The following is a 55,509-nucleotide window of genomic DNA, read 5'->3' as shown; positions in this document are numbered from 1 at the left end:
AGGTGTCGGGCAGCAGCGCCCGCATCATGCCGCGCTCGACCCAGTGCCGGGCGTAATGGGTGGGCAGAAAGCCGACATAGCATCCGGTGAGGATCAGGAAGGCCACCCCCTCGCGGTCGGTCGCCGTCGCGGTGTTGTTCAGCTCATGGGGAAGCTGCGCCTGGGTCGGCGCCACGGCGTCGGCGGCCTCGACCGCCTCCCGCGTCACCGCTGCGTCGGCACGGTCGAACAGCGGATGACCGTCGCCGCAGTAGAGCAGGGACTCCTCCTGATAAAGCGGAAGACCCGCCAGTCCCGGCAAACCACGGCGGACCGGTACGACGCCGACGTGCAACTGCCCGTCCAGCACGCCGCGCTCGATCTCGTTGGGTGGGATCATGCGGATGTTGACGCGAACCTCCGGTGCCAGTTGCTTCAGGCTGCGCAGGGCGTGGGTCACCCGCATCTGCGGCATGGTGACGAGGTTGTCGGTGATGCCGATGTTCAGTTCACCGCGCAGGCGGCCGTGAACGGTGTTGATCTCGCTGCGGAAGCTCTCGGTGCTGGCCAGCAGGCGCAGGCTCGCCTCATAGGCCAGATGCCCTTCGTCGGTCAGCCGGAAACCCGCCCGCCCGCGCCGGCAGAGCGTCAGGCCGAGCCGCCGTTCGAGATCCGCCATGTGCTGGCTGATCGCCGCCCGGCTGATGTTCAACTCCACCTCGGCAGCGGAAAAGCCGCCGCACTCCACCACCGTCCGGAAAACACGCAGCAGCCGGATATCGGCATCGCCGATCGGGGCCAGGGACCGGGTGGTGGACCGGGTGGGGGACCGGGTGGGCTTGCTCATGCTGGGACCATGGTGTCGGGGCAAGATAGTTAAGCGCTGGGTTATGTGAAGTTCTTATAGTTTGGATTTAATCGCAATCGGGAAGCGCGCACACTCGTCGCTGACAGCGCCCCTGACAGATGCGGCCCCTAACAGAAGCGGGAGAACAGCGGATGGCCCCCCTGGACAACGATCATTCCCAGTCGCTCGGCAAGGCTGCCGGACTGACGCGCGAGGAACTCGACGCCTATTGGATGCCGTTCAGCGGCAACCGTCAGTTCAAGAACAACCCGCGCATGATCGTGAAGGCGGAGGGGACCTGGTACTGGGATGCCGAAGGCCGCAAGATTTATGACAGCCTGTCCGGCCTGTGGTGCAGCGGCGCCGGCCATTGCCGCCGCGAGATTTCGGAGGCGGTGGCCCGCCAGATCGCGGAGCTGGATTACAGCCCGGCCTTCCAGCACGGGCACCCGGCCGCCTTCAAGCTGGCGCACAAGCTGGCGTCGATGACCCCGGCCGGCCTCGACCATGTCTTCTTCGTCGGTTCGGGCTCGGAAGCCGCCGACACCTCGCTGAAGATGGCGCGGGCCTATTGGCGGATGAAGGGCCAGCCGGCCAAGACCAAGCTGATCGGCCGGTCCAAGGGCTATCACGGCGTCAACTTCGGCGGCACCAGCCTGGGCGGCATCGGCGGCAACCGCAAGCTGTTCGGCACCGGCGTCGATGCCGACCACCTGCCCCACACCCTGCTGCCGCAGAACCTGTTCGCGAAGGGCATGCCGGAGGAAGGCGCCTTCCTGGCCGACGCGCTGGAGGAGCTGGTGGCGCTGCACGACGCCTCCAACATCGCCGCGGTGATCGTCGAGCCGCTGGCCGGCTCGGCCGGCGTGCTGCCGCCGCCGAAGGGCTATCTGCAGCGGCTGCGCGAGATCTGCGACAAGCATTCCATCCTGCTGATCTTCGACGAGGTCATCACCGGCTTCGGCCGCATGGGCGCCCCCTTCGGCGCCGACGCCTTCGGAGTGGTGCCGGACATCATGAACGTCGCCAAGGGCTTGACCAACGGCGCCGTGCCGATGGGTGCCGTCGTGGCCAAGCGCGACATCTACCAGGCCTTCATGGACAATGGCGGGCCGGACTACATGGTGGAGTTCCCGCACGGCTACACCTATTCCGCCCATCCGGTCGCCTGTGCCGCCGGTCTGGCCGCGCTCGACATCTTCGAGCGGGAGAAGTTGTGGGAAAAGGCCGCGGCGTTGGCGCCGCATTTCGAAAACCTCATCCACGGGCTGAAGGGGCTTAAGAACGTCGCCGACATCCGCAACTACGGCCTGACGGGCGCCGTCACCATCGCGCCGCTTCCGGGCGAGCCGGCCCGCCGGCCCTACGAGATCGGCGAGAAATGCTGGAAGGCCGGTTACTACGTGCGCTTCGGCGGCGACACGCTCCAGTTCGGCCCGCATTTCCACAGCGAGCCTGCCGACCTCGACCGGCTGTTCAACGTGGTCGCCGACGCCATCCAGGCGACCGCGTAAGGGCGCCGGCCCGCGCATTGCCCCCACCCTTCCCGCGGCGGAGTTCCCTCTCCCACCGCAGGTGGGGGAGGGTTAGGGAGGGGGCACTCGCACTCCGCACTCCACAATCTCCCCCAGGAAAGCCACCATGACCATCGTTGCCCACCTGATCGGCGGCAAGACTGACGCGCCCGCCGGCACCCGCACCGCCGACATCGTCAATCCCGCCACCGGCGACGTGGCGGGTCAGGTCGCCCTGGCGTCGCGCGCCACGGTGGAAGAGGCCATCGCCGCCGCCGAGGCCGCGTTTCCGGCCTGGCGCGCCACGCCGCCGGCCAAGCGCGCCCGCGTCATGTTCCGCTTCAAGCAACTGCTGGAGGAGAATGCCGACCGCATCTGCGCGCTGATCACGGCGGAGCACGGCAAGGTCCTGGACGATGCCTTCGGCGAACTGACCCGCGGCATCGAGAATGTCGAATATGCCTGCGGCGTGCCGGAGTTGCTGAAGGGCGAGTTCTCCAAGAATGTCGGGCCGGCCATCGACAGCTGGTCGGAGTTCCAGCCGCTGGGCGTCGTCGCCGGCATCACGCCGTTCAATTTCCCGGCGATGGTTCCGCTGTGGATGTATCCCATCGCCATCGCCTGCGGGAACACCTTCGTCCTGAAGCCGTCGGAGCGCGACCCCAGCTCCGCGCTGTTCATCGCCCAACTGGCCGAGCAGGCCGGTCTGCCGCCGGGCGTGCTGAACGTCGTCAACGGCGACAAGGAGGCGGTGGACACGCTGCTGACCGATCCGCGGGTGCAGGGCGTCAGCTTCGTGGGTTCCACCCCCATCGCCGAATACGTCTATTCGACCGCCAGCGCCCGGGGCAAGCGGGTGCAGGCGCTGGGCGGGGCCAAGAACCACGCCATCGTCATGCCCGACGCCGATTTGGACAATGCGGTCAGCGCGCTGATGGGTGCGGCCTACGGCTCCTGCGGCGAGCGCTGCATGGCGATCTCCGTCGTGGTGGCGGTGGGCGACGAGGTGGCCGACCGGCTGAAGGACAAGCTGTCGGTGGCGCTCCGCGACCTGAAGGTCGGCGCCGGCACCTCGGCCGGCTGCGAGATGGGACCGCTGGTCACCCGCGCCCATCATGACAAGGTGAGGGCCTATGTCGACCAGGGCGTTGCCGAAGGGGCGGAGCTGGTGGTGGACGGGCGCGGGCTGGTGGTGCCGGGGCATGAGAACGGCAACTTCCTGGGCGGCTGCCTGTTCGACCATGTCACCCCGGACATGACCATCTATCGCGAGGAGATCTTCGGCCCGGTCCTCTGCCTCGTCCGGGTCAAGTCGATGCAGGAGGGCATGGACCTGATCGACGCCCACGAATACGGCAACGGCACCTGCCTGTTCACCCGCGACGGCGAGGCCGCCCGCTATTTCAGCGACATGATCAAGGTCGGCATGGTCGGCATCAACGTGCCGCTGCCGGTGCCGGTCGCCTACCACAGCTTCGGCGGCTGGAAGCGGTCGCTGTTCGGCGATCTGTCGGCCTATGGCCCGGACGGCGTGCGCTTCTACACCCGCCGCAAGACCATCACCCAGCGCTGGCCGACCGGCGGGGTCCGCGAAGGCGCCCAGTTCTCCTTCCCGTCCATGAAGTGAAGCAGCTTTGGCTGTCGCGATGCCGGTGCCGGTGGGGGCGCCGGCGTCGCGGCGGCCAAAGTCCGGCGCAAGGGGCCATGTCCTCGATCAGATGCCGAGCGCGATTTCGCGGCTGACGGCTTGCAGCAGGCCCCAGACATGGTCGGCGAAGGAGCGCCAGACCACGATGCGGAAGCGGTTCTCGTCCTCGCGGACCAGGACGATCTGCGCCTTGTCGAAGAGGGTGCGGCAGCCGCTGCCGACCGCCATCGCCTCGACGTCGAAGGCGATGGCCGAGCGCAGGGCGAGCGCCGCGGCCTCCCCCTCCACCAGGATGCCGACCTCGCGATGCCCGACATCGACAAGGCTGTGCGGCTCCTGAAGGGCGGCGAAGGCGTCGGCGATGCCGTCGCTTTCGGCGACCGGCGCGGTCAGCATCCACTCGTCGGGACCGAGCTGGAGCGCCGACCGGCCGCCGGTCGCGGTCATCCCGCCGATGCGGGTGGGCAGCGGCGTGCCGAAGGCGGTCCCCGCGGCCTGGACGGCGGCGGGGTCGATCCGCAGGCTGAAGCGGGCGGTGTCCTCGGCGGCACGGATGCTCAGCCGGCTTGCGGTGTCGCCGGGGATGGTCTTGCCCGGCAACGGGTGATTGGCCAGAAGCATGGGTGGGCCTCCTATGCGCTGAGACGGGTGTTCTCGGGATCGACGAACACCATGCCGGTGATGGTTGCGGAATGGACCTTGTCCGGCATCGGCACATGCACGGTCCGGCCCTGCAGGGACCGGCCGCCCTGGATCGCCGCCAGGGCGATGGACCGCCCCAGCTCGGCGCTCCAGTAGGACGAGGTCACATGGCCGACCATCTCCATCGGAACCGGCTGGTTCGGGTCGAGGACGATCTGCGCCCCCTCCTCCAGCACCGTCTTCGGATCGGCGGTCAGCAGGCCGACCAGCTGCTTGCGGTCCGCCGCCAGCATGTCCGGGCGGGACAGCGACCGCTTGCCGACGAAGTCCGGCTTGGTCTTGCCGATGGCCCAGGACAGGCCGGCGTCGTCCGGCGTCAGCGTGCCGTCCGTGTCCTGGCCGACGATGATGTAGCCCTTCTCGGCGCGCAGGACGTGCATGGTCTCGGTGCCGTAGGGGGTGATGCCGAAGCGCTGCCCGGCCTCGAACAGCTTTTCCCACACGGCGCGGCCGTAACGGGCCGGCACGTTGATCTCGAAACCGAGTTCGCCGGTGAAGGAGACGCGGAACAGCCGGGTCGGCACCCCGCAGATCTTGCCGGTCGCCATCGCCATGTGCGGGAAGGCGCCGTCCGACAGGTCGATGCCCTCGACGAAGGGTTCGATCAGCTTGCGGGCGTTCGGGCCGTTCAGCGCGATCACCGACCATTGTTCGGTGGTCGAGGTCAGCCAGACCTTCAGGTCCGGCCATTCGGTCTGGAGGTAATCCTCCATCATGTTCAGCACGCGCGCCGCGCCGCCGGTGGTGGTGGTGACGTGGAAGCGGTCATGGGCCAGACGCCCGATCACGCCGTCGTCGCGGATGAAGCCGTCCTCGCCCAGCAGCAGGCCGTAGCGGCAGCGGCCGGGGGCCAGCTTGGTCCAGGCGTTGGTGTACATCCGGTTCATGAACTCGGCGGCGTCGGGACCGACGATCTCGATCTTGCCGAGGGTGGAGGCGTCGAAGATGCCGAGCGACGAGCGCACCGCCTTGCATTCGCGCGCCACCGCGGCATGCATGTCCTCGCCGCCCTGCGGGAAGTACCGGGCGCGGCGCCACAGCGACACCGGCTCGAATACCGCGCCGTTCTCCTCGGCCCAGCCGTCGATCGGCGTCTTGCGCGTCACCTCGAACAGTGCGCCCTTGTTGTAGCCGGCGAAGGTGCCGAAGCTGGTCGGCGTGTAGGGCGGACGGAAGGTGGTGAGGCCCACGGCGGGGATCGGCCGCTTCAGGGCATCGGACGCAACGGCCAAGCCATTGATGTTGGACGTCTTGCCCTGGTCCGTCGCCATGCCGGTGGTGGTGTAGCGCTTGATGTGCTCGATCGACTTGAAGCCTTCGCGCACCGCCAGCCGGATGTCCTTGGCCATCACGTCGTTCTGGAAATCGACGAAGGCCTTGGCATGGCCCAGGTCGCGGTCGGTCGGCAGCTCGCGGCCGGTCACCCCGGTGAAGGAAAGCTCGCCCTCCACATGGTAGGCGGGCGGCTCGACGCCGAACCCGGCATCCGCCGCAGCGGCGGCACCGGCGGCGGCACCGTCCTCGAAGGCGGCCTTCAGCCCGAAGCGGCCCTTGCCAGCGCCGGCCAGACAGCAGTCCTCCTTGCCACGGCCGGGCAGGAACATCTGGCCGTCCTCGTTCCAGGTCAGCGACCCCTGGGTGTGCGAGAACAGATGGATGCTGGGGGTCCAGCCGCCCGACATCAGCAAGGCGTCGCAGGCGATGGTCTCGGCGCTACCGACCTTGCCGCCCGCGCCGACAGGATTGACGCGAACCGAGGAGACGCGCAGCCGGCCCCTGGTCCCGGTGACGGTCCAACCTATCAGCGTCCGGATGCGGAGCGCATCGGCGGCGGCGGCCAGCTGGGTCGGCACGGTGCCGCGGACATCGACGATGGCCGCGACCTCCACGCCCGCCTTGGCCAGATCGAAGGCGGCATGCCAGGCGCTGTCATGGCTGGTGACGACCACCACCCGGTTGCCGACCTTGACGCCATAGCGGTTCAGATAGGTGCGCGCGGCGCCGGCCAGCATCACGCCCGGCCGGTCGTTGCCGGCGAACACCAGGGGCTTCTCGATGGCGCCCTGTGCCAGAACCACCTGCTTCGCCCGCACCTTCCACATCCGCTCACGCGGGGCGCCTTCCGGCACGATGCGCAGATGGTCGGTCAGCCGTTGGCACAGGCCGATGAAATTCTGGTGGTAATAGCCGATGGCCGTCGTGCGCGGCAGCACCGTGACGTTCGGCATTCCCGCCAGCGCGGCGTTGGCATCCTCCAGCCAGTCCCAGGCCAGCTGCCCGTTGATCTCGGCCGCCGGTTCAGACAGCAGCGAGCCGCCGATTTCCGACTGCTCGTCGCACAGGATGACGGAGGCACCGCTGCGGCCGGCTTCCAGCGCCGCAGCGAGGCCGGCGGCGCCGCCGCCGACGACCAGCACGTCGCAATGGGCGAAGCGGCTGGCATAGACGTCGGGATCGGGGGCGGTCGGCGCCTTGCCCAGGCCGGCGGCGTTGCGGATGACCGGCTCGTAGACCTTGTCCCAGAAGCTCTTCGGCCACATGAAGGTCTTGTAGTAGAAGCCGGCCGAGAACAGCATGTACAGCGCGTCGTTGACCGCGCCGATGTCGCGGGTCAGCGACGGCCAACGGTTCTGGCTCTCGGTCTTCAGCCCTTCGAAGACCTCCAGCACCGTCGCCCGGGTGTTCGGCTCGAACCGTCCGTTGCCGCGGTCGGTCCCGACCAGCGCGTTCGGCTCCTCCGACCCGGCGGACAGGATGCCGCGCGGCCGATGGTACTTGAAGGACCGCCCGACGAGATGGACGCCGTTCGCCAGGAGCGCCGACGCCAGCGTGTCGCCCTCGTAACCGGTATAATCCACGCCGTCGAAGGTGAAGCGGACCTGACGGCTGCGGTTGACCCTGCCCTTGCCGGCAATGCGGAAATTGCTCATGGACGTGCTTCCCCGACGCTGGTGGCGCTGCCCGCGAGCGCGATCTCCTCGTCGCTCGGACGCGGCTCCCCCGCCTTGTAGGTCATGGCGAATTTGTCGGTCACGGTGTCGCGCACCGCGTTGAAGAAGCGGCCGCAGCCATGCATGTGGCGCCAGCGTTCGAAATGCCGGCCGCGCGGGTTGGTGCGGATGAACAGGAAGTCGCGCCATTCGTCGTCGGACAGGGCGGAGGGGTCGGCCGGTCGCGCGATGTGCGCCTCGCCGGCATAGGTGAACTCCACCTCCGGGCGCTCGGCTTCGCAGTAGGGGCAGCGGATGAGCAGCATGGTCGTCTCCTCAATGCGCGACGGCGGCGGCGGCGGCCTCGTCGATCAGCCGGCCGGTCTTGAAGCGTTCCAGCGTGAAGGGCGCGTTGATCGGGTGCGGCTCGTCGCGGGCGATGGTGTGGGCGAAGACGTTGGCCGACCCCGGCGTCGCCTTGAAACCGCCGGTGCCCCAGCCGCAATTGACGTACAGACCCGGCACCGGCGTCTTGCCGATGATCGGCGAGCGGTCGGGCGTGACGTCGACGATGCCGCCCCATTTGCGCAGCATGCGCATGCGGTTGAAGATCGGGAAGACCTCGCAGATGGCGGCGACGGTGTGCTCGATCAGCAGCAGCCCGCCGCGCTGGCTGTAGGAGGTGTACTGGTCGGTGCCCGACCCGATGACCAGTTCACCCTTGTCAGACTGGCTGATATAGGCATGCACCGTGTTGGACATCACCACGCAGGGGATGGCCGGCTTCACCGGCTCCGACACCAGCGCCTGCAACGGATAGCTTTCCAGCGGCAGCCGGACGCCGGCGGTGTCCATCACCACCGAGGTGCTGCCGGCGGCCGACACCGCGACCTTCTTGGCCTTGATGAAGCCGCGCGCCGTCTCCACGCCGGTGACGCGGCCGGAGGCGTCGCGGCGGATCGCGGTCACCGGGCAGTTCTGGATGATGTCGACCCCGCGCGCCGAGGCGGCCCGCGCATAGCCCCAGGCCACCGCATCGTGGCGGGCGGTGCCGCCGCGCCTCTGCAACGCGGCGCCCATCACCGGATAGCGAGCATTGGCGGCGATGTTCAGCGGCGGGCAGTAGTCCTTAGCCTGCTCCGGCGTCAACCACTCGTTGTCGATGCCGTTCAGGCGGTTGGAATGGATGTGGCGCTTGAAGCTCTGGACGTCATGGACCGTGTGGGCCAGCATCATCACGCCGCGCTGCGAGAACATGACGTTGTAGTTCAACTCCCGGCTCAGCCCTTCCCACAGCTTCACCGCATGCTCGTACAGACGGGCACTTTCGTCATAGAGGTAGTTGGAGCGGATGATGGTGGTGTTGCGGCCGGTGTTTCCGCCGCCGAGCCATCCCTTCTCCACCACCGCGACGTTGGTGATGCCGTGTTCCTTGGCAAGATAATAGGCCGCCCCCAGGCCATGCCCGCCCGCGCCGACGATCACGACGTCATATTCGGATTTCGGTTCCGCATCGGGCCATTGAGGCTGCCAGTTCCTGTTGCCGGTCAGCGCGTTGGTCAGCAGCGAGAAAAATGAGAAGCGGGTCATGGCAGCACCGCGAAGTTCAATGTGCTGACAGTATCGGGACGCGCCCCTTTGTTGGACAGAATGGATACGTCAGTTTAATGTCACCAGTGCGACGGTGCGACCGCCGGAGGACACATGACGAACAGCATCAGGGCCGGCCGCCCCGTGGCACCGCGCCTGTCCGTCGGCTTCATCCTCGCCCATCGCTTCACGCTGTGCGCCTTCGCCAACTTCGTCGACGTGCTGCGGCTCGCCGCCGACGAGGGCGACCGCAGCCGGCCGATCCTGTGCGACTGGGCGGTGCTGTCGGACCGGATGGGGCCGGTGGCGTCCAGCTGCGGCATGCTGGTCCAGCCGACCGAGCGGCTGGGCGACCCGGCCAAGTTCGACTACATCGTGGTGGTCGGCGGGCTGATCGACGAAATCTCCAACCTCAGCCCCGACTACATCCGCTACCTGCGGCAGGCGGCGGCATCGAAGATCCCGCTGGTCGGCGTCTGTACCGGCGCCTTCATCCTGCAACGGGCCGGGCTGATGGACGGATACCGCTGCTGCATCAGCTGGTTCCACCATGCCGATTTCCTGGAGCAGTTCGACGGCATCATGCCGGTGTCCGACCAGCTCTTCATCGTCGACCGCGACCGGCTGACCTGCTCGGGCGGGACCAGCTCGGCCCATCTCGCGGCCTATCTCGTGGAAAAGCATGTCGGCCGCGCCCAGGCGCGCAAAAGCCTGCACATCATGATCATCGACGATGCGCTACGCGGGGAGAAGCCGCAGCCGGGCATCCCGCTCGACTTCTCCGCCAACGACGAGGTGGTGCGGAAGGCGCTGCTGCTGATGCAGCAGACCATCGACGTGCCCTTGTCGGTGGCGGAGATGGCGCGCCGGCTGGGGACCGCCCGGCGCCGGATGGAGCGGCATTTCCAAAGCGCGCTGGGCATGACGCCGACCGAGGCCTACCGGATCATGCGGCTGGAGCATGCCGAATTCCTGCTGCGCAACACCGAACAGTCGGTGACGGAGATCGCCGCCGCCGTCGGCTTCTGCGATTCCTCGCACTTCGTCCGCGCCTTCAAGGAGCGCCGCGGCATGACCCCGTCCGTCTTCCGCAAGGGTTGAGACGTCAAAAACGGCCGTATCATCATGTGGAGTGGAACAGAGCCAGGATATCGCGAGCCGGGTTCCAGCCCAGCACGCGCGACAGGCCGGCATAGCCGACGGACAGGCGCGGGTTCACCTCCACCACCACCGGACCGTCGGGGCGGTCGATGAGGTCGACGGCGACATAGCCGCGCAGCCCCGGGATCGCGGCGGCGATGGCGTGGGCCAGTGGCTCCCAGGCGGCACGCCGGTGCTCCATCGCCCCGACCTCCACGCCATGGAAGGAGAAGCTCCCATCCCCACGCTCCACCTTCTGTCGGTTGCAGCCGAGCAGCCGCACCCCGCCTGCAGCGTCGACCAGCATGGACAGGCTGCACGCCTCGCCATCAACCAGCGGCTGGACGATCCAGCGGCCGGCGTGCGGCGGCGTCCAGGCGGCGATGTCGTCGACGACGAAGGTATCGAGGCAGCCGGCGCCGTCGTCCGGCTTCACCACATGGCGGGCGGCGGGCGGCGCGGGGACGCCGAAGGGAACGGTGGGAATGGCCGCGATTCCGTGGGCGGCCAGCCGTGCCGCCGTCGCCGTCTTCGACGACGCGAGCGCGATGGCGTCGGGGGCGCAGGCGACCACCGGCCGGCCGGTGCTGCGGAACAGAGCGGCGACGTGACCCGACAGCCCGTCGCTTTCCGGCGCGATCGGCCAGACCACGTCGCACAGGGCGGCCGCCGCGCGCCAGCGCGCCTCCGCGTCGTCGCCCGGCTCAACCGGGAACAGGACGACACGGCCGGTCAGGAATGAGGGGGCAACAAGGCGACTATCCCAACACAGCGTGACGTGTATTCCATCCAGAGCGATCAGATCGCCGATCAGCGCCGCGACCATCGCGTTGGCGTCCGCCATCAGCTCCGTCGGAAGCGGCCCGTTGCACTGCGCGCCGCCGGTGACATACTCGCAGACCAGAACCCGACGAAGGCTGTTCTCCATGGACATCGTTCCCGTCATCGACCTGCTGGGCGAGCAGGTGGTTCATGCCAAGCGGGGGGAGCGCGACCGCTACCGCCCCATCGAAAGCGCGCTGACCGCAGGATCGGCACCCCAGGATATCGTGGCCGCACTGCTGGCGCTGCATCCCTTCCGCGCCTGCTATGTCGCCGACCTCGACGCGATCAGGGGAACCGGCGACCATCGCTCCACCGTCGGGGCGCTGCAGGCCCGCTGGCCGGAGGTGGCGTTCTGGGTCGATGCCGGTCTGGCGACGCCGGACGATTGCCGCCGCTGGCTCGGTGCCGGGATCCGCAATCTGGTGATCGGCAGCGAAAGCCAGGCGGACGGCGCGACTCTGGAAGCGGCACTGGCGCTCGCCGGAGACGACCGGGTCGCGCTGTCGCTGGATGTCCGGCGGGGGGACCCGCTGGGGCCGGTGGCATTGCATGAGGAGCCCGCCCGCTGGCCCAAACGGGTGATCGCCATGACGCTGGACCGGGTCGGTTCGGGCGAGGGGCCGGACCTGGACCGCATCGCCACGCTGGCGGCCCGACGCCCGGGGGTCCGGGTATGGGGGGCCGGCGGCGTGCGCGACGCGGCGGATCTGGACGCGCTGACCGCTCACGGAACCGATGCCGTGCTGGTGGCCAGCGCGCTTCACGACCGGCGACTCGACGCCGGGACGCTCGCCCGCTTCGCCTCCGGTCAGGCGGCGGCGAGGGGGTGCGGTCGCGTGCCGATCTGCCGATCATCGCCATGACCGGCTACAATGAGGAATTTTTCTCCCCGTTCCCTTTGAGCCACCGGCCGGCACCACTACGCTTTTTCAAAGGAAAGTCTTCATGCGAATCCGACTGGGTTACCAGCTGACCTTCAGCTTTCCCGCTCCCACGCCGATGATCGTGATGCTGAACGTGCATTACTCGCGCGTCGGGGACCTGGAGCAGCCCGATCACATCGTCACCAGCGTACCGGCGCCGATCCAGGGCTACCGCGACAGTTTCGGCAACTGGTGCAGCCGGCTGGTCGCGCCCGCCGGGCCTGTCACCATCAGCGCCGACAGCATCATCCGGGACAGCGGCATCCCCGACCCGGCCGAGCCCGGCGCCGTACAGCACCGTGTGGACGAACTGCCTGCCGACACCCTGCTGTTCCTGCTGGGCAGCCGCTATTGCGAGACGGACGTCCTGTCGGACGAGGCGTGGCGGCTGTTCTCGGGCACCGCGCCGGGCTGGGCGCGGGTCCAGGCGATCTGCGATTTCGTCCACGGCCATGTGACCTTCGGCTACGAACATTCGCGCCCGACGCGGACCGCGGCCCAGACCTATGCCGAGAAGCGCGGTGTCTGCCGTGACTACGCTCATCTCGCCATCGCCTTTTGCCGCGCCATGAACATTCCCGCGCGCTACTGCACCGGCTACATCAGCGACATCGGCCAGCCGCCGCCCTATGCGCCGATGGATTTCGCGGCCTGGATGGAGGTGTATCTCGGTGGCCGCTGGCATGTCTTCGACCCACGGAACAACGCCCCCCGGATCGGACGAATCCTGATCGCGCAGGGACGCGACGCGGCCGACGTGCCGCTTACCCACACCTTCGGCCCCAACACTCTGACGGGATTCCAAATCTGGACGGACGAGGTGGTCGCCTGATCTGTTCGCCCGGCCGTTGTCGGCGCGCCGGAGGCCCTTCCGGGCACGATCGGTACAGGTTTACGCGAGGCCTGCCATGGCGGCGTCCGGAGTCATGACGTCCAGGCCTCTGAAGGGCGGTGGCGGCACTGGTGCGCGGGCGCGTTCGCGGCGCGGCAGCAGTGCGATCCGATGCAGATCCTCCACCCAGGGCGACGGGTAGCTGTCGGTGCCGAAGACCCAGACGATCGCGGTGACGCCCTTCGCCGTACGCAGCAGAACGCGGGCGTCATGGCCGTCCTTTCCGGCATGGTTGGCGGCCTGCACCGCGGCGATCAGGGCGCCGACCTGTCCGTTGGGGAAGGGGCCGTAGCGCTCCCCCTCCAGCCCGATGAACCAGCCGTCCGTCCGGCACGACACGATGTAATGGGCTGAGAGGCTCATGAGGTCACAGTTCCTTGCGGGCGGTTGCGCCGGCCACGCCGCAGGCCATGGTGAGACGGGTCAGCACGGCCCCTCGCATTAGGCTGGCTTGTCCCGGCGGCGAAAAAGCGGGGGGAAGAAGGTCGGATGGCGTGCCGTGGAACGCCGGATGCCAACGGCGCTCGGCATTCGTCCAGCGCAGCTGTTCGCGCAGCACGTCGGCGCCATGGGGGCATCGCCCATCGATGGACTGGAACAGGGGGGTCATGGGCGTTCCTCCGGAATGCATGTGGCCGGTGCGGATGCGGGCGTCAGGAGGTCCGCCATGGCTGGAACCGGACGCGGTGAGCCGGCAATCGCCTGCGACGCTCCGCCGGCCGCTCCGCCGATTGCCGCACAGCACCAGCGGACATGGCAGCGCTCCCCTGCCGCCGATTGCGCCAGCACGACGCTGGCAAACCCGAGCCGTTCCGCCGCCTGTGCTTCGCGAATGGCTTTGGCGAGAGCATCGGCCTGAGTGGCGCAGGGCGGATAGACGAACCCGTCCACACGGACGATCCAGCCGACGCGGGTTTTCAAAATGAAGAAGGCAAGCCTTGTGCGGGCATCCATGGGGTGGTCTCCGATGTGGGCCGGTTGTGTCGGCATTGGCGGCGGCTATGCCGTCCGGATCGAGTCACACCAGGAAGGGCCCCGGATCTTCGGCCCACAGCAAAAAAGAGCAAGCCTGGGGTGGCTTCAGCAGAATTAAATTGGTGATCCACAAGACAGTTTGCAATGGACACTATGCAAGAGCGCCGGCTCTCGACGGCTTTATGCCAACAGATCGCGCGCGTCTATTCGTTCAATGCCAAAAAAAAATGACGCTGGAAACTCCGTGAAGTCTCCACCGCCGTCTCCATTCATTCCGCCACAGCTCAAGTCTGCTGCGGCGGGAGGCGGCCGGATCGCCGCCCCTTCATGGTTATGCGCGCTTGCGCTCAGCGCTTGTCGCCGGATTTGCCGCCGACAGGCTCCACCTTGACGTCGGTGCGGCGGGCGGTTGCCTCAACGGCCTGCTCCCGTTCGGAAGCGGTCTTGGACAGCACGACCTCTTCGACGACGCGAGCTTCCTTGGTGATCTCCGGCGTTTCGGAGGTCGCCGTCAATTCGACCGTCTTCTCGCCGAAGGCGGCCTTCTCCTCGTCGGGGCTCAGGGCGCGGTCAACCTTGCGGTGTTCCACATCCACCGTCTCGTCACGCAGCGTGACGGTGTCCCGGACCGGCGTCTCGGTGACCTCCGAGGTGAGCTTCATTCCACCTTTGGAAACCCGGCGCTTGCCGATCCCGACCTCCTCCTTCACCGACTGGAGGGTCTGCTGCTCGACGGTGCCGCCGGGGCCCGCCTTCTTGCCATCCGCCTTCTGCGCTGCGGAAGCCTCGGGCAGGTCGATGGCGCCGTTCTCGTCGAGGATCGCCTCCGCCGCGTCGGCGTCATCGTCGGCGATGTCGGCCGCGACCAGGGTATGACCCTGGCGGACGGCAGCGCCATACTGTTCGGCCAGTTCCTTCTCGAAGCCGTGCCCCAGCAGGCCCTGGGCGGCCTTGTCGGCGCTGTCGGCGCCGCCGAAGGTTTCGATGTCCGTTTCCTGGCAGCCCGCCGCGATCAGGGCCTGGAAGGCCTTCTTGGCGGAACCGGTTTCCTTGTAAAGTCCAACGACGATCGTGCTCATGGTGTTCTCCAGTGGGATTTCGAATGTTTGGGATTTTTGAAGCGGTCTGGATCGGTCAGGCCGCGGGGTCGTCCGGCGCCGGATCCTGGTCGATCACAACGTCCTGACGGCGCAGCGTGACCTCGCCGGTCATCTTGCGGCTTTCGGTGCGGCGGGTGATCCGGACCTCTTCCACCAGCTTCAGGCGGACCTCCACGATCGCCACCTCCTCGATCACCGAGATGACGGTGGTGTCGCCATCCTGGCGATCGGGGATCGGACCATCGACGAAGCGTCCGATGGGCACCCGCTCGACCTCCAGCGTTTCCACCGACAGGTCGGCTTCGACCGGCTGTTCCCGCTCGTGGCTGAGGGTGCGGGCGCGGACTGTCCCGGTGACCTGCCGGCGCTTGGCGACGCCCACCTGCTCTTCGACGGCGAGAAGCGTCTGCGGCCCGTTTTCCGAACTGGTCAACGGAGGTCCTCCTGCGGTTCCTGGGGCTGCGGCTTCTGGGGCGGCGTCAGGCGTCGGGGTTTTGCCTGGCGTCCTGGGTCAGACGGGACGCAGCCTGGACGGCGCGGACATTCACCTCGAAGAAGGCCTGCCACCCGCCGAGCAGGTAGCGGTTCCCCGCCATAACGATGTCCTGCGGGCCACGAGCCTGGAGCATGCTGCCCATCATCTCGTTCTGGCGCTCGACGGCCTTGTTCATGAAGGAGACCGCTTCCGAAAAGGCCGTTCCATAGCCCGTCATCATGGCGTTGCCGAGGGCCATCGCCCGACCGCCCCGGTCATCGAGGCCCTGGTTGAGTGCGCGGTCGAATCTCTGGCCGGCGGCCTGGATGGTTTCCGGGAAGCCCTGGTTGCCAGAGGTTCCGTGCAGCTTCGGCGGCCAGGGCCTCGGCTGCTGGCCGACGCCACGGCCGGCTTTCGGCGCATGTTCTTCACTGGCGCTTCGAATGGTGGCGCCCTTCGGCGCATCGTTGCCCGCCGGGTTTTCATGGCTTGCGCTGCGAATGGTCGGGCGGGTCGTGGGGGCGGTGTGTGTGCCGTCGTCCATATCAATTCCATATCTGTTTGGGTTGGGTGTCCGGGAGCGCTGCGCTCGACCTGAATGACTAAAGCCTATATTATGCTGCGATGCAAAAATTCAATGTCTTTAGAAATAAAAATTGAAAAACTGCGCGATAAATTGCAAAATAAAAAGAAGGTGCTCCTTTGATTGTTTTTATGATGAGCTTCTATGTATGCAGGAAGCCCAGAGAAAATCAAAGGCGCATCGATTGAAATATTTGACCGCCTGAGGGATTGGCCTCAGGAAGGGACTCTGTACCTATTTCGTCTGAGAACGCTGCGCCGTGCAGCTATATCCTTTCAGCAGAAACGATTGGACCAGGGAGCGTTGCATGCCCGCTAATTCCCGCGACCAGAAGGACGCAGAGAAGATGGTCAGGGAGGAGGAGGCGCGTGGCGGTCCCTTCGTGGTCGCCGCGGAATCGACTCTGATGCCGATGCTGATCGCCGATCCGACCCTGCCGGATGTGCCGATCGTTTTCGTCAATGCCGCGTTCATCAAACTCGGCGGCTACGCGCGGGAGGAGGTGCTGGGCAGGAGCTATCACCTCCTGTCCGGCTCCGACACCGACCCGGAAGTAGCGCGCGCCATCGATCTGGCCCTGCGCGCCGGGGAGGCCATCGTGCGCCAGGTGCAGCTCTACCAGAAGGATGGAACTCCGCTGTGGGTGCTCCAGCATGTCGCTCCCGTCTTCGAGGAAGACCGCATCCGCCACCACTTCGTGTCCTTTGTCGACATCACCGCGCGCAAGGCGGCGGAAGATGAACTGCGGCAACTCAACGAGGAGCTGGACCGCCGCGTGTCGTTGCGCACTGGCCGTCTGGACGAGCTAAACCGCCAACTCACCGTCGAGGTGGAGCGGCGCGTCGACGTGGAGCGGGTGCTGCGCAACACGCTGCACGACAAGGACATGCTGCTGCGCGAGAAGGACGACCTGATGCGCGAGGTGAACCACCGGGTCAAGAACACCTTGCAGATGGCCTCGTCCTTCCTGCGCATCCAGCTGGACGCCAAACGGAACCAGGAGCCGGCCGTCCAGGATGCGCTGCGCAGCGCCGTGGAGCGGCTGGAGCGCATGGCCGAGATTCACGAGAAGCTCTACCGTGCGCAGGGGCTGCAGGAGATAGAATTCGGCGGATATCTAGGGATGCTGTGCCGTGACCTGCTGGCATCCTTCGAGACCGAACAAGGCCTGCAGGTCGTCCTGGATATCGACGCCGACGAAGCGTTTCTGAAGCCGGACCAGGCCATCCCGCTGGCCCTGATCGCCAACGAGGCGATGATCAACGCGCTGAAATACGCCTTCCCGGATGGACGCTCCGGCCGCATCGCCGTCTCGTTCCGCCACACCTCGCGCAGCCTTCTGTGCATGACCATCGGCGACGACGGCGTCGGAATGCCCGAGAACCGGCGCTCCGGTTCGCTCGGCCTGACCTTGATGGAGTTGCTGGCCGAGCAGATCGACGGCGGCGTGACCGTCAGGTCCGACAAGGGCACGACTGTCGCAGTGTCCATTCCGGCATGACCGGCCCGGTGCCGGCTGCCGAAAAGACCAGGAGCGATGCCACCATGGACCCGGCGATAAATCGGCATACCCCGACATCCGAGGTTCTGCGTGGCTTGCTGGCCGAGGCTCCGGCGGACTGCGTGACGTTCGGCTGGCTGCTGGACAAACTCCACACCCGGTCCTTCGGCATCGTTCTGATGCTGCTGGCGCTGATCGGGCTGGCTCCGGGAACGTCGCCGATCGTCGGCCTACTGCTGACGATTCCGGCGATCTAGATGATCCTGGCGCGCGAGAGTCCGGCCTTTCCCCGGATCATCGCTTCCCGGCGCTTTTCGACACGGCGTCTGGTCCGTCTGGTCGACCGTGCCGTGCCGGTGTTGAGGCGTATGGAGACGGTCATACACCCGCGCTGGAAGACCCCGTTCGAAGCGACGACGCGCGTGGTCGGGCTGGTCGTTCTCGCGCTGACAAGCGTCTTCTTCGTGCCGATTCCATTGAGCAACGTCGTTCCGGCCGTGACGATCATGCTGATCGCCCTCGCCTATCTCGAAGAGGATGGGGTGTTGCTGGCCTTGTCCTTGACGTCCGCCGCCGCCGTGATCCTGGTCGGGGCTTTCACCATTTGGCAATCGGTCGAGGCGGTCCGCTCCATGGCTTCCTGAGCCGTGCATCGCAGCGGCGCGGCTGCGGCCAGATGTCAGTCCGCGGGCAGATTCGGAAGAAATCACAGAACTATGCCACGGACGAGGAAATTGTTCATCAGTACATACCGAGCTGACTCTATTACAATTATTTCATGATCATCATTGTAATAAAACATCTCATCGCCATATTCAGTATTAAAGATTTTGAGGGAGGTTGCCATGGCGCTCAAGCACATGACATTGGCGGAATGGACGGATTCAGAGCGTACGGCCTGGGCTTTGTCCGCGCCGAAATGGAAGAACACGGCTTATCTGACACTTGGCATGTCGATCGGTTTTCTTGCGGGATTGATGTTCGCTGGCTTCGGCGGATAGCCACCGCTTCAAGCCGCAAGCCTTGCAGAGCAGAAAGCCATCCACCGGACACGCATAGGAGTACCCTTCGATGACCTCGGCATTCACCCGCACGACCAGCAGGACCGTGACGTTCACGCATCCTTTTGCCTTGAACGGCGTCGACGGAGTCCAACCGGCGGGAAGCTACGTCGTGGAGACCGACGAGGAGTTGGTCGACTCGCTCTCCTTCCCCGTGTACAGGCGTACTGCGACCTGGCTCCATCTGCCGCGGTCCGATGGCGGGCCCGACAGGGGAATGACCATGTCGCAGACTGCGCTCATCGACCCGGAAGAACTGGATCGGGTCCTTCAGTCGGCGGAAAAGGGAAGCCACTTACCAGGATGAGCCCGCGGCAAGCTATGCGCCGCTTAACGGCTAGGGAGTTCCAATAGATACGCTTTAAGCTCATGTATGGCACAGAGGAGATATCGTCATGCAAGCCGTCCATCCAAGCAAACGCTCATCGTCCATCCATTTCCTGCACGGGAAAATGTTCATAGAGACCGCGTCTGTACTTCCGGTGATCGTGACGATTGCCGGCGAACGTCGACGCCAGCGGGAGCGCGGCTCCCAACTCCGCGATTGGGACGACGATGGTGGTGCGCAACCGCAAGAGAATTCCAAAGAGTGAGTGAGCCGACCGCCGACGTCGAAATTCGGCATCGACGGTAGGGAAGAACGCCGATTGGGACGCCGGGCTGCCGGACCGGGCATCGTCACCATGCCGGAGCCGCTGACTCTTGACTGAACCGGTTACCATCTTGTGGTTCTCCCCCAACTCGCATGGGTTGAGCGGCGTCCAGGAAACCTGGGGCCGGTTCCCCTAAGCGGCCCGCCGCACGGCCGGGCCGGGCTCCACATTCCAGTCTCCGCATTCGCCGCTATCCGATGGTCAGCGCCCCCGCAAGCGCGGCGGTTTGCATAAAGATGTGGCGCAACGGCGCCGCGGGCGCCAAAAAGCGGGCGTCGTTCCCACGGAAGGCGTCCTGCTTGCCAGAATTAATCAAATAGTCAATTTCTTGGCTCGGTATGGCCCTGACAGTTCCCCGGCAAGGGCGCCTTTCCACACAGCTTCGGACAGAACCTCCATGGCAGATTTCTTCCCGCGTTGGCCGCTTGCGACCGGCCCCGTCGTCCAGCCGGACGAGCGCCTTCCCTGGGGCTCGACGATGACGCTCGGCATTCAGCATCTGGTCGCCATGTCCGGCTCGACCATCCTCGGGCCGTTGCTGATGGGGTTTGATCCAAACCTCGCGGTGCTGTTTTCCGGCATCGGCACGCTGATCTTCCTCGTGCTCACCGCCGGGCGCGTGCCGAGCTATCTCGGCTCCTCCTTCTCGTTCATCGCCGTGGTGATCGCGGTGACGGGGTACAGCGGCCAGGGTCCCAACCCGAACATCGGGCCGGCGCTGGGCGGCATCATCGCGGCCGGGGTGCTCTATGTCCTCATCGGCCTGCTCGTGACCTACACCAGCACCGGCTGGATCGAGCGGCTGATGCCGCCGGCGGTCACCGGCGCGGTGGGGGCGGCGATCGGCCTCAACCTGTCCCCGGTTGCCGTCAAGGGCATCGAGGGAACGGGCCCGCACACCCTCGTCGCCCTGTTCACGCTGGTCGCCACCGCCCTCATCGCGGTCTATGCCCCGCTCGCCATCCGGCGGCTCTCGATCCTCGCCGGCATCGCGGCGGGCTATGTCTGCTATCTCGTGCTGGCCAACGGGTTCGGCATGCTGCCACCGGTCAGCTTCGCGGAACTGGCCGCCGCCCCGTGGTTCGGCATGCCGGAGTTCCGCACGCCCAGCTTCGATGCCGGCGCCATGGCCCTCGTCGCCCCCATCGCCTTCATCCTGGTCGCCGAGAATCTCGGCCACATCAAGGCCATCGGCGCCATGACCGGGCGCAACCTCGACCGCTACATCGGCCGCGGATTCATCGGCGACGGCATCGCCACCATCGTCTCGGGCAGCGGCGGCGGCACCGGCGTCACCACCTATGTCGAGAACATGGGCGTGATGGCGGTCACCCGCGTCTTCTCCACGCTCATCTTCGTCGTCGCCGCGGTCGCCGCGATCTTCCTGGGCTTCTCGCCGAAGTTCGGCGCCCTGCTGCGAACCATTCCGGCGCCGGTGCTGGGCGGGCTGGCGACGGTCGTCTTCGGCCTGATCGCCGCGGCGATGGTGCGCCTGTGGGTCGACAACCGCGTCGACTTCTCCGATCCGCGCAACCTCATCACCGTCGGCGTGACGCTGGTTCTCGGCGCCGGCAACTTCACCATTTCCGCCGGAGGCTTCTCCATCGGCGGCATCGGCACTGCGACCATCGCGGCGCTCGGCCTCTACCAGCTGCTCGGGATCGGGCGTTCGCGCGAAACCTCCCGCACCGCCCCTCAGCCGGCAGCCACGACGCTCCACTGACAGAGCAGAGCAGAAGGGGAGCGCGTCCGCTCCCCTTTCCCCCTCATTTTACGAGCGGACAGCCGCTGTCCTTCGGGTCGATGTAGGCCTGGGCGGCGGGCACGGTCTTGACGATCTTGAAGTAATCCCAGGCGTATTTGGATTCGGCCGGCGTCTTGACCTGGGCCAGATACATGTCGTTGAGGATCCGGCCGTTGGCGGCGATCTTCGCGTCCTTCATCATCATGTCGGTGATCGGCATGCTGCGCATCTTGGCCGCCACCTTGTCGGTATCGTCCGTGCCGGCCTCCTTGACCGCCTGCAGGTAATGCCGGACCGCCGAATAGACGCCAGCCTGGTTCATCGACGGCTTGCGCCCGGTGCGCTCCTCGAACTTCTTCGACCAGGCGCGGGTCTCGTCGGTCATGTCCCAGTAGAAGGAGTTGGCAAACATCAGGCTCTGCGCGGTCTCCAGCCCGAGCGCATGGATGTCGTTGACGTTCAGCAGCAGGCCGGCAAGCGTCTGCCCGCCCTGGGGAATGCCGAACTCGGCCGCCTGCTTGACGCCGTTGATGGTATCGCCGCCGGCGTTGGCGAAGGCCACCACATCCGCACCCGACGCCTGTGCCTGCAGCAGGTAGGAAGAGAAGTCAGACGCCCCCAGCGGATGGCGCACGCTGCCCTTGACCGTACCGCCGAGCTGCTTGACCGTGTTGACCGCCTCGGCTTCCAGCGAATGGCCGAAGGCATAGTCGGCGGTGATGAAGAACCAACTCTTGCGGCCCTGCTCGACCAGCGCACGGGCGGTGGCCGACGCCACGGCATGGTTGTCCCAGGTCCACTGGAAGCCGTAGGGGCTGCATTCCTTGCCCGTCAGGTCGGTGGAGCCGGGGCCGGACATCAGGAAGAGGCGCTTCTTGTCCCGTGTGATCCCTTGGACGGCCAAGGCGGCCGCGGAGTTGGGCACGTCGGCGACGACATCGACCTTTTCGGTGTCAATCCATTGCCGCGCCAGATTGGCGGCGATGTCCGCCTTGTTCTGGTGGTCGCCGACGATGATCTCGATCTTCGTGCCGTTGACGGCGTTGCCGAACTCCTCGGCCGCCATCCTTGCGGCGATGGCCGATCCTTCACCGTTGATGTCGGCGTAGATGCCGGACCGGTCCGACAGCATGCCGATCTTGATGACGTTGTCGGACATCTGGGCATTCGCCGTGCCGGTGGCGGCCAGCGTGGCGACGGCGGCACCGGCGAGAAGGAACTTGCGCATGTTTCACTCCCAATTCTGACAGTTCTTGGTGCTTGGGGCGGCCGTTCACGGTGGCGCCGCCCGGAGACTCCCGGGACGAAGGCTCAATGGGTGGTATAGCCGCCGTCCACCGGAATGACCGCCCCGGTGATCGATGCGGCGGCGTCGGAGCAGAGGAAGGCGATGGCGGCGGCGACCTCTTCCGGGGCGATCAGTCGGCCGGTCGGCATCTTTTCCAGGAACACCGCCTTCAGGACCTGATCCTCGGGCAGGCCGGTGACCTGCGCCTGCTGGGCGATCTGCTTTTCGATGATGGGGGTCAGCACGGTGCCGGGGCAGACCGCGTTGCAGGTGATGCCGTGGGGGGCGAGTTCGATCGACACGGATTTGGTCAGGCCGATGATGCCGTGCTTGGCGGCGACATAGGCCGGCTTGTGCGGGGCGCCCACCATGCCCAGCACGGAGGCGGTGTTGACGATGCGTCCCCAGCGCCGCTCGCGCATCGCCGGCACCGCCGCCTTGATGGTGTGGAACGCGGCGCTCAGGTTGACCGCCAGCAGCAGGTCCCACTTGTCGTCGGGGAACTCGTGCAAGGCGGCGACGTGCTGGATGCCGGCGTTGTTCACCAGGATGTCGACCGGTCCCAGCAGCTCCGCGGCCTCCGCCATCATGGCGCGGGCCTCCTCCGGGCGGCTGAGGTCGGCGCCCGAATAGACGATCCGGGTTCCGCTTTGCTCCGCGATCGCGGCACAGGTCCGGTCGATCTCGGCGCGGTCGCCGAAGCCGTTGACCATCACATGGCACCCCCGGCCAGCCAGTTCCCGCACGGTCGCCAGCCCGATGCCGCTGGTGGAGCCGGTGACGACGGCGATTCTGTTCTGCATTTATCGGTCCTTTGTCAGGAAAAGCTGCGGCTCAGAACGCCACCTGATCGGCGCCCTTGAGGTCGAGCATGGCGCGCGCCTCGGCGGGGGTGGCGACCTCCAGCGACAGTTCCTCCAGGATGCGGCGGATCTTCGCCACCTGCTCGGCGCTGTTCCGTGCCAGCCGGCCCTTGGCGAGATAGAGGCTGTCCTCCAGCCCGACGCGGACATTGCCGCCCATCACCGCGGCCATGGTCGTGAAGGGGATCTGGTGGCGGCCGGCGGCCAGCACCGACCATTGGTAATCCTTGCCAAACAGGCGGTCGGCGGTCTCCCGCATGAAGACGAGATTGCGCTCCTCCGCACCGATGCCGCCGAGGATGCCGAAGATCGTCTGGATGAACAGCGGCGTCTTCACCAGTCCGCGATCGAGGAAATGCGCGAGGTTGTACAGGTGGCCGACGTCGTAGCACTCGAACTCGAAGCGGGTGCCGCAGCCCTCGCCCAGATGTTCGAGGATATAGGCGATGTCGCGGAAGGTGTTGCGGAAGATGAAGTCGTCGGTGCTGCGCAGATAGGGTTCCTCCCAGTCGTGCTTCCAGTTCTTGTAGCGGTCAGCCAGGGGAAAGATGCCGAAGTTCATCGATCCCATGTTGAGCGAGCACATCTCCGGCTTGGCCAGAAGCGGGGCGGCGAGCCGTTCCTGCACCGTCATGTTCAGCGAGCCGCCGGTGGTGATGTTCAGCACCGCATCGGTGGACTGCTTCAGCCGCGGCAGGAACTGCATGAACACCGCCGGGTCCGGCGTCGGCTGGCCGGTGCGGGGATCGCGGGCGTGCAGATGCAGGATCGCCGCCCCGGCCTCTGCCGCGCCGACGCCCTGCTCGACGATCTCGTCGGGCGTGACCGGCAGGGCGTCCGACATGGTGGGCGTGTGGATCGATCCGGTCAGCGCGCAGCTGATGATGACTTTGTTCCGTGTCGCGGCCATGCATGGCCCTCCTGTTCTGGTCCGGCCGGAGAGGCAGCGGACGATTGAAACTTGAGCGTCGCGAAATGGTCTCGCCGGCGGTCAGCTGTGGTCGACGCCATCCAGGCGGCGGAGGTGGGCGGCAAGGCCGTCGGCGACCTCCTGCCGCTGTGCCTCGGTCCAGGTCCGGAATCCGGCGCCCGCCTTCATGCCGAGCCGCCCGGAGGCGACCAGATCGCGCAGGAGCTGCTGCGGGCCGGCGCTGCGGTCGAGATCGGCCAGGACATGCCCGTGCACCGCCAGTGTCAGGTCGGTGCCGACGAGATCGGCGTTCTCCAGCGGCCCCAAGACGGCGAGCCGCCGGCCGAAGCTTGACTTAACCACGGTGTCCACCGTTTCGGCATCGCAGACGCCGCTCTCGACCAGGGCGATCGCCTCGCGCCACATCGCATGCTGCAGGCGGTTGCCGATGAAGCCGGGAACATCCTTGCGGACATGCACCGGCGTCTTGCCGATGGACGCCAGCAGGCCAATCATCGCCTCCACCGCCGCATCATCTGTGTCCTGGGTCTGGACCACCTCGACCAGCGGGATCAGATGGGGCGGGTTCCACCAATGGGTGCCCATGACACGGCTCTTGTCGCCGAGTGGCTCCATGATCCGGGTGATCGGGATGACCGACGTGTTGCTGGCCAGAAGCGCGTGGGCGGGAGCCGCCGCCTCGACCGCCGCGAAGACCCGCTGCTTGAGGGCCAGATCCTCCGGCACCGCTTCGATCACGATGTCCGCGCCGGCGACGGCGTCCGCCAGCATTTCCTGCGGGTGGATCAGCTCGGCGACCGCGCTGTCCTCTCCCAGGAGCTGAAGGTTCCGGCGGATATGGCCGAGGATCGCCGCCCGGCGGTCGGCATCGGGTTCCTGGATCGCGACGCGATGTCCGGCGGCGGCGAAGGCCTGCGCGATGCCGTGCCCCATCAGTCCGCCGCCGATGATCGCGATGCGCTGCTTTGTCATGGCGCGTGCATATCCCCCTTTTGCCTGGCTTTAGCCCCTATCCTGCCTCCTGCCGGATATAAGGCGTGAAGCGGATTGTTTGGGTGGGGCACGTTGCGGAAAGGTAGAGAGCAACGGGCGTGCCAAATTGGCAAACAGTTGAAAAGAAAGGACTTTGATTGCGCGATGCCCAATGTGGGGACCCAGGGGGCATGGATTTTGGACAGGCCGCCCCCTGATGCCGCCGGACACCCTTGCAAATGGGCGCTTTCACCGTGTCCACTTTTCTGACAGATAATGTTCAGTATCTTGACAATGGGCGTCACGGAGGTCTGTCGGATGCAGTCGGAACCAGCCGGTCACTTCGTTGCGGCGCGGGCGCTGATGGAGATGATCGACGAGATGATCGACGGCGCCATATTGGTCGACCGGGATGCACGCATCGTCTGGTCCAACGACAAGCATGTCTGGTTCAACGACAAGCTGATGGCGCAGCTCGGACTGCGATCAACCGCGGAACTGATCGGCCAGCCGGTGGAGCGCGTCATCCCGCACAGCCGGATGCGCGAGGTGGTGGAAACCGGCCGGTCGCTGCCGCTGGACATCATGCGCTATGGCGAGCACACGCTGCTGGTCAGCCGTCTGCCCCTGCGCGACGAGCGGGGAGAGGTCATCGGCGCCCTCGCCTTCGCCCTGAAGAACAGCCTGACCTATCTTCGGCCCATCGCCGAGCGCTTCAACAAGCTGCAATCGCGCCTGACCCGCATGGAACAGGAACTGGCGGCCAGCCGGGCCTCCCAATACACGGTCGAGAACCTGATCGGCTTCAGCCCGGCCATGCTTCAGGTCAAGCGGCTGGTGCGCCGGGCGGGCCAGATCCGGTCGGCGGTCCTGCTGCTGGGCGAGACGGGAACCGGCAAGGAGCTGGTGGCCCAGTCGATCCATGCGTCCTCGGACCGGGTTCATCGCCCCTTCGTCGCGGTCAACACCGCCGCCATTCCCGAAAATCTTCTGGAAGCGGAGTTCTTCGGCGTCGCGCCGGGGGCATACACGGGCGCCGCCCGCCAGCCACGCCCCGGCAAGTTCCAGCTCGCCCATGGCGGGACGCTGTTCCTCGACGAGATCGGCGACATGCCGCTGCCGTTGCAGGCCAAGCTGCTGCGCGCCCTGCAGGAGCGCGAGGTCGAACCGCTGGGGTCCAATCAGGTCGTCAAGGTCGATGTCCGCATCATCGCGGCGACCAGCCGGCCGCTGGCCGACATGGTGCGGAGCGGCGCCTTCCGGTCGGATCTCTACTATCGGCTCAACGTCTTTCCGATCCAACTGCCGGCGCTGCGTGACCGCAGGGACGACCTGGAAATCCTCGCCTCCCTCTTCTCGGAAAAGATCGCCATCAGCCTCGATCAGCCGATGCGCGAGTTGACGGCTTCGGCGCTCGATGCGCTGCGGCAGCATGATTGGCCCGGCAATGTCCGTGAATTGGCCAACGTGATCGAACAGGTCTATGTGCGCACCGAAGGCGAGCGCATCCTGGCCGAGGATTTCGCGGACATCCTTCCGGGCACCGCGATCCAGCCCCCCGTACCGCCCGATGGCAAACGCTCCCTGGTCGCGGCGATGGACGAGCTGGAGCGGACGCTCATCCTCGAAGCGCTGGAGGACAGCCGGGGGAACAAGCTGGACGCCGCCCGCAGGCTCGGCCTGTCGCGCACGAACCTCTATGCCAAGCTGCGCAAGCACGGCATCGCGCCGCCGCCGGACGACTGAGGCCGCGCAATCGTGAACGGCACCAAATCGCTTCCCGCTTGTTATCCCGCTTCAGGCGGCGGCCGGTCCCCACCGGCCGGCCCTGGTTCGCCGGGAGGAACAGATGGGTATCACCGTGAACGGGACCGACGTGGATCTGCCGGATGATCCACGCGTCTCCCTGCTCGACCTGCTGCGTGAAAAGCTCCACCTGTCCGGCACCAAGAAGGGCTGCGATCAGGGTGCCTGCGGCGCCTGCACGGTGCTGGTGGACGGCCAGCGCATCCTCTCCTGCCTTGCGCTTGCGGTGCAGTATGAAGGCCGCTCGGTCACCACGATAGAAGGCGTCGGCGCCGACGGTGCGCTGCACCCGTTGCAGCAGGCCTTCATCGAGCATGACGGCTTCCAGTGCGGCTACTGCACGCCCGGCCAGATCTGTTCGGCCATCGGCATGATCGAGGAATTACGGCGCGGGGTGCCCAGCCACATCACCGGCGACCTCCACGCCACATCGATTCCCTACAGCCGCGACGAACTGCGCGAGCGGATGAGCGGCAACCTGTGCCGCTGCGGCGCGCACAACGGCATCATCGACGCCATCGCCGAAACCTATCGGGCCAATCCACAGCCGGAGGCCGCGGAATGATGCCCTTCACCTACACGCAGGCGGCCGATGCGGACGCCGCGGTCCGCCTTGCCGGCGGTCAGCAAGCGGGCGCCCGGTATCTCGGCGGCGGCACCAACCTCGTCGACCTGATACGCGAGACCATCGAACGTCCCACGGCGCTTGTGGACGTCACCGGCCTCTCGGACGGGATCACGGAGACCGATGGCGGCGGCCTGCTGATCGGTGCGGCGGTGCGCAACACCGCCCTTGCCGAGCATCGGCTGGTCCGCAGCCGCTATCCGATGCTGGCCCGCGCGATCCTGGCCGGCGCCTCCCCGCAGATCCGCAACATGGCGACCGTGGCGGGGAACATCCTCCAGCGCACGCGCTGCGCCTATTTCTACGATCAGGCCGGATCGCGCTGCAACAAGCGGGAGCCCGGCCAGGGCTGCGACGCCATTGACGGCTTCAACCGCATGCATGCGATCCTCGGCGCTTCGCCGTCCTGCGTCGCAACCCACCCGTCGGACATGTGCGTGGCGCTGGCGGCCCTCGACGCGACCGTCCATCTGACCGGCACCCAGGGCGAACGCCGCCTGCCCTTCGCGGATCTGCACCGGCTGCCCGGTGACGAGCCCGACCGCGACACGGTGCTGCAGCCGGGCGACCTCATCACGGCGGTGGAACTGCCGGCCCTGCCCACGGCGGCGCGCTCCGCCTACCGCAAGGTCCGCGACCGGTCGAGCTATGCCTTCGCCCTGGTTTCGGTCGCCGCGGCCCTGGCGGTGGAGAACGGGACCGTGACGGATGTGCGGCTGGCGCTCGGCGGCGTCGCGCACAAGCCCTGGCGCGCATCGAAGGCGGAACAGGCGCTGCGCGGCCAGCCCGCGACCGAGGCGGCCTTCCAGGCGGCTGCCGCCGCTGAACTCGCGGAGGCCACCCCGCTGCGGGACAACGCGTTCAAGGTCGAACTGGCGCAACGGGTCATCGTCGCCGTGCTCGGCGAGTTGGCGGAAAGCGGGCTGGCGGGAGACGGGGCATGAGCATCGTAGACAAGGGCAAGGAAGCGGCGCAGGGCATCGCGCAATCGGTGATGAAGAAGGCGGTCGAGCTGGCGCCCGGCGCCCTCCTGCCAGGCGGTCGTCCCGACCCGTTGATCCGGCGCCAGCACGGTCATATCGGCAAGCCGGTCAGCCGGGTCGACGGTCCGCTGAAGGTGCGGGGCGCCGCCCCCTTCGCGGCGGAAATCGCGCTGGACGGCATGGTCTACGCCGCACTCGCCTACAGCACCATCGCCAAGGGCCGAATCGTCACCCTCGACACCGGGGCGGCGGAGGCGGCGCCGGGCGTGGTCCTGGTGATGACCCACCGCAACGCGCCGCGCCTCAACCCGCCGCCGCGCTTCCTCAGCGGGGACAAGGCGGCGGCGGGCGACGATTCACCGGTCATGCAGGACGACCGGGTACGCTGGAACGGCGAACCCATTGCCCTGGTGCTCGCCGAAACCCAGGAGCAGGCCGACCATGCCCGCTCGCTGATCCGCGTGACCTATGCCGAGGAGCCGGCGGCGACTTCCCTGCCGACCGCCGACGGGTGCGAGGTCGGGACCTTCATGGGCGAGCCGTTGCGCGCGGTGGTCGGCGATGCCGATGCGGCCTTCGCCGCCGCTCCGCACAAGGTCGAGGCGGTCTACACCACGCCGGGCCACAATCACAACGCCCTGGAACCGCATGGCGCGACGCTGGTCTGGCGGGGCGACGAGCTGTTCATCCATGACGCCACGCAGGCGGTCGCGCACACCGCATGGTCGATGGCGCAGATCTTCGACCTGGAGGAGGCCCAGGTCCATGTCAGCTCCCCCTTCGTCGGCGGCGGCTTCGGCGCCAAGGGGCTGTGGCAGCACCAGATCCTCGCGGCGGCGGCGGCGCGGCTGGCCGGTCGCCCGGTCCGCATCGCCCTGTCGCGTGAGGGCGTGTACCGCATCGTCGGCGGCCGCAGCCCGACGGAGCAGCGGGTGGCGCTCGGCGCCGATGCCGACGGGCGCCTGACGGCGATCATCCATCGCGGCGTGACGCCGAAGACGCGCCACAGCCCGATGCCGGAGCCCTTCATCCTGCCGACCCAAAGCGCCTACGCCGCCAAGACCTTCGCGCTGGAGGTGCAGACCTGCTACCTCGACATGGTCGCCAACACCTTCATGCGCGCACCCGGCGAAGCGGTCGGCACCGTGGCATTGGAATGCGCGATGGACGAACTGGCCGAGCAGCTTGGGATGGATCCGGTCGAGCTGCGCATCCTCAACGAACCGGAAAAGGACCCGCTCTCCGGCCGGCCCTTCTCCTCCCGCAACATCGTGGCGGCGTACCGGGCCGGTGCGCAGCGCTTCGGCTGGGAACGGCGGAACCCGGTGCCGCGGTCGCGGCGGGAGGGCGACTGGCTCGTCGGCATGGGCTGCGCCACCGCGACCTACCCCTACCACCGCATGCCCGGCGGTGCGGCGCGCATCACGCTGGACGCCGCCGGACATGCCCGCATCGACGTGGCGGCGCATGAGATGGGCATGGGCACCGCGACCACCCACACGCAGGTCGCCGCCGACCGGCTCGGCCTGCCGCTGGAGGCGGTGACGGTCCGCTACGGCGATTCCTCGTTGCCCGGCGTCATCCTTGCCGGCGGGTCCCAGCAGACGGCATCGGTCGGCCTCTCCGTGATGATGGCCCACCAGGAGCTGGTCGGCGAGTTGCTGAAGCTCGCCGGCAACGACTCACCGCTGGCCGGGCTCGGTGCCGACGAGGTGGAATGCGCCGATGCCGGTCTGCGCAAGCTGGATGAGCCCGGCCGGTTCGAGAGCTACGCTTCGATCCTGGCGCGGTCGGGGCGCAGCGAACTGGTGGTGGAGGGCAGCGCGCCGATGCCGCTGGAGACGATGCACTGGTCGATGCATTCCCACGGCGCGATGTTCTGCGAGGTGCGCGTCAACGCCATCACCGGCGAGACGCGGGTCAGCCGCTTCCTCGGCTCCTTCGACTGCGGCCGGATCCTCAACCCGAAGACGGCGGCGAGCCAGTTCCGCGGCGGCATCATCATGGGGCTGGGGCTGGCCCTGATGGAGGAGACGCAGTTCGACGGGCGGAACGGCCGGATCATGAACCGCAACCTGTCCGACTATCACCTCCCCGTGCATCTGGACGTGCCGGAGATCGAGGTGATCTGGACCGACATCCCGGACCCGCATGCACCGATGGGCGCCCGCGGCATCGGCGAGATCGGCATCACCGGCACCGGAGCCGCCGTCGCCAACGCCATCCACAACGCCACCGGACGGCGGGTGCGGGAGTTTCCGATCACGCTCGACAAGCTCCTGTGATCACTCCTCCTCCAGAAACGCGCGGACCGGCGTCGGGCGAACCGGGGCTTGCGCACGCAGGCGGCCCACGTCTCCAGCATGCGCAAGCCCGCCGGAGGCGGCGATCAGGTCGGCCGCCGCAAGCTGGCAATAGCGGCCCTGGCAGCGTCCCATCCCGGCACGGCCCAAGGATTTCACCCGGTTGACCTCCGCCCCGCCATAGGCCGCCGTTTCACGCACCGCACCCGCGGTGACCCCCTCGCAGCGGCACAGGACGGCGTCATCGGGCAGGGCACGCACCTGATCGGCCGGCCAGGGGAAGGCACGGGCAATGCCGCGCGCGAAGCGTTCCAGCCGGCCGAGCCGCTTCAGGTCGGCCGCGACGTCCGGCGCCTGCAGTCCCAGATCCGACAAACAGGCTGCCGCAGCAAGGCGGCCGGCCACCTCCGCCCCGTCGGCCCCCAGCAGGCGCAGGCCGTCGCCGGCCAGATAGACGCCGTTCCCGGCACGGCCCATACGGTCGGCACGGGGCAACCACTGTGCCCAGGTTTCATCATAGTCGAACCGGCAGCCGGCGAGATCGGCAAGCTGGGTTTCCGCCTTCAGATGCCAGCCCAGCCCGACCGCGTCGCAGGCCGTCCGCTGCACCCGTCCGCCGGCATCCGTCCAGCGGATCGCCGTCACCCCCGTTTCCGTCGCCTCGATCCCCTCCATTGCGATCCCGGCATGGTAGAGCCGCCCCAGCCGCGCCCGCATCGCCAGCCCCTGCAGGGCGAAGGACGGGCGGACGGCAAGGTCGGCGAAGGCGGCGATCTGGCCGCGCATGCCGGCGGTGTCGAGGACCGCCGCGATCTCCGCCCCCGCCTTCAGCAGTTGCGTCGCCAGCAGGGTCAGCAACGGCCCCGACCCGGCCAGCACGATCCGCCGCCCCATCGCCACGCCCTGGGCCTTCAGCGCGATCTGCATCGCGCCCAGGCTGTAGACGCCGGGCGCCTGCCAGCCCGGCACGGGGGCGAGGCGGTCGGTCGCCCCGGTCGCCAGGATCAGCCGGTCATAGCCGATCCGGCGGCTTCCGCTGTCGCCCACCGCGTGCAGCGTCCCGTCGGCCAGTGCGACGACCGAATGGCGCGGCAGATGGACGATGCGCCCGGCCGCCGCCAGCCCGTCGAAGGCCGCGTGCAGCGCCACCGCCTTGCCGGCCTGCGACCCGTAGAGCGTCGTGGGCGGACGGGTGAAGCCTTCCGGCGGCCGGCGGTAGATCTGCCCGCCGGCCCGCGCGCCCTCGTCGATCACCGTCGGACGCAGCCCGGCAGCCGTCAGCGTCTCCGCCGCACGGATCCCGGCAGGACCGGCACCGACGATCACGACACCCGGTTCGGTGGGCGCGGTCATGGCCAATCCCCCCGCGTCCGGGTCAGCAGCCGCATGCCGTCGGCCAATTGCGTGGAGCAGGCGCGCAGGCGCGGCCCCTGTTCCTGCCAGATCCAGCAATCCTGGCAGGCCCCCATCAGGCAGAAGCCGGCGCGCCGCTCCGGTCCGAATTCCGCCTGCCGCAGTGACGGGGCGTTGGTGAGGATCGCCGTCAGCACCGTATCTCCCGACAGCGCCACCCGCTCCACGCCATCCAGCAGGAAGCGGACCGGCACCCGCCCAGTCTCGGCCAACCTGACCAGCCGGCCGCCAGCCGCCTCGCTCATTCCGCCGCCTCCCGGACAAGTGCCTTGGAACGGGGCATCTCGGGGAAGCGGGCATAGACCTCCTCCAGCGCGGCCTCCACCCCATCCGCCCCGGTGCGGCCGGCCATGCGATGGAAGATCTCCGTCTTGGCGAAGAAGCGCCAGTGGATCGGCAGGCCGTCCAGGGTCCGCGTCAGGAAATCATAGGCGGCCGGGGTCCATTGCCGCTCGTACCCTTCGCGCTCCGGTCCGAAATGGAAATGCCCGGTGGGTGCCGTCCGGTCGGCCCGCAGCCGTCCGGTGGCCTCCGTGTCGAGTATGCCGTCGCGGACGACGACGCCATACTCCCGCTCCGCCGCCTCCACCGAGACATAGCCGCGCGCCACGTCCCGGGCCACCCGCCATGCCTCGCGCGTGAACGGGTCGCCCCGCCCGCCGCCGCCGGCCGAGCGGATGTCCAGCACATCGCCCGGCTGCAGGACCGCGGTGTCGATGTTGCCCAGCCGCCGCTCTCCCGCCGTGCCGGGATTGACCACCATGTCGGACAGGCCCGCCGCCCGGCCGCCCAGCACGCCCCAGGGGCGGAAAAAGCCACGGTCGCGGTTGCGCGCGGTGATCCGAGTGTCGGGCGAGAAGACCCGGAAGGCCATGTGGGTGGCAAGCCCGCCGCGCCAGCGCCCGGCCCCGCCGCTGTCGGTCGCCAGCCCGTAGCGGACGAACTCCACCGGGGTTTCCATCTCGGTGATCTCGATCGGCGTGTTCTTCAGATAGGCCGCGTCCGCCCCCGATCCGTTGGTGCCGTCGCGGTGCGGCATGCCGCCGCCGCCGCCGACCACCGGGTTGACCGCCGCGATGATGCGGTTGCCCGTCCGCTCGTCGGTGGTCATCACGTTGACGATGCAGTTGTTGCCGGCCGGCGCCGCCGGAAGACGTTCCGGCACCGCCTGTGAGAAGGCGCCGAAGATGACCGAGCGCAGCCGCGCGCAGGTCAGCGACCGCATCCCCACCGCCGCCGGGAAGGTCGGGTTCAGCACCGACCCTTCCGGCGCGATGCAGGTGAAGGGCCGGGTCAGGCCGGTGTTCAGCAGAATTTTCGGGTTGAGGGTGTAGAGGACGTAATAGACGCCGACCAGCAGGATGGTGTGCCGGGGATCGCCGCCCGACGGCACGTTGAGCGAGGATGCCAGCTGCGGGTCCGACCCGGTGAAGTCCAGGATCGCCTCGTCGCCCCGGATCGTCAGGGTCAGCTTCAGGCGGCAGGGGTTGGCCTCGACCGAATCCTCGTCGGCGTAGTCGGCGAACACCCACTGCCCGTCGGGCATGGCGCGCAGGATGTCGCGCGCCTGCGCCTCGGCATGGTCCAGCAGCGCGTCGACGCCGTCGAGGAAGGCAGCCTTGCCGAACTTCTCGACCATGGCGAGGATCTTGCGCTCCCCGGTGTTGAGCGCACCGACCAGCGCCTTGATGTCGCCGATGTTCAGGTCGGGCTTGCGGACGTTGGTGGTCATGATCCGCAGGATCTGCTCGTCGAACACCCCTTCGCGGACCAGCTTCATCGGCGGGAAGCGGATGCCCTCCTGATGAATCTCCGTCAGCGCCCGCGACAGCGAGGCCGGGACCGCGCCGCCCATGTCGGTGTTGTGGATGTGCCCGCCGGTCCAGGCGATGATCTCGCCATCGTAGAAGACCGGCTTCCACAGGTGGGTGTCGGGGGCGTGGGTCGCCACGAAGCCGGAATAGGGATCGTTGGTGAAGGCGACGTCGCCCGGCCGGTAATCCTCGACCATGTCGATGGCGCGACCATAGGTCAGGCCCGGATACCAGGTCGCCCCCAGCTCCATCGGCACGCCGAAGGTCTCGCCCCGGCGGTTCAGCAGCATGACAGTGAAATCCTCCGTCTCCTTGACGAAGGCGGAATGGGCGGTGCGCTGGAGCGTGTGGGCCATGTTCTCGGCCGCCGAGCGCGCGTGGTTCGCCAGAACCTGAAGCTTCATCCGATCGAACACAGGCGTCACTCCGCAAAGGTCAGGTGGAGGTTGAGGTGCGCGTCCACGCGGGCTTCGGTCCCGGCCGGAATGGCGAAGGTGGTGTCCTCTTGCGCTACGATGGCCGGCCCCTGGAAGAGCGCCCCTGCCGGCAAATCCGCACGGCGGTACAGCCCGACCGGAGTCACGGCGCCACCAGTGAAGACCGGGACGGTCCGCTCCGCCGACGCGGCGCGCGGCTCGTCCTCCGCGGTGGGGAAATGAAGCGTCGGGCCGTTGCCGATGGCCGACAGGCGCAGATTGACGATCTCGATCCGCCCATCCGGGTCGTGGAAGTCGTAGAGACGCGCGTGCGCCGCGTGGAAGGCGGCGGCGATGGCGCCGGGATCGTCGGCATCCATCCAAGACGGCTGCAACGGCGTCTCGATCTCATAGCTCTGGCCGGAATAGCGCATGTCAGCGACGATCATCAGCTCGACCGCCCCGGAATGGCCCTGGGCGGCAAGCCAGTCGCGCCCTTCCCCACCCATCGCGGTCAATGCCTCCCTCAGCGTCGGCATCAGCCCGGGGGACAACTCCGCGAAGAGAGTGCGGACGAAATCGCCCCGCAGGTCGGCGACCAGCCCACCCAGCGCCGACACCACGCCCGGCCAGCGCGGCGCCACCACGCGCGGCATCCCCAATTCGCGCGCCAGGAACACCCCCAGCATCGGCCCGCCGCCGCCGAAGGGCATCAGCGCGAAGTCCCGCACATCGACGCCGGCCCGCGCCGCCATCTTCTCGACCTCCGCGAACATCTCCGACACGGCGACGTCGAGGATGGCCTGGGCGGTGGCCTCCACCGAACGGCACAGTTGGTCGGCCAGCCGCTTCACGGCGGCGCGGGCAAGCGCAGCGTCCATCCGCAGCTGCCCATAGGCCATCTGGCTGTGACCGAGCCAGCCGCACACCACCATGGCATCAGTCACCGTCGCCCATTCGCCACCGCGGCCATAGCAGGCCGGACCCGGCGTCGATCCGGCGGAGTCCGGACCGACGCGCAGCACCCCCTGCCCGTCGACGCTGGCGATCGACCCGCCGCCGATGCCGATGGAGCTGACCGACACCGACGGGATGTGCAGCGGAAATTCGCCGATCATCTCGCCGGTGCCGAACTGGGCCTCACCGTCGATGATGAGCGCGAAATCGGCCGAGGTCCCGCCGATGTCGAGCGTCAGGATGCGCGGCTCCCCCGCCTGCCGGGCCAGCCACGCGGCGCCGTTTACGCCGGAGGCGGCGCCGGACAGCAGCATGTGGACGCAGGCGCGCTTGCCCTCCGCCGCGTTCATCACGCCGCCGTTTGATTTGGTCAGCAGCGGACGGGCGGGCACCCCGCGTCCGGCCAGCCGCTCCTCCAAAGCCGACAGGTAGCCGGAGATGCGGGGATGGACATAGGCGTTCAGGATCGCGGTCGTCGTCCGTTCATACTCGCGGATCACCGGCCAGACCTCGGCGGAGGTGAAGACGAACAGCTCCGGGGCAAGCCGGGCGATCTCCTCCTTCACCGCGATCTCGTGGCCGCCGTCGCGCCAGGAATGGAGGAAGGAGACGACGACGCCCAGCGCCCCCTTGGCCTTGAGGGCGGCGACGGCGTCGGCGACGGCGGCCATGTCGGGGGCCTGCCGCTCGGTCCCGTCGGACCGCAGGCGGGCCGGAATGCCGAAGATCATGTCGCGGGCGACCAGCTGGTCGGGACGCGAGCAGAACAGCGAATAGGTGTCCGGCATGCGCAGCCGGGCGAGTTCGATCACATCCTCGAACCTCGCATTGGTCAGCAGCGCCAGCGGCGCGCCCTTGCGCTGGATCACAGTGTTCATGCCCACCGTCGTGCCGTGCACGAAGCGGGTGACGGCGCGCGGGTCCATCCCTTCGCGCTCAGCGAGCAGGGTCAGTCCGGTCATCAGCTCCGCGCCGGGATCGTCCGGTGTCGTCAGCACCTTCAGCGATGCCACCCGGCCCGACCGGGTGTCCAGCGCGCAGAAATCGATGAAAGTCCCGCCGATATCGACGCCGACCTTCCAATCGGCCTCACCCATGCCCCCGTCCATCGTCGCTTCCCTCTGCAAGTCAGCTTGTGTCTGATCCGGGCAAAAAGCTGACATGGCGGGCCGAGGGCGGTCTAAGACCCAATGAAAGCAGAGGCATAAGGCGGACTTATGCCCCAAATTCGGTTAGTTTCCAGCAAAATCAATGCGTTGGATGGATTGCCATATACCAAATTGCGCGAAAGCAAGCGATGACATATCATACACTTGCGAGGCGATATCGAATGCCCGGGTGGCGAGAATGGACAGAAGCGCCGTCATCGCTTGCCCCATCAAATTTTTCCGAGAGATTTGTTTCGACGGCGCGGCCAGCGGGAGGCAAGCCGAGGCCCTGCCCGCAATTTTTCAAATTTCCTGCGCCTAGAAATTTGGGAAGAATTTAGGAAAGCGGTCCAAATGGTCCGCCTTCTCCGCTTCGTCGGCGACTGCATCTGCTCCATAATCGGGATGCGGACGGGGTGGCAAACCGCCACCACCGCCGCTTCACAGAAGGAAGGCAAGAGGATGAAAGAGTTCCTCTCTTGCCTGATCCTGGTGTTGGAGATCATCAAGCGGTTGCTTGACCTCCTACACTGAGACCGGGCGGGCGTGCCGGGGGTCGCATCCTCGGCACGCCTTCCCCGAAAATAGTCCTCGGAGGACTATTTATCAAAGCGATTCGCTGCATGCAGCGCCCTGGTCAGGTCGGGCCGATGTTCGCGCGAAGCCAGCCGGCCAAGTCAGCCTCGCTCAAAGCCCCTTCGGCCAGGGCTAGAAAGGTGACGACGCACGAGGCGTCGTCGGCCAGCAGCGCATAGCCGTTCAGGTCAAGAAAAAGCTCGGCGACGACTAGGGCCGTGCGCTTATTGCCATCCACGAACGGATGATTGCGGGCGATGCCGTATGCGTATGACGCCGCCAAGTCGGCAGCGTCAGGCCCCCCGTAGGCCGCCGCATTTTGCGGCCTCGCCAGGGCCGACTCCAGCAGCCCCGCATCCCGGATCCCCGATGGGCCTCCATGCTCCGCAAGCTGCTCGTCGTGAATGGCTTTCACCACATGAGCAGATACCCATACCCACGGCATGACATCACCTCGCCAGCTCCCGAAGCGCATTCCTGCGCTTCTTGGTGATACGGCGGGCGGCGGCCATCTGCTGTTCGAAGTCCGGATCGTATGGGGTGATTCTGTACCCGTCCGGCGTCTCCGTCAGATAGACGACGTCGCCCTTCTCAACATTCAGCTTCGACAGGGTCTCCTTCGGCAGGACGAGACCCACTGAGTTCCCGATAGACGTGAGTTTGAGCGCAACCATAGAAACCCCCTCGGGCTTTCCATTCATCACAAAGACCATGCGGCCTTCCCTGAGAAGGCCAGAGTTATAACCACCGTTATAACTTACTCGGCGATCCGCCGCATGTCAACGCCCCTCCCCTACCGCGCGCGATGGTGGTAGATCTGTGCCGCTCTGGCGTGGGGGGGGGGATAGAGTGGGCAGCTTCAGCATCTGGCATTCAATCATTGTTCTGTTAATTTTCGCGCTGTTCTCAATGATCTGGGTGGTTCCCTTTTGGCGCCTTTTTCGCCGAACGGGCATTCCACCCATGCTCTCGATCTTGGCGGCGATCCCTTTCGTGGCGGTTATCTATCTGTGGGTGGTCGCATTCAAGAAATGGCCTTCCGATGCATAACCCTCCCTAATTCCCATACTTCTCCTTCTCCAAATCCTTGGTCTCGGCCGCCAGCTTGTTCCGCTCGTCGTACAGGGCGTCCAACTGGACGCGCTTTTCATGGGCACTCAGGCTCGTATCGCCCAGCACGTCCATGATCTCCTTGCGGATGTTGCCGAGTTGCTTGGCGGTCGACGAGAAGCCGGCGGCGACCTGATCGTGCCCGTTCTTGCCGACGCCACCGAAGGCCCAGGAATTCTTGTCGCGCAACCGCCCCGTAGCCCGCGTTGGTGACGGCGCCGCTGATCACGTTGGACAGCGTGCTGCCCATGCCCAGGCTATCGGTAACGCTCTTGACCGCGTCACGCTGGAAGATTTCCGCGCCATCCATGCTGCGGCGCTTGAGCACCATCCCGCTTGGCTGGCGCGGGCGATGGAGTTGGCGCTGGTGACCGGGCAGCGGCGGGAGGATATCCGCCGGATCGGGCCGCGGGATATCCGCGATGGACGGCTTTGGATCGTCCAGGGCAAGACCGGCGCCAAAATCTGCATCCCGCTGGCGTTGCGGCTGGAGGTCGTCGGCTGGTCGCTGGGTGATGTGATCGCTCGGTGTGACGACGGGCTGCCAAGCGAGACCTTCGTCCATCACGCCGCCGCCCGCAACGGCACGAAGGCCGGCGCCGCAGTTTGGCTGAACACCATCTCCAGCGCTTTCGCCGCCGCGCGGGACCGAGCCGGCATCATCGGAGCGGCGGGAAAGACGCCGCCGACTTTCCATGAACTGCGGTCCCTGGCTGCCCGCCTGTATGCTCAGCAGGGCACCGATGCGCAGGCGCTGCTGGGTCACAAGTCGCCTGAGATGACGGCGGTCTATCGGGATGCGCGCGGCGCCGAATGGGTGGAGGTCGGGGCCTGAACGAGGCGCGGCTGTCGAATGGATTTCGGGAAAATTGCGAATTGCCCCGGTACGCAGTTGATTTTCCAACGCTTTTCCGCGGCGAACATAAGGCGGACTTATGCCTGCGGGCTTCTGATGGCCCGATCCATAGCCCGGCCTTATGGGACCATGCCCAACCCGTCTTTGACCCGCCCGTCCGTCCTGGGCAGCCTGCCCGATGGGGCGGAGCCGCGTCCGCCCGCATGTGGGAGAGGTCGATGAAGGTTATCGTGCTGGGCGGCGGGTTGATGGGATCGGCCGCCGCCTTTTTCCTGGCCCGGCGCGGCATGAGCGTCACTCTGCTGGAACGCAACCGCGTCGGCTCGGGCGCCACGGTGGCGTCCTTCGGCAATATCCGCCGCAGCGGGCGCTATCTGCCGCAGCTGCCGCTCGCCCACCGCTCGCGGGCGCTGTGGGGCGAGGCGGAGCGGCTGCTGGGCCGGGATGTGGAGTTCCGCGCCACCGGCCACCTGCGGCTGGTGTTCGACGAGTATGGGCTGGCCGACATGCGCCGCTACGTCGCCAACGCGCGGCCCTGGGGATTGGAGCTTGAGGAGTTGACGCCGCCGGAAATCCGCCGCCGTTTCCCGGGGCTGGGGCCGGGCGCCATCGCCGCGTCCTTCTCTCCCCAGGATGGCAGCGGCAATCCGCGCCTGATCGCCCCCGCCTTCGCCGATGCCGCCCGCCGCCTGGGCGCCGAGATCGTCGAGGATTGCGGACCGGTGGAGGTGTCGGCGACCGGTTCAGGATTCGAGGCGGTGACGCAGCGGGGCCGCTTCACCGCCGACTGCCTGCTGAACACTGCCGGCGCCTGGGGGGCACGCGTCGCCGCCGGCTTCGGCGAGCCTGTGCCGATGTCGGCGTACGGGCCGCAGATGGGCGTCACGGAACCTCTGCCGCACAGGATCCTGCCGGTGGTGGGCATGTGGTCGCGCGCGGGCGGGGACGGCTATCTGCGTCAGGTGGAGCGCGGCAACATCGTCTTCGGCGGCGCGGCGGAGCGTGTGGCGGTTCCGCTCGACCCCGGTCACGCCAGGGCGGACCCGGCGCGGCTGCCCGGCCAATTGCGGGGGCTGGTCCGGCTGCTGCCGGCCATCGCCGACGTCACGGTGATCCGCACCTGGTCGGGCTGCGAGGGCTATGTCGCCGACAAGCTGCCGGTGATGGGACCGTCGGCGACGACTCCGGGACTGTTCCACGCCTTCGGCTTCAGCGGCCACGGCTTCCAGCTCGGCCCCGGCGTCGGCGACGTGATGGCGGAGATCATCGCCACCGGGCGCACCGGCACGCCGCTGCATGATTTCCGCATCGACCGCTTCCAGACCGCCGGCCAGCCGGTCGGCCTGGAAGCGGGACTGTCCTGACCGAGCCGCCGCGGCCCGCTAATTTGCGGGTCGCAGCGCTTCGGACCGGGCGCCGAACCTGCCGGCCAGAGGCACAACCAGCGCCGAGGCGGCGATGACGAAGGCGCCGGCAAGGCTGACCGGAGACGGCAGCAGGCCGAAGATCAGCGCGTCGAGCATCAGCGCCCACAGCATCGCCGTGTAGTCGAACGGCGCCTGGGTGGAGACCGGCGCGCGGGCCATCGCCTCGGTCATGGTGATGTGCGCCAGCCCGCCGGAAATGCCTGCGCCGACGAGGTAAGCGAAGGAAAGGCCCGTCGGGGTGATCCAGCCGAACGGCCAGCTTGCCAGACCGCCGAGCGCACAGAGGAGGGCGAAATAGAAGGCGATGGTGCCCGGCGCCTCGGTCGCGGTCAGCGTCTTGATCTGGACCCGCCCGGCAGCGGTCGCGACGGCCATGGCCAGCCCGGCCGCCACCCCGATGATGGTGTCATGGTCCAGCCTCGGCCCGTCGAAGGCGGGGGCGAGCATCAGGACCACCCCGGCGAAGCCGGCCAGCGCCGCACCGATGGCGACGGGGCCCGGCCGTTCCCGCAGGAATAGCATGGCGGCCGGCACCGCAAGCAGCGGAGCCAGAAATCCCAGCGCGGTCGCCAGCGCCAGCGGCAGATAGGCCAGCGAAATGAAGGACAGCACCATCGCCGCGCCGCCATACAGGTTGCGCTTCATATGTCCGACCGGCTGCCGCGTCTTCAGGGCCGAGGGGAATTGCCGGCGCCACATCAGATAGGCGATGATCGGCGGCAGGGCGAAGGCGCTGCGGTAGAAGACGATTTGTCCGATCGGCGCCTCGACGGTGGCCAGCCGGACGAACAGCGACATCACCACGAACAGCCCGGCCGACACCAGCCGAAGCAGCACCCCGCCACGGTTGTCGGAGGGGGAGGGAGGAGGAGTTGGTTCGGGGACGGGTTCGGGGACGGGTTCGGCGTGAGAGCCGGCGGAGGGGTCCGGCGTCTGTCCCGGCATGATCGGCGAATCCTTGTTCGTGAAGCCGACTTTTCAAGAAGCCGGTGGCGGCTCAACCCAGGGCCTGGGTGGCGAGTGCGAAGGTGATGGGGCGGTCCGGTCCGCGTGTCGCCGGATCGGTCAGCGGCGCCCCCAGGGACATGGTCAGGACCGTGTCCTTGATCCGCATGCCCGACCGGGCGACGAACAACGGGAAGATTCCTTCGTCCAGATGGGTGTCCAGACGCAGGAAACGGCCGTCATGCTCGTCCACATGGGGCCGGACCACGGCGACGGCGTCCTCGTCCAGCCCGGCGACCACCGGACCGACGACATGGCCGCGGCCGAAGGGACGGCAGAGGGCGAAAGCGACCAGTGTGCCGTCCCGCTCCAGCCCATAGCCGACCGATTGCTCGAACAGCCGCGCGATCAGCCCGGCGCGCGAGGTTCCGAAGGCGCGCTCGTCCAGTGCCGTCACCGCCGCCAGATCCGCCGCCGCCAGCCGCCGCACCGGTTCCGCGGAGGGGGGCTGGTCGCTGCGACGCGCCTCGCCCTGGCACTGGAACACGGTCCGGTGGCCGATGAAGCCGAGAGAGCGGTAGAGCGCCAGCGCCGCACGGGTGGCGTTGAGCCGGTAGCTCCGCCCCGCCGTCGCCGACAGCACCCGCTTCATCAGCCATTCGCCGACGCCCAGCGATTGCAGCCGGGGCGAGGTGATGACCATGCCGATGGTCGCGAATTCGTCGCCGTGGGGAAACCACATCGCCGACGCCAGGACGCGATCGATCTCGTCCAGCGCGACGAAACCGTGGCCGACCTCGCGCGCGAACTGCCAATCCTCCGCACGATGCGGCCAGCCGACCGAAATCGACAGCGCCTGCAAGCGTTCCAGGTCGATGTCGGCGACGTCGGCCATCCGCACGTCGAAGGCGTCGACCGTCAGGGAGGGCGGTAACGCACCGTCCCCCGCTCCATCCGCATGCCCGCGTTCGCTCAAAGCTGCCTCCTCCCCGGAGTTTCTATTGCGTGAGGCGGTGCCCCTAAGGGTCAACCGAAATGCCTGAGCCACCAACCGCTCCCCGAGATTACCGGGGCAACCACCGCACAAATCACCGCAAAGCGTCGGGCCGGCACAACAATCATCCAAATCGCCCGTGCATTCAGCATGGAATGGAGCGGGCACCGGCTAAGATCGTGAGGGCCGCAGCCGCCAGGGCCGCCGCCCCTTTCCACACAAATCGAAACCGCAACGACCGCCTGTACCCGCAGCAAAGGGCACGGCATGGGACAAGGTGAGGCCGTCATGACCGTGATCGACATCCTGAAGGATCTGATCGCCTTTCCCTCCGTGGTCGGAACCCCCAACCGCGACATCGTCGACGGGATTCGCGGCATTCTGGAGGCTGCGGGGGCGCGCGTCCGGGTGCTGCCGGGACCGGAGGGCGACCGGTTCAACCTGTTCGCCACCATCGGTCCGGCGATGGTTCCGGGCTATGTCCTGTCCGGTCACATGGACGTGGTGCCGGCCACCGAACCCGAATGGAGCGGCGATCCGTTCCGGCTGCGTATCGACGGCAACCGGCTTTACGGACGCGGCACCTCGGACATGAAGGGCTTCATCGCCGCGGCGCTGGCGGCCCTGCCGGCCCTGACCGCCGCCCCGCTCGCCCGGCCGATCCATCTGGCCTTCACCTATGACGAGGAGGCAGGCTGCCAGGGCGCGCCGCATCTTCTGCCGCATCTGCCCACCCTGTGCGCCCCGCCGCTGGGCGTCATCGTAGGGGAACCGAGCGGCCTGCGCGCCGTCCGCGCCCACAAGGGCAAGGCGGCGGCCCGGCTGACCGTGCGCGGACGCTCCGGCCATTCCTCCCGCCCCGACCGGGGCCTGAACGCCATCCACGCCATGGCCGACGCGCTGACCGCCGCCGTCGCCCAGGCCGACCGCCTGACGCAGGGGCCGTGGGATTCGGCCTTCGAGCCGCCCTATTCCTCGCTTCAGGTCGGCACCATCCAGGGCGGGCTTGCGGTGAACGTCATCCCCGACGCCTGCACCGCCGAGTTCGAAGCCCGTGCCATCGCCGGGATCGATCCCGCAACCCTGCTGGAGCCGGTGCGCGAGGCGGCGTTGCGGCTGGAGGAGCGCGGCTTCGCCGTGGACTGGTCGCAGACCGGCGCCTATCCCGCCCTGTTTCTCGCCGCCCGCACGCCGCTGGCCCGCCTGCTGGAGGAGTTGACCGGACAGGAACCGCTGGCCGCCGTCAGCTATGGCACGGAAGCCGGACTGTACCAGTCCGCCGGAATGGACGCGATCATCTGCGGCCCCGGCGACATCGCGCGGGCGCACCGCCCCAACGAATACATCCTCGTCGAGGAACTGAATGCCTGTCAGTCGATGATCGAGGCGCTGGGCCGGCGCTGCCGCCTCTGAAGCGCCGATGCGCATCGCCAAAGGGACGCCCCCAAGGAACACCCCCAGGGAACATCCATGACCTTCCTGTTCAATTCGGACGCCGTGCGCGGCGCTGTCTTCGCCAAGGCCTTCGCCGGCGAGCTGCCCGACCTGCCCTTTTCGATGGATCCGGCCACCGTCGATCCCGATGCGGTCCGCTACCTGATCACCTGGACCATCCCGCAGGACCTCGCCCGCTACCGCAATCTGGAGATGGTTTTTTCCATCGGGGCCGGGGTCGACCAGTTCACCATGACCGCCCTGCCCGATCATGTGAAGGTCGTGCGCATGGTGGAGGACGGCATCGTCCGCATGATGCAGGAATACGCCACTCTGGCGGTGCTGACCCTGCATCGCCAGATGCCGGCCTATCGCACCCAGCAGGCGGACCACGTCTGGCGGCCCCTGCATCAGCCGCAAGCGGCAGAGCGGCGGGTCGGCGTGCTGGGGCTGGGCGTGCTGGGTCAGGCGGTGCTGGACCGGCTGAAGCCCTTCGGCTTTCCGCTGTCGGGCTGGAGCCGCTCGCCCCGCCGGCTTGACGACGTGACCTGTTACCATGGCGCGGACGGCCTCGACGCGATGCTGGCCGAAACCGACATCCTGATCGTCCTGCTGCCGCTGACCCACGACACCCGCGGCTTCCTCGACGCACGGCTGCTCGCCAAGCTGCCCAAGGGGGCCGCACTGGTCCATACCGGGCGCGGTCCGCAGTTGGACCACGCCGCCCTGCTGGATGCGCTCGATACGGGCCACCTGTCCGCCGCGATGGTCGATGTGACCGACCCGGAGCCGCTGCCGCCCGATCATCCCTTCTGGGCTCACCCGAAGATCGTGCTGACCCCGCATGTCGCCAGCATCACCCAGCCGGACAGCGCCGCGCGGGCCGTCATCACCAACCTCCGCCGGCATTTCGCCGGACAGGACCCGGTCGGGCTCATCGACCGGAGGCGCGGATACTGACGCCGCGCCCGACCTCTTCCCCCGCGGTGCAGCCGCTCGAAACAAGGAATCCCCCCATGGCTCTGCTCAAGACCATCGATCCCGCCCCGACCTTCGCCCCGCGCGAGTCCACTCCGATGCCGGAACGGCTGATCGCCGGGGCGCCCGCCTTCAAGACCTGGGCGCAGGACGCCGCCAAGGACGACACCGTCAAGACCGGGGTCTGGGAGGCCACGCCGGGCGAAACCCGCTCGATCAAGGGCGAGACCTTCGAGTTCTGCCACATCCTGGCCGGCGTCATCGAGATCACGCCGGACGGCGGCGAGCCGGTGGTCTACCGGGCGGGCGACAGCTTCGTCATGAAGCCGGGCTTCACCGGCGTGTGGAAGACCATCGAGACGGCCCGCAAGATCTACCTCACCGTCAGCTGAGGGTGCGTCATGAGCCTGTCCTTCGATCCGGACCGCCTGCCGCTGCCCATCGGCCACTTCATCGGCGACCGCCTGATCACAGCGAGGGGTGAGATGGGCGAAGGACTGCCCATGCATCGCCCGTCGGACGGCCGGGCCTATGCCGACTGCCCGGTGGCCTCGTCAGACCTCGTCGACGAGGCGGTCGCCACCGCCCACGCCGCTCTGAAATCCAGCAACTGGGGCGGCGTGCGCCCGCGGGAGCGCACCGCCGTGCTGCAGCGCTGGGCCGCGCTGATCGAGGAGGAGGCGGAAACCCTGGCGAAGGTGGAGGCGCTGTCCTCCACCCGCCCGGTCGGCCAGCTGGTCGCCGGCGATGTCGCGGTGACCGCCGAGCAGATCCGCTTCTTCGCAGAGTTCGCCGACAAGGAGGGCGGCGACCTCGCCCCCACCGACGACGGCAGCCTCGGCATGGTGATGACGGAGCCCTACGGCGTCGTCGGCGCCATCACGCCGTGGAACTTCCCGCTGTCGATGGCGGGCTGGAAGCTCGGCCCGGCGCTGGCCGCCGGCAACGCGGTGGTGCTGAAGCCGTCGGAGATGACGCCCTTTTCCACTGTCCTGCTGGCGCAGCTGGCGGTGAAGGCGGGGCTGCCCGCCGGTCTCATCAACATCGTCCAGGGCGACGGCCCGACCACCGGCGCCGCCATCACCCGCCATCCCGGCATCGCCAAGGTCAGCTTCACCGGTTCGACGGCGGCCGGATCGGCGATCATGGCCGACATCGCCCGCAGCGGCGTAAAGCCGATGACGCTGGAGCTGGGCGGCAAGAGCCCGCAAATCGTCTTCGCCGACGCCGACCTGGAGAAGGCCGCCGCCGCCATCGCCACCAGCGTGCTGTCCAACGCCGGACAGGCCTGCGTCGCCGGCTCGCGCCTGTTGGTTGAAAGATCGGTGGCCGAACCCTTGATCGAGATGATCCTGAGCCACATGCGCGCCGTTCGCCCCGGCCCGACCTGGGACGAGAAGACGCGCTATTCCCCCATCATCTCCGAACGGCAGCGCGCCCGCATCCATTCCATCGTCTCGGCATCGCTGACCGGGCCGGCGGAGTGCCTGACCGGCGGGGGGCCGATGGAGGGCGAGGGGTATTTCTACGCGCCGACACTGATTGCCGGGGTCGATCAACGCTCCCCCGCCGTGGCGGAGGAGATCTTCGGCCCGGTCCTGACCGTGCAGAGCTTCGACGGCGAGGAGGAGGCGATGGCACTGGCCGACCATCCGACCTACGGGCTTGCCGCCGGCCTCTACACCCGCGACCTGTCGCGCGCAATCCGCCTGACCCGGCGGCTGCAAGCCGGGACGGTGTGGGTCAACCGCTATGGCCGCTCGCGCGATCACATCCTGCCGACCGGCGGCTACAAGCGCTCCGGCATCGGCAAGGATCTGGGGCGCGAGGCCTATCTCGCCAACCGCCGCAGCAAAAGCGTGCTGATCGGGCTGTAACCCGATGAAAGCCGGTACGAACCGATAGGGGACGTTCGATGAAAACCCACAACATTGCGATCATCAAGGGCGACGGCATCGGGCATCCCGTGATCGACGCCGCCTGGGAGGTCCTGCAGGCCGCGGCGAAGCAGTCCGGTTTCGCGCTGAGGGGCACCGAAATGCCCTGGTCCTGCGCGCACTACAAGGAAACCGGCGTCATGATGCCCGCCGACGGCATCGACACGCTGCGCAAGTACGACGCCATCCTGCTGGGTGCCGTCGGCTGGCCGGCGGAGGTGCCGGACGCGGTGTCGCTGCACGGTCTTCTGCTGCCCATCCGCAAGGCGTTCGACCAGTATGCCAACGTCCGCCCGCACCGGCTGCTGCCAGGGGTGGAAGGACCGCTGCGGCGCGGCGGCTTCGACATCCTGTGCATCCGCGAGAACACCGAGGGCGAATATGCCGGCGCCGGCGGGCGCATCCATCAGGGAACGGCGCAGGAGGTGGCGGTGGAGACCGGCATCTTCACCCGCATGGGGGTGGAGCGCATCCTGCGCTTCGCCTTCGCCCAGGCCCGCGCCCGGCGCGGCAAGCTTGCCTCCGTCACCAAGTCGAACGCGCAGAAATATTCGATGGTGTTCTGGGACGAGATCACCCGACAGCTCGCCGCCGAACACCCGGATGTCGAGGTAACGAGCTATCACGTCGACGCCATGGCGGCGCGCATGGTGACGGCGCCGGAAAGCCTGGACGTCGTCGTCGCCTCCAACCTGTTCGGCGACATCCTGACCGACCTGGGCGCCGCGATCCAGGGCGGGCTGGGCTTCGCCGCATCGGCCAACCTCAATCCCGACCGCAAGGCGCCGTCGATGTTCGAGCCGGTCCATGGCTCGGCCCCCGACATCGCCCATCTCGGCATCGCCAATCCCATCGCCGCCATCTGGTCCGGTGCGATGATGCTGGAGCATCTGGGGGAGAAGGCCGCCGCCGACCGTGTGATGGCGGCGCTGGGCGACGCCACCGGCCGCGGCATCGGCACGGTTCCCGGCAAGGACAGGACGGATGCGATCACCGCCGCCGTGCTGTCGGCGCTGTCGTGATGCCTGTCGCCTTGAATTCACCCGAAGCGGAAAACACACAACCATGACCCATCACCTGACGGATTCCTCCCTGTTCCGCGAACGGGGGCTGATCGGCGGGCGCTGGTGCGACGGGTCGGCCGGCCGGACCATCGACGTCCGGAATCCGGCGACCGGCCACGCCCTCGGCAGCGTTCCCGACATGGACGGCACCGACGCCCGCGACGCCATCGCCGCCGCGGCCGAGGCCTACCCCGCCTGGAAGCGGCGCACCCACGCCGACCGCGCCGCCCTGCTGGAGCGCTGGCATGCGCTGATGATCGAAAATTTGGAGGATCTGGCCCGCATCCTGACGCTGGAGCAGGGCAAGCCTCTGGACGAGGCGCGCGGCGAGATCCGCTATGGCGCCTCCTTCGTCAAATGGTTCGCCGAGGAGGCGCGGCGGATCGGCGGCACCACCATCCCCTCCCCCACCCCCGACCGCCGCATCGTCGTTCTGAAGGAGCCGATCGGCGTCTGCGGCATCATCACGCCGTGGAACTTCCCCAACGCCATGATCACCCGCAAGGTGGCCCCGGCGCTGGCCGCCGGCTGCACCGTGGTCATCAAGCCATCGGACTTCACTCCATATTCGGCGCTGGCGCTGGGCGTGCTGGCCGAACGGGCCGGCATCCCGGCCGGCGTGATCAACATCCTGACCGGCCGGCCGGAGGCCATCGGCGAGGAGCTTCTGGCGAACGAGACCGTCCGCAAGATCTCCTTCACCGGCTCCACCCGTGTGGGATCGCTGCTGATGCGCGGGGCCGCCGACGGCATCAAGCGGCTCAGCCTGGAGCTGGGCGGCAACGCGCCCTTCATCGTGTTCGACGACGCCGATCTCGATCAGGCGGTGGAGGGTGTCATCCTCTCCAAATTCCGCAACGGCGGGCAGACCTGCGTCTGCGCCAACCGCATTTTGGTGCAGGCGAACGTCTATGAGGCCTTCCGCGACCGGCTGGTCGCCCGCGTCAACGCCATGCGGGTGGGATCGGGGCTGGAACCGGGGGTCGCCATCGGCCCGATGATCAACGCCGCCGCCGTCGACAAGATAGAGCGCCATGTCGCCGACGCGGTGTCCAAGGGAGCGAGCATCGCGTCTGCCGCCACCGTGACGGTGGCGGGTCCGCAGTTCGTCGCCCCGGTGGTGTTGACCGATGCCACCACCGACATGCTGCTCGCCCATGAGGAGACCTTCGGCCCGGTGGCGCCGCTGTTCCGCTTCGAGACGGAGGAGGAGGCCATCGCGCTCGCCAACGCCACGCCCTTCGGGCTGGCCGCCTATTTCTACACGCAGAACCTTGCGCGGTCCTGGCGTGTGGGGGAAGCGCTGGAGGCCGGCATGGTCGGGCTCAACACCGGCATGATTTCCACCGAGGTCGCCCCCTTCGGCGGCGTCAAGCAGTCCGGCCTGGGCCGCGAAGGGGCGCAGGTGGGGATCGAGGAGTATCTGGAGCTGAAGACCTTCCACATCGGCGGGTTGGGGTGACGCCAAAGGGCAGCGAAAAGCCCGGCGGGAGCGATGCGCTCCCGCCGGGCTTTTTGTTTTCCGACCGTCACTGAATCCGGTCAAGCGCCTTGTAGTACAGCCCGACCAGCGGCAGGAACCAGGGCTTGCCGAAATGGCCGGGGACGGCGGGCCAGGACAGCCCCTTCAGCGGGTTCTTGTCCTCCCGCCCCAGGATCGCGTCGGCCATGGTCATGCCGAGATGGGTGGACAGCTGCGCCCCGTGGCCGGAATAGCCCATGGCGTACCACAGGCCGTCCAGGTAGCCGGCGCGCGGGTAGCGGTCGCTGGTCATGTCCACCAGCCCACCCCAGCAGTAATCGATGTCGATGCCGGCGATCTGCGGGAAGACCCGTGCGAGGCTTGCCCGCAGGATTTCCCCGCTCTTGGCATCGGATTGCTGGTCGGAAGTGGCCGAGAAGCGCGCCCGGCCGCCGAAGATCAGCCGCCGGTCCGGCGACAGGCGGAAGTAGTTGCCGATGTTCATCGACGTAACGTAGGTGCGGTTGCCCGGCACCACCGACGCGATCTCATCGTCGCTCAGCGGCCGGGTGGCGATGATGAAGCTGCCGACGGAGATGATGCGGCGGCGGAAATGGCTGAAATTCGGCGTGGTGTAGGCGCCGGTGGCGACCAGCACCTCCTTGGCGCTGACCGTGCCGCGCGGGGTGGACAGCGTGTGGCGGTCGCCCGAGCGGGTGATGGCGCCGACCGGGGCGTTTTCGACCAGCACCGCGCCGTGCCGCTTGGCCGCATCCGCCAGCCCGATGACGAAGCGGCCCATATGCATCATCGCGCTCTTGCGCGACAGCATCGCGCCGTGGAACGGCGAGCCGACCTCCCCCTTCAGGTCTTCGGCGGTCAGCAGCGCGGTGTCGGGATCGACCTCGCGGTGCACCACCTCGAAGTTGCGGGCGATGGCGTCGAAATGGGCGGGCTTGGAGGCCAGCTTCAGCTTGCCGGCGCGGCGGAAATCGCAGTCGATCCCCTCTTCGGCGATCACCGCCTCCAGCGTGTCGATGGACTGGTCGAAGGCGCGGTAGAGGGCGATGGCGCGCTCCGTCCCCAGGGCGGTCTTGGCGGCGATGAAGCTGTGCGCCAAACCGTTGTTGAGGTGCCCGCCGTTGCGCCCCGACGCCCCGCCGCCGATGCGGCCGCCCTCCAGCACGATCACCCGCGCGCCGGCCTTGGCCAGTTGGCGGGCGGCACCCAGGCCGGTGAAGCCCCCTCCGACGATGGCGACGTCATACTGACCCTCTGCAGCGCCCTCGGCTCCGCCCGAGAAGGCGGGAGCGGTGTCGTGCCAGTAGGAGACGAATTTCATGACCCGGGTCCTTCCCATTACAGCCTGAACCGAAAAATCCGTCCCTTACAGCCCGACCACGCCGGGCAGGCCGGAGATGTCGCGGATCTCGACATAGCCGTAATAGGGGTTGGCCGGTTCGTGGCCGCGGTTGACCCACACCTTGTTGCGGATCCCCAGATCATGCGCCGACATCAGGTCGTACCGGAAGGAGGAGGAGCAGTGCAGGATGTCCTCCGGCCCGCAGCCGAGCATGTCGAACATGTATTCAAAGGCCTGGAAGCGCGGCTTGTAGGCCTGCGCCTGCTCGGCGGTGTAGACGGCGTGGAAGGGCGCGCCCAGCTTCGCCACGTTCGACGGGATCTGGTCGTTCATGGCGTTGGACAGGATGACCAGCGGGATTTCCTTGGCGACCTTGGCAAGCCCGGCCGGCACATCGGCGTGCGGACCCCAGGTGGGAACCCGCTCATAGACCATGCGCGCGTCCTCGTCGCGGAAGACGACGTTGTTGCGCTTGCAGGTGCGCTCCAGCGAATTGTGCACGACCTCGGCGTAGGGCTTCCAGTCACCCATGATCTCGTCGAGACGGTAGGCGGCGAAATTCTTGATGAACTCCGTCATCCGCGCCTCGTCGAGGATCGATCCGTACAGATCGCGTGCGGCTTCGGCCATCTGAAAGTTGATCAGCGTGCCGTGGCAATCGAAGGTGACGTATTTCGGCCGAAACTGGCTCATGGCTGCTTCCTTGATTTGGAGCGCGATGGGAGAGGGCGCGATCGACCCTGCCCCATGATCCTAGCCCTGCCGTGATACCGGGCCTGACCGAATTGCCCGGCGCGAAAGCACAAAGTTCCGTTTCTGTCTCGACGCTCAGCATTTGGTTGGGAGGGGAATGGCGCCGGCGCTCGCCGAACGGGGCCTTAAGGGGGGACGAGCGCCCCATCCGCGGGACCGGCGGCCCCTGCCACGGCATAAGATGCGGCCAGCCACCGAAGCAAAGGTGAAAGATATCGCTGCAGGCGCCGCCTTCGGACAAACGTCCGGGAGCAGTGCGCCCACTCTTGGGTCAGAGGGTGAAAGGACTGCCCATGAGCAAGAATACAGTTCCCAAGAGAACGGCTAACTGTCTGGCTTTCGAGAGCAAATTTCTCAAGGACGCGCTCGCCCTGTCGCGGCAGGCGCAATGGCCGCACCGTCTGGAAGACTGGTCCCTGAACCTTGCGCTCAGCCAGGGGCTGGTCGCCGTGGACGCAGAGTCGGCGAAAGTTGTCGGCACGGTGCTGATGACGCCCTATGGCGAGGATGCGGCCACCATCAACATGGTCATCGTCGATGAAGGCTGGCGCGGGCAGGGCCTTGGCCGCCGCCTGATGGACGAGGCCATGGCGCTGGCCGGAAACCGCCCCCTGCGCCTCGTCGCCACGACCGACGGGCTGCCGCTCTACGAAAAGCTGGGCTTCCGCGAGGTCGGCACCGTCCTTCAGCACCAGGGGGAGGCCGGTCCGATGTTGTTGGTCGCGGCGGAAGACGTCGTCTCCGCCGGCACCGACAGCGCCGCCGCCATCGCCGCCCTGGACCGGCAGGCCTTCGGCGCCGACCGCGGCCTGCTGCTGGAGCGTTTCGCCGAGGTCGGGTCCTTCACGCTGCTGCGACGGAACGGCACTCCCGTCGGATTCGCGGCGTTGCGCGACTTCGGCCGCGGACAGGTCATCGGCCCGGTGGTCGCCCCCGATGCGGACGGCGCCAAGGCTCTGATCGGCCCGATCATCGCCGCAAATCCGGGGAAATTCCTGCGGGTGGACACCACCGCCGACACCGGCCTGGGGCCATGGCTGGCCGATGTCGGTCTGCGCCACGTCGGCGGCGGCATCGCCATGCGCCGCCCCGCTTCGACGGCTGCGCCCCCATCGGCAGCCCCCGTTTCGACTTTTGCGCTCGCCAGCCAGGCACTCGGCTGATCCGGAGAGGACCATGCTCAGCAATTCCCTGATCGAACTCGACCGTGCCCATCTGGTGCATCCCGTCGCCTCCTACCGCGGCCATGAGAAGGCCGGCGTTCGGGTGATCGCCTCCGGCTCGGGGGCGACGATCACCGACACGTCCGGCCACCGGCTGGTGGATGGCTTCGCCGGCCTGTGGTGCGTCAATGCCGGCTACGGCCAGCAGAGCCTCGTCGATGCCGCCACCCGCCAGATGCAAGAACTGCCCTATGCCACCGGCTATTTCGGGCTTGGCAGCGAACCGGCGATCCGGCTGGCGGCGGCGCTCGCCGAACGCGCGCCCGGCGACCTGAACCACGTCTTCTTCACGCTCGGCGGGTCGGACGCGGTGGACAGCACCATCCGCTTCATCCGCTATTACTGGCAGGCCAAGGGCGAGCCGCAGCGCGACCAGTTCATTTCGATCGAACAGGGCTATCACGGCTCCTCCACCGTCGGCGCCGGGCTGACCGCCCTGCCCGCCTTCCATGCCGGCTTCGGCGTTCCCTTCGACTGGCAGCACAAGACTCCGTCGCACTACGCCTACCGCAACCCGGTGGGCGACGATGCGGATGCGATCATCGCCGCTTCGCTCGCCGCACTCGACGCCAAGATCGCCGAGATCGGCGGACCGGAGCGGGTCGCCGCCTTCTATGCCGAACCGATCCAGGGGTCCGGCGGCGTACTGGTGCCCCCCGATGGCTGGATGAAGGCGATGTGCGACCGCTGCCGCAGCCTCGGCATCCTGTTCGTCGCCGACGAGGTCATCACCGGCTTCGGCCGCACCGGCCCGCTGTTCGCCTGCACCGACGACGGCGTGGTCCCCGACCTGATGACCACGGCCAAGGGCCTGACCTCCGGTTACGTACCGATGGGTGCGGTCTTCCTGTCCGACGGGGTTTATGCCACCATCGCGGATGCCGCCGGCAACGCCGCGGTCGGCCATGGCTACACCTATTCCGCCCACCCCGTAAGTGCCGCGGTCGGGTTGGAGGCTCTGCGGCTGTACGAGAACGGATTGCTCGCCAACGGCGTGAAGGCCGGCGCGCGGCTGATGTCCGGGCTCCACGCGCTACGCGATCATCCGCTGGTCGGCGACGTGCGCGGGCGCGGCATGCTGGCCGCCATCGAGCTGGTGGTGGACAAGGACCGCAAGACCCCCCTGCCCGCCGCCGCCGAACCGTCCCGCCGGATTTTCGACCGGGCCTGGACCAACGGTCTGGTGATCCGTGCCTTCGGAAACGGCGTCCTGGGCTATGCCCCGCCGCTCTGCTGCACCGACGACGACATCGACGCGATCATCGAGCGTACGGCCCGCACGCTCGACCAGACGCTGGAGGATCCCGACGTCCGCCGGGCCATGCGATAGACCCAAAAAGGGAAGGCCGCGGAAGAATCTGCGAATACCCGCGTATCCAGCATTTTCTGCTGTCCGGCAACCAAATTCAGAGACCCGCGTCAAACCCATGGACCACACTGGATGGGAAGAAGACCGGGCTTCTGGGCCATCTCCGGAGGGGTCACCTCCAGAAGAACCACGGCGGACGATGCTGCCGAACCTGAAACGCCCCGCCGAACCGAAACGGTTCCCCGCGGTCCTTGATGAGGAGTTGGTGCGTTGCCCAAGAGTCTGCAGAGCTTCAAATATCTGACCTTCGATGTCGTCGGTACCCTGATCGACTTCGAATCCGGCATCAAGGACTGCCTGTCCAAGATCGCGGCGGAGGCCGGAACCACGGTCGACGGCGAGGCGGCGCTGACCCTCTACCGGGAGGCGCGGTATACCGACGCCACCGACCTGTTCCCCGATGATCTGGCGCGCGTCTATTCGGTCATCGCGCCGAAGCTGGGCCTGCCCGCCGGCACTCAGTACGGCGAACGCCTGCGCGATTCCGCGGCGTCCTGGGCCGGCTTCCCCGACAGCAGGGACGCCATGGCGCGTCTGGCCAAGCGGTACAAGCTGATCGCGATGACCAATGCGCGGCGCTGGGCCTTCACCCATTTCTCCCGCGAACTGGGCGATCCCTTCTTTGCCGGCTTCACCGCCGACGATACCGGCGTCGAGAAGCCCGACCCCGCCTTTTTCCATCAGGTGTTCGACTTCGTCGAGCGCGACGGCGGCAGCAAGGACGACATCCTGCACGTCGCCCAGAGCCAGTATCATGACATCGGGGTTTCCCGGCGCCTCGGCATGACCAATTGCTGGATCCAGCGGCGGCATGCCCAGAAGGGCTATGGCGGCACCATCGAGCCCGCCGAGTTCACCGAACCTGATTTCCACTTCCGCTCGATGGCGGAACTGGCCGATGCCGTCGACGCTGCCGATGCACCAAAGACGGCCTCCGCGTAACCGGACCAAACCGGAGCGCGCTGAAAAAGAAACGAACAAACAATCCCGAACAGAGTGAGGCAGACATGACCAAGACGCCTGAAACCTGGACCAGAACCGACGACAGCATGGTCGAAAGCGCCATCCGGCGCGGGGCCAACCGCCGCGACCTGCTGAAGATGCTGCTGGCGGGCGGGGTGTCCCTTGCCGCCGCCGACCTCGTTCTGGGCCGCGCCTCCATGGCGTTGGCCGCCACGCCGGTGAAGGGCGGCGCGCTGAAGGCCGCCGGCTGGTCGGCCTCGACCGCCGACACGCTTGATCCCGCCAAGGCGTCGCTGTCCACCGACTATGTCCGGTGCTGTGCCTTCTACAACCGCCTGACCTTCCTCGACCAAGCCGGCATCCCGCAGATGGAACTGGCCGAGAGCGTGGAGTCGGGCGACGCCAAGACCTGGACGGTCAAGCTCCGCAAGGGTGTCACCTTCCACGACGGCAA

Annotated in this window: 54 protein-coding genes and 1 pseudogene (2 of these 55 running past the window's edge); 28 read left to right on the top strand and 27 right to left on the bottom strand. The window is 67.5% G+C overall.

The window, feature by feature from the left end:
- Nucleotides 1-826, bottom strand: partial view of a LysR family transcriptional regulator gene (locus FZ983_RS25110; RefSeq protein ID WP_149226531.1) — the 5' portion only. It extends 122 nt beyond the left edge of the window; the window shows 826 of its 948 coding nt (coding positions 1-826); it begins with the start codon at nt 824-826; the stop codon falls past the left edge of the window.
- A 152-nt stretch (nt 827-978) separates the two neighbouring features.
- Between FZ983_RS25110 and FZ983_RS25105 the strand changes: the two genes are divergently transcribed.
- Both FZ983_RS25105 and FZ983_RS25100 read left to right on the top strand, forming a co-directional pair.
- A complete protein-coding gene (locus FZ983_RS25105) occupies nt 979-2,340 on the top strand; it encodes an aspartate aminotransferase family protein (protein ID WP_149226529.1) in 1,362 nt (453 codons plus the stop codon).
- Nucleotides 2,341-2,467: 127 nt separating this feature from the next.
- Nucleotides 2,468-3,967, top strand: coding sequence for a CoA-acylating methylmalonate-semialdehyde dehydrogenase (locus tag FZ983_RS25100; RefSeq protein ID WP_149226527.1), 1,500 nt, complete (start codon nt 2,468-2,470; stop codon nt 3,965-3,967).
- Nucleotides 3,968-4,054: 87 nt separating this feature from the next.
- On the opposite strand, the gene FZ983_RS25095 is transcribed toward FZ983_RS25100, so the two are convergent.
- Genes FZ983_RS25095 through FZ983_RS25080 form a run of 4 tightly spaced genes read right to left on the bottom strand, consistent with a single transcriptional unit; the run spans nt 4,055 to nt 9,210 of the window.
- Complete coding sequence (locus tag FZ983_RS25095) at nt 4,055-4,609, bottom strand: sarcosine oxidase subunit gamma family protein (RefSeq protein WP_149226525.1); 555 nt, start codon at nt 4,607-4,609, stop codon at nt 4,055-4,057.
- Nucleotides 4,610-4,620: 11 nt separating this feature from the next.
- A complete protein-coding gene (locus tag FZ983_RS25090; RefSeq protein WP_149226523.1) occupies nt 4,621-7,620 on the bottom strand; it encodes a sarcosine oxidase subunit alpha in 3,000 nt (999 codons plus the stop codon).
- A complete protein-coding gene (locus FZ983_RS25085; protein ID WP_149226521.1) occupies nt 7,617-7,946 on the bottom strand; it encodes a sarcosine oxidase subunit delta in 330 nt (109 codons plus the stop codon). The genes FZ983_RS25090 and FZ983_RS25085 overlap by 4 nt, the downstream gene beginning before the upstream one ends.
- Nucleotides 7,947-7,956: 10 nt before the next feature.
- Entirely contained in the window at nt 7,957-9,210 is a 1,254-nt protein-coding gene (locus tag FZ983_RS25080; protein ID WP_149226519.1) for a sarcosine oxidase subunit beta family protein, read from the bottom strand.
- Nucleotides 9,211-9,324: 114 nt separating this feature from the next.
- Here FZ983_RS25080 and FZ983_RS25075 point away from each other — a divergent pair, with 114 nt between their 5' ends.
- Nucleotides 9,325-10,311: a GlxA family transcriptional regulator gene (locus FZ983_RS25075; protein WP_149226517.1), complete on the top strand. Its 987-nt coding sequence runs from the start codon at nt 9,325-9,327 to the stop codon at nt 10,309-10,311.
- Nucleotides 10,312-10,333: 22 nt separating this feature from the next.
- On the opposite strand, the gene FZ983_RS25070 is transcribed toward FZ983_RS25075, so the two are convergent.
- A complete protein-coding gene (locus FZ983_RS25070; RefSeq protein WP_149226509.1) occupies nt 10,334-11,278 on the bottom strand; it encodes an ATP-grasp domain-containing protein in 945 nt (314 codons plus the stop codon).
- On the opposite strand from FZ983_RS25070, the gene FZ983_RS25065 reads away from it, so the two are divergent.
- On the top strand, nt 11,277-12,038 hold the full coding sequence (locus tag FZ983_RS25065) for a HisA/HisF-related TIM barrel protein (protein WP_149226507.1): 762 nt from the start codon (nt 11,277-11,279) through the stop codon (nt 12,036-12,038). The two genes, FZ983_RS25070 and FZ983_RS25065, sit on opposite strands and share 2 nt — an antisense overlap.
- Before the next feature lie 82 nt (nt 12,039-12,120).
- Nucleotides 12,121-12,930: a transglutaminase family protein gene (locus FZ983_RS25060; protein ID WP_149226505.1), complete on the top strand. Its 810-nt coding sequence runs from the start codon at nt 12,121-12,123 to the stop codon at nt 12,928-12,930.
- 60 nt (nt 12,931-12,990) lie between these two features.
- Here FZ983_RS25060 and FZ983_RS25055 read toward each other — a convergent pair whose 3' ends face one another.
- The 6 genes from FZ983_RS25055 to FZ983_RS25030 all read right to left on the bottom strand — a co-directional run bounded on the left by FZ983_RS25055 (nt 12,991) and on the right by FZ983_RS25030 (nt 16,084).
- Entirely contained in the window at nt 12,991-13,353 is a 363-nt protein-coding gene (locus FZ983_RS25055) for a hypothetical protein (RefSeq protein ID WP_149226503.1), read from the bottom strand.
- A 4-nt stretch (nt 13,354-13,357) separates the two neighbouring features.
- Nucleotides 13,358-13,600, bottom strand: a complete 243-nt coding sequence (locus FZ983_RS25050; protein ID WP_149226501.1) for a hypothetical protein — start codon at nt 13,598-13,600, stop codon at nt 13,358-13,360.
- On the bottom strand, nt 13,597-13,944 hold the full coding sequence (locus FZ983_RS25045; protein WP_149226499.1) for a hypothetical protein: 348 nt from the start codon (nt 13,942-13,944) through the stop codon (nt 13,597-13,599). Before FZ983_RS25045 ends, FZ983_RS25050 begins: the two co-directional genes overlap by 4 nt.
- Nucleotides 13,945-14,312: 368 nt before the next feature.
- A complete protein-coding gene (locus FZ983_RS25040) occupies nt 14,313-15,044 on the bottom strand; it encodes a YsnF/AvaK domain-containing protein (protein ID WP_149226497.1) in 732 nt (243 codons plus the stop codon).
- A gap of 55 nt (nt 15,045-15,099) precedes the next feature.
- A complete protein-coding gene (locus FZ983_RS25035; protein WP_149226495.1) occupies nt 15,100-15,498 on the bottom strand; it encodes a YsnF/AvaK domain-containing protein in 399 nt (132 codons plus the stop codon).
- 46 nt (nt 15,499-15,544) lie between these two features.
- Complete coding sequence (locus tag FZ983_RS25030) at nt 15,545-16,084, bottom strand: hypothetical protein (protein WP_149226493.1); 540 nt, start codon at nt 16,082-16,084, stop codon at nt 15,545-15,547.
- A 346-nt stretch (nt 16,085-16,430) separates the two neighbouring features.
- Between FZ983_RS25030 and FZ983_RS25025 the strand changes: the two genes are divergently transcribed.
- The 6 genes and pseudogenes from FZ983_RS25025 to FZ983_RS25005 all read left to right on the top strand — a co-directional run bounded on the left by FZ983_RS25025 (nt 16,431) and on the right by FZ983_RS25005 (nt 21,061).
- Complete coding sequence (locus tag FZ983_RS25025; protein WP_247883966.1) at nt 16,431-17,624, top strand: histidine kinase dimerization/phosphoacceptor domain -containing protein; 1,194 nt, start codon at nt 16,431-16,433, stop codon at nt 17,622-17,624.
- Nucleotides 17,621-18,268 (top strand): annotated as a pseudogene (locus tag FZ983_RS25020) (exopolysaccharide biosynthesis protein). The gene FZ983_RS25025 and the pseudogene FZ983_RS25020 overlap by 4 nt, the downstream one beginning before the upstream one ends.
- A 201-nt stretch (nt 18,269-18,469) precedes the next feature.
- The gene (locus tag FZ983_RS34295) at nt 18,470-18,625 is read left to right on the top strand and encodes a hypothetical protein (RefSeq protein ID WP_188092502.1); all 156 of its coding nucleotides are present in this window, start codon (nt 18,470-18,472) and stop codon (nt 18,623-18,625) included.
- A gap of 70 nt (nt 18,626-18,695) precedes the next feature.
- Nucleotides 18,696-18,992: a hypothetical protein gene (locus FZ983_RS25015; protein ID WP_149226491.1), complete on the top strand. Its 297-nt coding sequence runs from the start codon at nt 18,696-18,698 to the stop codon at nt 18,990-18,992.
- A gap of 88 nt (nt 18,993-19,080) precedes the next feature.
- A complete protein-coding gene (locus FZ983_RS25010) occupies nt 19,081-19,278 on the top strand; it encodes a hypothetical protein (RefSeq protein WP_149226489.1) in 198 nt (65 codons plus the stop codon).
- A 457-nt stretch (nt 19,279-19,735) separates the two neighbouring features.
- Nucleotides 19,736-21,061 carry a solute carrier family 23 protein gene (locus tag FZ983_RS25005; RefSeq protein WP_149226487.1) on the top strand — a complete coding sequence of 442 codons (1,326 nt, stop codon included), beginning with the start codon at nt 19,736-19,738 and terminating at the stop codon, nt 21,059-21,061.
- Nucleotides 21,062-21,104: 43 nt separating this feature from the next.
- On the opposite strand, the gene FZ983_RS25000 is transcribed toward FZ983_RS25005, so the two are convergent.
- From FZ983_RS25000 to FZ983_RS24985, 4 genes are all read right to left on the bottom strand, one after another.
- Nucleotides 21,105-22,310, bottom strand: a complete 1,206-nt coding sequence (locus tag FZ983_RS25000) for an ABC transporter substrate-binding protein (protein ID WP_149226485.1) — start codon at nt 22,308-22,310, stop codon at nt 21,105-21,107.
- A gap of 83 nt (nt 22,311-22,393) precedes the next feature.
- Nucleotides 22,394-23,173: a 3-hydroxybutyrate dehydrogenase gene (locus FZ983_RS24995; RefSeq protein WP_149226483.1), complete on the bottom strand. Its 780-nt coding sequence runs from the start codon at nt 23,171-23,173 to the stop codon at nt 22,394-22,396.
- A 31-nt stretch (nt 23,174-23,204) separates the two neighbouring features.
- Nucleotides 23,205-24,143 carry a 3-keto-5-aminohexanoate cleavage protein gene (locus tag FZ983_RS24990; protein WP_149226481.1) on the bottom strand — a complete coding sequence of 313 codons (939 nt, stop codon included), beginning with the start codon at nt 24,141-24,143 and terminating at the stop codon, nt 23,205-23,207.
- Nucleotides 24,144-24,224: 81 nt separating this feature from the next.
- A complete protein-coding gene (locus FZ983_RS24985; protein ID WP_149226479.1) occupies nt 24,225-25,136 on the bottom strand; it encodes a 3-hydroxyacyl-CoA dehydrogenase NAD-binding domain-containing protein in 912 nt (303 codons plus the stop codon).
- A 318-nt stretch (nt 25,137-25,454) separates the two neighbouring features.
- Between FZ983_RS24985 and FZ983_RS24980 the strand changes: the two genes are divergently transcribed.
- The 4 genes from FZ983_RS24980 (at nt 25,455) to FZ983_RS24965 (ending at nt 30,835) form a co-directional block, all read left to right on the top strand.
- Nucleotides 25,455-26,882: a sigma 54-interacting transcriptional regulator gene (locus FZ983_RS24980; protein ID WP_211102982.1), complete on the top strand. Its 1,428-nt coding sequence runs from the start codon at nt 25,455-25,457 to the stop codon at nt 26,880-26,882.
- 103 nt (nt 26,883-26,985) lie between these two features.
- Nucleotides 26,986-27,507 (top strand): 2Fe-2S iron-sulfur cluster-binding protein, encoded by a 522-nt coding sequence (locus tag FZ983_RS24975; RefSeq protein ID WP_149226477.1) that lies wholly within the window; start codon nt 26,986-26,988, stop codon nt 27,505-27,507.
- Nucleotides 27,504-28,511, top strand: coding sequence for a xanthine dehydrogenase family protein subunit M (locus tag FZ983_RS24970; protein WP_149226475.1), 1,008 nt, complete (start codon nt 27,504-27,506; stop codon nt 28,509-28,511). Before FZ983_RS24975 ends, FZ983_RS24970 begins: the two co-directional genes overlap by 4 nt.
- Nucleotides 28,508-30,835 carry a xanthine dehydrogenase family protein molybdopterin-binding subunit gene (locus tag FZ983_RS24965; RefSeq protein WP_149226473.1) on the top strand — a complete coding sequence of 776 codons (2,328 nt, stop codon included), beginning with the start codon at nt 28,508-28,510 and terminating at the stop codon, nt 30,833-30,835. The genes FZ983_RS24970 and FZ983_RS24965 overlap by 4 nt, the downstream gene beginning before the upstream one ends.
- Here the strand turns inward: FZ983_RS24965 and FZ983_RS24960 are convergent, their stop codons facing one another.
- Genes FZ983_RS24960 through FZ983_RS24945 form a run of 4 tightly spaced genes read right to left on the bottom strand, consistent with a single transcriptional unit; the run spans nt 30,836 to nt 36,550 of the window.
- Complete coding sequence (locus FZ983_RS24960; RefSeq protein ID WP_149226471.1) at nt 30,836-32,206, bottom strand: FAD/NAD(P)-binding oxidoreductase; 1,371 nt, start codon at nt 32,204-32,206, stop codon at nt 30,836-30,838.
- A complete protein-coding gene (locus tag FZ983_RS24955; RefSeq protein WP_149226469.1) occupies nt 32,203-32,511 on the bottom strand; it encodes a (2Fe-2S)-binding protein in 309 nt (102 codons plus the stop codon). The genes FZ983_RS24960 and FZ983_RS24955 overlap by 4 nt, the downstream gene beginning before the upstream one ends.
- Entirely contained in the window at nt 32,508-34,496 is a 1,989-nt protein-coding gene (locus tag FZ983_RS24950) for a hydantoinase B/oxoprolinase family protein (protein WP_149226467.1), read from the bottom strand. The genes FZ983_RS24955 and FZ983_RS24950 overlap by 4 nt, the downstream gene beginning before the upstream one ends.
- A gap of 5 nt (nt 34,497-34,501) precedes the next feature.
- Nucleotides 34,502-36,550 (bottom strand): hydantoinase/oxoprolinase family protein, encoded by a 2,049-nt coding sequence (locus FZ983_RS24945; protein WP_149226465.1) that lies wholly within the window; start codon nt 36,548-36,550, stop codon nt 34,502-34,504.
- Nucleotides 36,551-36,955: 405 nt separating this feature from the next.
- Between FZ983_RS24945 and FZ983_RS24940 the strand changes: the two genes are divergently transcribed.
- On the top strand, nt 36,956-37,135 hold the full coding sequence (locus tag FZ983_RS24940; protein ID WP_149226463.1) for a hypothetical protein: 180 nt from the start codon (nt 36,956-36,958) through the stop codon (nt 37,133-37,135).
- 103 nt (nt 37,136-37,238) lie between these two features.
- Here FZ983_RS24940 and FZ983_RS24935 read toward each other — a convergent pair whose 3' ends face one another.
- The 3 genes from FZ983_RS24935 to FZ983_RS24920 form a co-directional block, all read right to left on the bottom strand.
- Complete coding sequence (locus FZ983_RS24935) at nt 37,239-37,622, bottom strand: type II toxin-antitoxin system death-on-curing family toxin (RefSeq protein WP_149226614.1); 384 nt, start codon at nt 37,620-37,622, stop codon at nt 37,239-37,241.
- Between the two features lie 4 nt (nt 37,623-37,626).
- Nucleotides 37,627-37,851 carry an AbrB/MazE/SpoVT family DNA-binding domain-containing protein gene (locus FZ983_RS24930; protein WP_149226612.1) on the bottom strand — a complete coding sequence of 75 codons (225 nt, stop codon included), beginning with the start codon at nt 37,849-37,851 and terminating at the stop codon, nt 37,627-37,629.
- A 382-nt stretch (nt 37,852-38,233) separates the two neighbouring features.
- Nucleotides 38,234-38,476 carry a hypothetical protein gene (locus FZ983_RS24920; RefSeq protein ID WP_149226459.1) on the bottom strand — a complete coding sequence of 81 codons (243 nt, stop codon included), beginning with the start codon at nt 38,474-38,476 and terminating at the stop codon, nt 38,234-38,236.
- Here FZ983_RS24920 and FZ983_RS24915 point away from each other — a divergent pair.
- Entirely contained in the window at nt 38,466-39,122 is a 657-nt protein-coding gene (locus FZ983_RS24915) for a tyrosine-type recombinase/integrase (RefSeq protein WP_188092501.1), read from the top strand. The two genes, FZ983_RS24920 and FZ983_RS24915, sit on opposite strands and share 11 nt — an antisense overlap.
- 239 nt (nt 39,123-39,361) lie before the next feature.
- Complete coding sequence (locus FZ983_RS24910; protein WP_149226455.1) at nt 39,362-40,507, top strand: FAD-binding oxidoreductase; 1,146 nt, start codon at nt 39,362-39,364, stop codon at nt 40,505-40,507.
- Nucleotides 40,508-40,525: 18 nt separating this feature from the next.
- Here the strand turns inward: FZ983_RS24910 and FZ983_RS24905 are convergent, their stop codons facing one another.
- Together FZ983_RS24905 and FZ983_RS24900 are read right to left on the bottom strand one after the other, a co-directional pair.
- Nucleotides 40,526-41,515 (bottom strand): DMT family transporter, encoded by a 990-nt coding sequence (locus FZ983_RS24905; RefSeq protein WP_149226453.1) that lies wholly within the window; start codon nt 41,513-41,515, stop codon nt 40,526-40,528.
- Between the two features lie 52 nt (nt 41,516-41,567).
- Nucleotides 41,568-42,491, bottom strand: a complete 924-nt coding sequence (locus FZ983_RS24900) for a GNAT family N-acetyltransferase (RefSeq protein WP_188092500.1) — start codon at nt 42,489-42,491, stop codon at nt 41,568-41,570.
- 306 nt (nt 42,492-42,797) lie between these two features.
- On the opposite strand from FZ983_RS24900, the gene argE reads away from it, so the two are divergent.
- Genes argE through FZ983_RS24870 form a run of 6 tightly spaced genes read left to right on the top strand, consistent with a single transcriptional unit; the run spans nt 42,798 to nt 49,384 of the window.
- Nucleotides 42,798-43,922, top strand: a complete 1,125-nt coding sequence (argE, locus tag FZ983_RS24895) for an acetylornithine deacetylase (protein WP_149226451.1) — start codon at nt 42,798-42,800, stop codon at nt 43,920-43,922.
- Nucleotides 43,923-43,979: 57 nt separating this feature from the next.
- Nucleotides 43,980-44,903 (top strand): glyoxylate/hydroxypyruvate reductase A, encoded by a 924-nt coding sequence (locus FZ983_RS24890; RefSeq protein ID WP_149226449.1) that lies wholly within the window; start codon nt 43,980-43,982, stop codon nt 44,901-44,903.
- Nucleotides 44,904-44,959: 56 nt separating this feature from the next.
- Complete coding sequence (locus FZ983_RS24885) at nt 44,960-45,313, top strand: cupin domain-containing protein (protein WP_149226447.1); 354 nt, start codon at nt 44,960-44,962, stop codon at nt 45,311-45,313.
- A 9-nt stretch (nt 45,314-45,322) separates the two neighbouring features.
- Nucleotides 45,323-46,798 (top strand): aldehyde dehydrogenase family protein, encoded by a 1,476-nt coding sequence (locus FZ983_RS24880; RefSeq protein WP_149226445.1) that lies wholly within the window; start codon nt 45,323-45,325, stop codon nt 46,796-46,798.
- Nucleotides 46,799-46,836: 38 nt separating this feature from the next.
- On the top strand, nt 46,837-47,880 hold the full coding sequence (locus FZ983_RS24875) for a tartrate dehydrogenase (protein ID WP_149226443.1): 1,044 nt from the start codon (nt 46,837-46,839) through the stop codon (nt 47,878-47,880).
- Nucleotides 47,881-47,923: 43 nt separating this feature from the next.
- Nucleotides 47,924-49,384: an NAD-dependent succinate-semialdehyde dehydrogenase gene (locus FZ983_RS24870; RefSeq protein ID WP_149226441.1), complete on the top strand. Its 1,461-nt coding sequence runs from the start codon at nt 47,924-47,926 to the stop codon at nt 49,382-49,384.
- A 67-nt stretch (nt 49,385-49,451) separates the two neighbouring features.
- On the opposite strand, the gene FZ983_RS24865 is transcribed toward FZ983_RS24870, so the two are convergent.
- Nucleotides 49,452-50,726: an FAD-binding oxidoreductase gene (locus FZ983_RS24865; RefSeq protein WP_149226439.1), complete on the bottom strand. Its 1,275-nt coding sequence runs from the start codon at nt 50,724-50,726 to the stop codon at nt 49,452-49,454.
- Nucleotides 50,727-50,771: 45 nt separating this feature from the next.
- A complete protein-coding gene (locus tag FZ983_RS24860) occupies nt 50,772-51,440 on the bottom strand; it encodes a haloacid dehalogenase type II (RefSeq protein WP_149226437.1) in 669 nt (222 codons plus the stop codon).
- A 353-nt stretch (nt 51,441-51,793) separates the two neighbouring features.
- On the opposite strand from FZ983_RS24860, the gene FZ983_RS24855 reads away from it, so the two are divergent.
- The 4 genes from FZ983_RS24855 to FZ983_RS24840 form a co-directional block, all read left to right on the top strand.
- Nucleotides 51,794-52,663, top strand: a complete 870-nt coding sequence (locus tag FZ983_RS24855; protein ID WP_149226435.1) for a GNAT family N-acetyltransferase — start codon at nt 51,794-51,796, stop codon at nt 52,661-52,663.
- Nucleotides 52,664-52,676: 13 nt separating this feature from the next.
- Entirely contained in the window at nt 52,677-54,053 is a 1,377-nt protein-coding gene (locus FZ983_RS24850) for an aspartate aminotransferase family protein (protein ID WP_149226433.1), read from the top strand.
- Between the two features lie 249 nt (nt 54,054-54,302).
- Complete coding sequence (locus FZ983_RS24845) at nt 54,303-55,034, top strand: HAD-IA family hydrolase (protein ID WP_149226431.1); 732 nt, start codon at nt 54,303-54,305, stop codon at nt 55,032-55,034.
- A 65-nt stretch (nt 55,035-55,099) separates the two neighbouring features.
- On the top strand, nt 55,100-55,509 hold the start of the coding sequence (locus FZ983_RS24840; RefSeq protein WP_149226429.1) for an ABC transporter substrate-binding protein. 1,198 nt of this gene lie beyond the right edge of the window; 410 of the gene's 1,608 nt are visible here — the first part of the coding sequence; the start codon lies at nt 55,100-55,102; its stop codon lies beyond the right edge, outside the window.

The sequence above is a fragment of the Azospirillum sp. B21 genome, assembly GCF_008364825.1.
In the GTDB taxonomy this organism is placed as follows: domain Bacteria; phylum Pseudomonadota; class Alphaproteobacteria; order Azospirillales; family Azospirillaceae; genus Azospirillum.
This window is presented reverse-complemented; position numbering and strand designations above follow the sequence as displayed.

What these genes read in the sequence shown, in the direction of transcription:
- FZ983_RS24865 (WP_149226439.1), bottom strand. Translation starts at nt 50,726, where the DNA reads ATGAAATTCGTCTCCTACTGGCACGACACCGCTCCCGCCTTCTCGGGC.
- FZ983_RS24870 (WP_149226441.1), top strand. Translation starts at nt 47,924, where the DNA reads ATGACCCATCACCTGACGGATTCCTCCCTGTTCCGCGAACGGGGGCTG.
- FZ983_RS24980 (WP_211102982.1), top strand. Translation starts at nt 25,455, where the DNA reads ATGCAGTCGGAACCAGCCGGTCACTTCGTTGCGGCGCGGGCGCTGATG.
- FZ983_RS24905 (WP_149226453.1), bottom strand. Translation starts at nt 41,515, where the DNA reads ATGCCGGGACAGACGCCGGACCCCTCCGCCGGCTCTCACGCCGAACCC.
- FZ983_RS25100 (WP_149226527.1), top strand. Translation starts at nt 2,468, where the DNA reads ATGACCATCGTTGCCCACCTGATCGGCGGCAAGACTGACGCGCCCGCC.
- FZ983_RS25010 (WP_149226489.1), top strand. Translation starts at nt 19,081, where the DNA reads ATGCAAGCCGTCCATCCAAGCAAACGCTCATCGTCCATCCATTTCCTG.
- FZ983_RS25025 (WP_247883966.1), top strand. Translation starts at nt 16,431, where the DNA reads ATGCCCGCTAATTCCCGCGACCAGAAGGACGCAGAGAAGATGGTCAGG.
- FZ983_RS24860 (WP_149226437.1), bottom strand. Translation starts at nt 51,440, where the DNA reads ATGAGCCAGTTTCGGCCGAAATACGTCACCTTCGATTGCCACGGCACG.
- FZ983_RS24855 (WP_149226435.1), top strand. Translation starts at nt 51,794, where the DNA reads ATGAGCAAGAATACAGTTCCCAAGAGAACGGCTAACTGTCTGGCTTTC.
- FZ983_RS24945 (WP_149226465.1), bottom strand. Translation starts at nt 36,550, where the DNA reads ATGGGTGAGGCCGATTGGAAGGTCGGCGTCGATATCGGCGGGACTTTC.
- FZ983_RS25060 (WP_149226505.1), top strand. Translation starts at nt 12,121, where the DNA reads ATGCGAATCCGACTGGGTTACCAGCTGACCTTCAGCTTTCCCGCTCCC.
- FZ983_RS25055 (WP_149226503.1), bottom strand. Translation starts at nt 13,353, where the DNA reads ATGAGCCTCTCAGCCCATTACATCGTGTCGTGCCGGACGGACGGCTGG.
- FZ983_RS25105 (WP_149226529.1), top strand. Translation starts at nt 979, where the DNA reads ATGGCCCCCCTGGACAACGATCATTCCCAGTCGCTCGGCAAGGCTGCC.
- FZ983_RS24985 (WP_149226479.1), bottom strand. Translation starts at nt 25,136, where the DNA reads ATGACAAAGCAGCGCATCGCGATCATCGGCGGCGGACTGATGGGGCAC.
- FZ983_RS25040 (WP_149226497.1), bottom strand. Translation starts at nt 15,044, where the DNA reads ATGAGCACGATCGTCGTTGGACTTTACAAGGAAACCGGTTCCGCCAAG.
- argE (WP_149226451.1), top strand. Translation starts at nt 42,798, where the DNA reads ATGACCGTGATCGACATCCTGAAGGATCTGATCGCCTTTCCCTCCGTG.
- FZ983_RS25085 (WP_149226521.1), bottom strand. Translation starts at nt 7,946, where the DNA reads ATGCTGCTCATCCGCTGCCCCTACTGCGAAGCCGAGCGCCCGGAGGTG.
- FZ983_RS25015 (WP_149226491.1), top strand. Translation starts at nt 18,696, where the DNA reads ATGACCTCGGCATTCACCCGCACGACCAGCAGGACCGTGACGTTCACG.
- FZ983_RS24940 (WP_149226463.1), top strand. Translation starts at nt 36,956, where the DNA reads ATGGTCCGCCTTCTCCGCTTCGTCGGCGACTGCATCTGCTCCATAATC.
- FZ983_RS24995 (WP_149226483.1), bottom strand. Translation starts at nt 23,173, where the DNA reads ATGCAGAACAGAATCGCCGTCGTCACCGGCTCCACCAGCGGCATCGGG.
- FZ983_RS24960 (WP_149226471.1), bottom strand. Translation starts at nt 32,206, where the DNA reads ATGACCGCGCCCACCGAACCGGGTGTCGTGATCGTCGGTGCCGGTCCT.
- FZ983_RS24955 (WP_149226469.1), bottom strand. Translation starts at nt 32,511, where the DNA reads ATGAGCGAGGCGGCTGGCGGCCGGCTGGTCAGGTTGGCCGAGACTGGG.
- FZ983_RS25095 (WP_149226525.1), bottom strand. Translation starts at nt 4,609, where the DNA reads ATGCTTCTGGCCAATCACCCGTTGCCGGGCAAGACCATCCCCGGCGAC.
- FZ983_RS25075 (WP_149226517.1), top strand. Translation starts at nt 9,325, where the DNA reads ATGACGAACAGCATCAGGGCCGGCCGCCCCGTGGCACCGCGCCTGTCC.
- FZ983_RS24975 (WP_149226477.1), top strand. Translation starts at nt 26,986, where the DNA reads ATGGGTATCACCGTGAACGGGACCGACGTGGATCTGCCGGATGATCCA.
- FZ983_RS25065 (WP_149226507.1), top strand. Translation starts at nt 11,277, where the DNA reads ATGGACATCGTTCCCGTCATCGACCTGCTGGGCGAGCAGGTGGTTCAT.
- FZ983_RS24935 (WP_149226614.1), bottom strand. Translation starts at nt 37,622, where the DNA reads ATGCCGTGGGTATGGGTATCTGCTCATGTGGTGAAAGCCATTCACGAC.
- FZ983_RS25000 (WP_149226485.1), bottom strand. Translation starts at nt 22,310, where the DNA reads ATGCGCAAGTTCCTTCTCGCCGGTGCCGCCGTCGCCACGCTGGCCGCC.
- FZ983_RS24850 (WP_149226433.1), top strand. Translation starts at nt 52,677, where the DNA reads ATGCTCAGCAATTCCCTGATCGAACTCGACCGTGCCCATCTGGTGCAT.
- FZ983_RS24880 (WP_149226445.1), top strand. Translation starts at nt 45,323, where the DNA reads ATGAGCCTGTCCTTCGATCCGGACCGCCTGCCGCTGCCCATCGGCCAC.
- FZ983_RS25090 (WP_149226523.1), bottom strand. Translation starts at nt 7,620, where the DNA reads ATGAGCAATTTCCGCATTGCCGGCAAGGGCAGGGTCAACCGCAGCCGT.
- FZ983_RS34295 (WP_188092502.1), top strand. Translation starts at nt 18,470, where the DNA reads ATGGCGCTCAAGCACATGACATTGGCGGAATGGACGGATTCAGAGCGT.
- FZ983_RS24970 (WP_149226475.1), top strand. Translation starts at nt 27,504, where the DNA reads ATGATGCCCTTCACCTACACGCAGGCGGCCGATGCGGACGCCGCGGTC.
- FZ983_RS24890 (WP_149226449.1), top strand. Translation starts at nt 43,980, where the DNA reads ATGACCTTCCTGTTCAATTCGGACGCCGTGCGCGGCGCTGTCTTCGCC.
- FZ983_RS24885 (WP_149226447.1), top strand. Translation starts at nt 44,960, where the DNA reads ATGGCTCTGCTCAAGACCATCGATCCCGCCCCGACCTTCGCCCCGCGC.
- FZ983_RS25080 (WP_149226519.1), bottom strand. Translation starts at nt 9,210, where the DNA reads ATGACCCGCTTCTCATTTTTCTCGCTGCTGACCAACGCGCTGACCGGC.
- FZ983_RS24990 (WP_149226481.1), bottom strand. Translation starts at nt 24,143, where the DNA reads ATGGCCGCGACACGGAACAAAGTCATCATCAGCTGCGCGCTGACCGGA.
- FZ983_RS25050 (WP_149226501.1), bottom strand. Translation starts at nt 13,600, where the DNA reads ATGACCCCCCTGTTCCAGTCCATCGATGGGCGATGCCCCCATGGCGCC.
- FZ983_RS24930 (WP_149226612.1), bottom strand. Translation starts at nt 37,851, where the DNA reads ATGGTTGCGCTCAAACTCACGTCTATCGGGAACTCAGTGGGTCTCGTC.
- FZ983_RS24965 (WP_149226473.1), top strand. Translation starts at nt 28,508, where the DNA reads ATGAGCATCGTAGACAAGGGCAAGGAAGCGGCGCAGGGCATCGCGCAA.
- FZ983_RS25030 (WP_149226493.1), bottom strand. Translation starts at nt 16,084, where the DNA reads ATGGACGACGGCACACACACCGCCCCCACGACCCGCCCGACCATTCGC.
- FZ983_RS24875 (WP_149226443.1), top strand. Translation starts at nt 46,837, where the DNA reads ATGAAAACCCACAACATTGCGATCATCAAGGGCGACGGCATCGGGCAT.
- FZ983_RS25045 (WP_149226499.1), bottom strand. Translation starts at nt 13,944, where the DNA reads ATGGATGCCCGCACAAGGCTTGCCTTCTTCATTTTGAAAACCCGCGTC.
- FZ983_RS25070 (WP_149226509.1), bottom strand. Translation starts at nt 11,278, where the DNA reads ATGGAGAACAGCCTTCGTCGGGTTCTGGTCTGCGAGTATGTCACCGGC.
- FZ983_RS25005 (WP_149226487.1), top strand. Translation starts at nt 19,736, where the DNA reads ATGGCAGATTTCTTCCCGCGTTGGCCGCTTGCGACCGGCCCCGTCGTC.
- FZ983_RS24910 (WP_149226455.1), top strand. Translation starts at nt 39,362, where the DNA reads ATGAAGGTTATCGTGCTGGGCGGCGGGTTGATGGGATCGGCCGCCGCC.